This window comes from Pseudomonas sp. GW821-FHT01A09 (genome assembly GCF_058986725.1).
Genome location: NZ_JBYSWB010000034.1, coordinates 1 through 47,836, shown reverse-complemented (window position 1 = coordinate 47,836; position 47,836 = coordinate 1). Strand labels below are relative to the sequence as shown.

The window sequence follows — 47,836 nt, the reverse complement described above, 5'->3', positions numbered from 1 at the left end:
GGGCTTGCCCCCGATAAGGGTGTCAGCGACATCTCTGTGACTGGTCAACCGCTATCGGGGGCAAGCCCCCTCGCTACAGGGTTACAGCGATGAAGCGAGCGGCGCTGGCGTCGACTCGACCAGTTCCAGACGCGCATCACTCTGCGCGCTGACCCGGTTGTACAGTTCGGCATCGCTTTCCAGGGCCTTTTCCCGTGCCGGGAAGATTTCCTTGAGCTTGGTGGTCCAGGCTTCGGACCTGTACTGCTCGGGGAAGCAACGCTCGATCAGCTCAAGCATGATCGACACCGTGACCGAGGCGCCCGGAGAGGCCCCCAGCAACGCCGCCAGGCTGCCATCGGCTGCGGACACCAGCTCGGTACCGAACTGCAGCACACCGCCTTTCTTGGCGTCCTTCTTGATGATCTGCACACGCTGACCGGCCACTTCCAGGCGCCAGTCTTCAGCCCGCGCGCCCGGATAGAAGCGCCGCAGCGATTCGAGGCGTTGCTCCATGGACTGCATCACTTCGCTGATCAGGTACTTGGTCAGGTCCATGTTGTCGCGGGCCACGGCCAGCATCGGCCCGAGGTTGCCGGCCCGGACCGACTTGGGCAGGTCGAGGATCGAGCCGTGCTTGAGGAACTTGGTGGTGAAGCCGGCGTAAGGCCCGAACAGCAGGGACTTCTTGCCGTCGACCACACGGGTGTCCAGGTGCGGCACCGACATCGGTGGCGAGCCCACTGCGGCCTGGCTGTAGACCTTGGCCTGATGCTGCTTGACGATTTCCGGATTGTCGCAACGCAGCCACTGGCCGCTGACCGGGAAGCCGCCGAAGCCCTTGCCTTCTTCGATACCCGAGGCTTGCAGCAGTGGCAAGGCCGCACCGCCTGCCCCGAGGAAGACAAAACGCGCATTCAGTTGGCGGGTGCTGCCGCTGTTGACGTCTTTGATCTCGACAGTCCAGCCGCTGCCGTTACGGCGCAGGCCGGTGACGCGCTTGGAGTATTTGACCTGCGCGTCGGCGGCGCTGGCCAGATGGCCGAGCAGCTTGTTGGTCAGGGCGCCGAAGTTGACGTCGGTGCCCTTTTGCACGCGGGTGGCGGCGATGTGCTGGTCGGCTGGACGGCCGGGCATCATCAACGGCATCCACTCGTTCATCAGCGTCTTGTCTTCGGTGTACTGCATGCTGGCGAAGGCGTGATGCGGCTTGAGCGCCTCGAAGCGTTTTTTCAGGTAGGCCACGCCCTTGTCGCCTTCGACGTAGCTCAGGTGCGGGACAGGGCTGATGAACGACTTGGCCGAGCCAAAGGTGCTCTTTTGCGTGAGGTAGGCCCAGAACTGCTTGGACACCTCGAACTGAGTGTTGATGTGTACGGCTTTTTTGATGTCGATCGAACCATCGGCGGCCTGCGGCGTGTAGTTCAGCTCGCACAGGCCGGCGTGGCCGGTACCGGCGTTGTTCCAGGGGTTGGAACTCTCGGCGGCTCCCGAATCCATCAGCTCGACGACTTCCAGTCGCAGGGTTGGATCAAGCTCTTTGAGCAGTACGGCCAGGGTGGCACTCATGATGCCCGCGCCTACCAGTACCGCATCGACTGCTTCATTCTGCGCCATTAACGCGTCTCCAAAATCTTCAGCACCAAATTGACAACATGGGATCCTGATTCTGGACAGCCCATGTCCGATTCGTAGCAAAATCCTTGCAGTGTCGGCGGGCGTTTGCTGTCCGGCCTGAGGTGAGCATGAACTCACGCCAGAGCGCGGGACGCAATTCGACCATTGGTCGAGACGGCCGGATCGACACCCGATGCGTCACTCTTGTTGTGAACAGGAGCTGCCGTGCCGGTTCATTTGGGTCTGTGGATGCGCCTGGATCGAGCCGGGGCACGCAGGGCGGAGTAACGGTGCATTTGCTGATGCAATATTGTTCATTTTGCTCGCCACACTCTTGTGAAGTTGTGAAAACCCGTGTTTTTCACGCTCTTTTGGAGTCGTGAACCTCAAAAAAAGGTTCGCCGTGCAGCGCGTGGCGCAACCCTGGGGTCAAGACAAGAGTACCGAACAGGCAGGCACACCGTAATGCTTGACCTCTGTGGGCGGCTCTCTGTGGGCGGTGCGAGGGGGCAAATGCTGAGCATTGGCGGTGCTGCGAGGCCCGATCAGGAGACGTCCTTATAATCGGGGGGAGATTATAACGGCGAACGCGGCGCATTTGTCCTGATTTATGGACTTTTATTGCATAGCCTTATGGTCGTCCAGCCAGACCCACGGCATGCGCGGGTTACAGCCCTGTGACAGGAACCGCTGGCGCCGCCGCAGGTCCACGAATCGAGGCTGTACCGCACGGCGGTTGCGCCCGCTATACTGCGCCGCTAGTGCCTAACCCTGGAGACTTGAGCATGTTGCAACGCCTGTTGTTCGGTTTGATCGCAGTGACCACCCTGACGCTGGCCGGTTGTGCCAACAGCCCGCAGCAACTCAGCCCGCAACCTCGCGTGACCGCGCAATTGGCCGCGGTCGGCCACGGCCAGCCAGTGATCGTGCGTGTCGTCGATGGCCGCGCTTCACCGACCCTCGGCACGCGCGGCGGGTTGTATCCCGAGACCAGCTCCGTGACCGTCAACGCCAATGACATCGTGCCCAAGCTGCAGGCTCAGACCGAAGCTGCGGTGCGTCTGCTGGGCTTCACTCCGAGCAGCAGCGGCCCGGAGCTGACCGTGACCCTGACCGACCTCAAGTACCAGTCGCCCAAAGAAGGCATGTACGTGACCGAAGCGACCATCAGCGCCAATTTCCGCGCCGATGTGCGCAACTCGGGCGGCAGCTACAGTGGCCGTTACGCGGCTTCGCTGAACCAGCGTTTCGGCATGGCGCCGAATCAGGAAACCAACACCAAGCTGGTCGGCGACGTGTTGAGCGATGCCCTGACCCGCCTGTTCCAGGACCCGACCATCGGCCAGAAGCTGTCGCAGTAACGGTCCTGGCATAAAAAGCGTAAAAAGCCCGCCGCCATCTCACCGATGGGGCGGGCTTTTTAGTGCGTGCCTGAAACGGGAATCAGGCTGCCTCGACATAGAAATCCAGCAGGCTGATGCCGGTGCCCGCATCGAGCTCCGGCCAGTTCACGTGCTGATGGCCGCCCAAGGCGCAGTAGACCAGCCAGTTGCGGTCTTGCACGTTGAAGGCGAGGGCGTCGATCAGCGCTTCTTGCTCGTCGCTGGGGGCGATCAGGTAGAGGCGATCCTGGTTTTGGGCGTGCAGCATGACAAGCTCCGTGGCAGTCCGGTTCGATTCGGTGCAGCAGCATGGCTTGTTTGAATGACGAGCGTGTGACAGGAGGATTTAGCGCACCCTGTAGCGAGGGGGCTCGCCCCCGAAAAACTCACTAACACACCCGTTTAGGTGGCTGACTTGTCCTTCGGGGGCGAGCCCTCTTGCTACAGTTGCCTAGAGGGCAATGCCCGCCTTGACCCGATACTGATTGCGCACCGGAGTGGCGTATTGCAGCACCAGATACGGCCGTTGCTCGGCCGGGCAGGCATCCAGGCGCCGTTGCCATTCGGCCTGGGCGCGCGCCAGCTCATCGGCGGGGAACAGCGTGCTGGCGGCGGGCACCTGCAGCGCCGGATCGGCATCGGCCCACTGCGCGTAGGCCAGGTAGTGCACTGGGAACAAGCGATAGCCACCCAGAATCTGCCGATCGATCTCGCTCGCCAGCAGCTTGGTGTCGTCGATCGCCTCGGTGAGCGGCGCGGCGAAGTTCACATGCACGCGGCCCTTGTAGCCGGTGATGCCCAGGGCGATGCTGATGTCATCTTCGCCCGGCGCCTTGGTGTAGCTGCCGGTGGTGGCGCGGATATACAGCTCGCGGGCCTTGGCCTGATCGCAGGGGTCGTACTCGTAGCTGATCGACACCGGCGTCAGGTTCAGCGACTGGATGACTTCACCGAACGGCTCGTCCTTGCGGCTCATGTGGAACATCTTCAGGATGGCCGACTCGGTACGGTCGTCACCGTCCTTGGCGCGGCCTTCGGCCTGAGCGATCCAGATCGAGGCGATGTCGTTGCGGATCGAGTGATTGATGTAGGCCGACAGCAACTGGTAAGCCGCGAGCTTTTCCCGGCGCCCGCTGATCGAGCGGTGCACGATGAAGCTCTTGTTCAAGCGCATCAGGTCACTGACGAAAGGCTTTTGCAGGAGGTTGTCGCCAATGGCGATGCGCGGGGTCGGCAGGCCGGCATGGTAGACGGCATAGTTGACGAAGGCCGGGTCCATGACGATGTCGCGGTGATTGGCGAAAAACAGATAGGCGCTGCCGGACTTGAACTGCTCGACGCCGGTGTAGGTCACACCGTCCGTGGCGCGGTCAATGGTATGGTCGACGTAGAACTCGACCTTGTCCTGCAAGGTAGCGACACTGTCGATGCCGGCGAACTCACGGCGCAGCTTCTTGGCGATCATGGGCTTGAGCAGCCAACCCAGGGCACCGGCAAATTTGGGGAAGCGGAAATGAACGAGGATATCGAGAAACGCCTGGTCACTGAGCAGACGCTTCAGAACGGCTGCGACTTCGCTATCGTCGTACGGTCGGATGGCATCGAATTCGCCCATCATGCTCTCTTGTTGGAAACGGCTAATGTAATTAGGCGGGGTCCGAACACCGGGCGATACGCTCTCGGTACTACGACTGACCCTGCAACAGACCGCCGATTATACGCATAACTGATCAGCGAGGCCCCGATGCTCGAAACCGAACCCTACGAATGCCCTTATTGCGGCGAGCCGGCCGAGGCGGTACTGGACCTTTCCGGTGGCGACCAGCAATACATCGAGGATTGCCCGGTGTGCTGCCGGCCGATCAATTTCGTGCTGCAGACCGATGGCCAGGAATGGCTGCTTGAAGTCTATAGCGAGAACGAATGATGCAACGCATCTACGAACCGGCCAACCTGATGGAAGCCGAGATGCTGCTGTCGATGCTTGCCAGCGAGGGCATCACGGCGCACCTGGCCGGGCGTGATCTGGTGGGCGGCATGGGCGAGCTGCCCGCCATGGGCTTGTTGGGCATGACGGTCGACAATGACCAGGCCGAGTACGCACGCCAGCTCATCGCCGAGTACACTAGCGCCCTGCCGGTCCCGGGCGATGAGCCCGAGAACTATGCGGGCGAGCTGCTGTGTTGAGCCTGCCCGCGTCGATGGCACCCTTTGCCAAGAGTCGTATCTAGCCATGTGTGGACGTTTTGCCCTTTTCCGCTGGTCGCCGTCGTTCGCGGCACTGCCGGGGTTCCCCGCCGATCAGCAGGCGCAGTGGAACATTTCGCCAGGCGACAACGTGTTGATCCAGCGTGCGGCAGGCGAAGGCCGGGAACTGGTGCGCGCGCGCTGGGGCCTGACGCCGCCCTGGCTCACCGATCTGTCCCGCACCCCGGCCCATGCCCGCGCCGAAACCCTGGCCGAGCAGCCGATGTTTCGCGATGCCTTTCGCCTGCGCCGCTGCCTGATCCCGGCCAATGGCTTTTATGAATGGCGCGGTTCGCTGCGCAAGCAGCCGTTCTGGTTGACCCCGGGGGAGGGCTCTTCTCTGTTTTTCGCGGCGGTGTGGGAGGCCTATCCGGTGCAGGGGCATACCTGGCTCAGCACCGCCGTGGTGACCCAGGCGGCCGCCAGCCAGCGTCGGCCGTTGCTGCTCGACGCGGCGGGGCAGGCCGCCTGGCTCGATCCTGAAACGCCGCTGGCGGTGCTCCATTCGCTGCTCGCCAGCCCGCAGCAGCCGCTGCGCGAACGGCCGCTCGCCAATCTGATCAACGATCCCAAGCTCAATGCGCCGGAGTGTCTGACGCCCGCGTGACGGACCCTGTAGCGAGGGGGCTTGCCCCCGATGGCGTACTGTCAGGCACAGTGATGTCGCTGCACTATCCTTTCGGGGGCAAGCCCCCTCGCTACAGGGTGGTGAGACTGACGATTGTATTGGTGTTGATACTTTTGCCGCTGAGAACTGGCATCCATGGGCAAGGCGCCCTAGGATATCCGTCACTTTTCGGGAGAGTGTCATGCGTAAGGCTTTAGTTACATTGTCGGCCGCCATCGCCCTGGCGGGTTGCCAGGCGGTCAACACCACCAGTGGCGACGCCGTAGGCGTCGAGCGCAAACAGTACATGTTCAGCATGCTGTCGACCGATCAGGTCAACCAGATGTACGCCCAGTCCTATAAGGAAACCGTCGGCGAGGCCAGCAGCAAGGGCGTATTGGAAAAAGACACCGCCGACGCCAAGCGCGTGCAGGCGATCGCCAACCGCCTGATCGCCCAGGCGCCGAAACTGCGTGCCGATGCGGCGCAGTGGCAGTGGGAAGTCAACGTCATCAAGAGTGACGAGCTCAACGCCAACTGCGGGCCTGGCGGCAAGATCATCGTCTACAGCGGCTTGATCGATCAGCTCAAGCTGACCGACGACGAACTGGCGGCAGTGATGGGGCACGAAATCGCCCATGCCCTGCGCGAACACGGCCGCGAAGCCATGTCCAAAGCCTACGGTGTGCAGATGGCGCGCCAGGGCGCGGGTGCATTTCTCGGCTTGGGCGAGAACAGCTTGCAGCTGGCCGACACCGTGGTGCAGTACAGCCTGACCCTGCCCAATAGCCGCAGCAATGAAAACGAGGCGGACCTCATCGGCCTGGAACTATCGGCGCGAGCCGGCTATGACCCGAACGCGGCGATCACCCTATGGAACAAGATGGGCGCTGCTGCCAATGGCGCCGCACCACCAGAGTTCATGAGCACCCACCCGGCATCGGCCAATCGCATCAGTTCGTTGCAGGCGGCGATCCCCAAGGTGATGCCGCTGTATCAGCAAGCGAAAAAGTCCTGACGCCAACCCACGCCATTCGCGGCCAGTCCGTTAACCGCGAATGGCGCTGTAGATCTTGAAGCCGCCACCCTCGTGCAGCGTCTTGCAGGGCCCGACATGCTCTTGCATGAGCGGCTGATAGCGCAGGAAAGCGTTGGCGACGATCCGCAATTCGCCGCCTTTTTGCAGATGCTCGCGGGATTTTTTCAGCATGGTTTCCGACGCCCGATAATCGGTATGCACCCCGGTATGAAACGGCGGGTTGCTGAGGATCGCGGCCAGCGGCTGCGGGGCAGCGTCGATGCCATCACCGATGATCACTTCTGCTTCCAGGCCATTGGCGGCCAGGGTCAAGCGGCTGCTGGCCACGGCGAAGGCGTCGACGTCCAGCAGGGTCAGCTGGGATGCGGGGTAGCGACGTTTGATCATCGCCCCCAGGACCCCGGCGCCGCAGCCGAAATCGAGCACGTGGCCGGTCGGCAGACCATCGAGGAAGTCGAGCAGCAGCGCGGTGCCGCGATCCAGTCGGCCGTGGCTGAACACCCCGGGCAGGCTGATGACGGTCAACGGCCCGTCGGCAAGCTCCAGCTCGTATCGCTGCGCCAGGCTCTCCAGGGCGACAGGTTCAGGGGCCGTCTCGATATCCACCGCCCAGAGCTGGCAGTGCCGAGCGCTGTCGATCTTGCGTGGCTTGCCGAAGGCGTGCAGTTGCTTGGCCGCGCCCTCGATACCGCCGCGCTTCTCGCCGACCAGATACAAGGTGCGGCCGGCCAGGCGCGAGGCCAGGGCGTTGAGCAGGTAAAGCGTGAGGTCGCGGGCCTTGGGCAGGAACAATACCGCGCCGTCGATCTCGGCATTCGGCGCTTCGGTACCGAACTGGCTGCGCCCGGCGAAGCGCGCCTCCAGCGCGGCATGGTCGCCGGCATGCCAGCTCCATCCGCAAGCCTTGGGCAGTTGCCCGAGCAGGTCGTCGGCCGGGAGGCCGGCCATCAGCCAGCGGCCTTGAAACGAATCGGCCTGACGAAGCAACACTTCACTGCGCGGGTCCATGAAATGGCTCCTGAAAAAAGTCCGGCAGTCTATCAGTTCACTTGGCGCAGCGGCGCACCGGCGAAGAACCCGCTGGCGTTGTCGGCCAGTTGCCCGACGATGCGCTGGCGGGCCTCGCGGCTGCCCCAGGCGCTGTGCGGGGTGATGATCAGGCGCGGGATGTCATCGGCCAGCAGCGGGTTGCCGTTGACCGGTGGCTCGACGCTGAGCACGTCCGTAGCGGCACCGCCCAGTTGTCCACTGCGCAAGGCATCGGCCAGAGCCTGTTCATCGATGATGCCGCCGCGGGCGGTGTTGACGATAAAGGCACCGGGTTTCATCAGGTTCAGTTCGCGGGCGCCGATCATGTGCCGCGTGTGCTCGTTGAGCGGGCAATGCAGGGTCAGCGCGTCGACCTGGCCCAGCAGCTCATCGAGCGGCACGCGGTCGGGGCGTGCCGGGCGGCCCGGAATCTGCCCGGACAGCACGCGCATGCCGAAGGCTTCGGCCAGACGCGCGACGGCGCTGCCCAGTTCGCCCTGGCCGAGCAGGCCGAGGGTCTTGCCTTCGAGCTCGACGATCGGGAAGTCCAGCAGGCAGAACTGCTTGGAGCGCTGCCAGGCGCCGTCGGCGATGGCCTTCTGGTAATCGCTGACCCGGGTGGCCAGGGCCAGCAGCAGCATCAGAGTGTGTTGAGCCACCGACGGCGTGCCGTAACCCTGGCAGTTGCAGACGCTGACGCCTTGAGCGCGAGCCGCGGCCAGGTCGACGTTATTGGTGCCGGTGGCGGCGAGCAGGATCAGCTTGAGGTCCGGGCAGGCCTTGAGCACGGTGGCGTCGATCACCGCCTTGTTGGTGATGGCCACGCTGGCGCCTTGCAGGTGCGCGATGGTCTGCTCGGGGAGGGTGCTGGCATGCAGTTGCAGCTCGTCGAAGGCTGCGTGCAGCGGGGCGAAATCGAGATCGCCCAGATCCAGTGTGCTGTAGTCGAGAAAAACCGCGCGGCGAAGATTGCTCATCAACTGTACCTGTCTTGTCTGAAATCGAGACTTTATGATCACTGGGATAAGTGTAGCGAGGGGGCTTGCCCCCGAATCGGCAAGTCAGCGACCAAGATGTCCTGGATCAAGCGCATTCGGGGGCAAGCCCCCCCGCTACAGGGCGATCGTGTTGTCATCCTTTAAGAATTGTTTCTGAATGAATCGTGAGGTACTGGCATGTATTGGGCAGAATTTTTGACCGTGGCGCTGATTCACCTGCTGGCGGTGGCCAGCCCCGGTCCGGATTTCGCCGTGGTGGTGCGCGAAAGCGTGGCCCATGGCCGACGCGCCGGGATCTGGACCGCCCTGGGCGTCGGTTCGGCGATTTTCCTCCACGTCGGCTATTCGCTGCTGGGCATCGGCTTGATCGTTTCGCAGTCCATCGTGCTGTTCAATCTGCTCAAGTGGCTGGCCGCGGCCTACCTGCTGTACATCGGCTTCAAGGCGTTGCGCGCCAAGCCGGCGGTTGCCGGGGATGACAGCGTTGCGGCGCTGCCGGTCGAGCGTTCGGCGGGCGCGGCTTACCGGGCCGGGTTCATGACCAACGGCCTGAACCCCAAAGCCACGCTGTTTTTCCTTTCGCTGTTCACTGTGGTGATCAACCCCCACACGCCGCTGGCGGTGCAGGCCGGTTATGGGGTTTACCTGGCCGCGGCCACTGCGGCATGGTTCTGCCTGGTGGCGCTGCTGTTCAGCCAGCAGCGCGTGCGCGCCGGTTTCGCCCGCATGGGGCATTGGTTCGACCGCACCATGGGCGCCGTGCTGATTGCCCTGGGAGTGAAGATTGCGCTGACCGAGATGCACTGAATGGGCGAATCCGGCGTGCGGTGCTAGGGTCATTAGCAGACTCTTGCACTTAGCCAAAGGACTCCCGAGATGCAGACTCGCGTTATTCCACCCGCTGACGGTGCCTATAGTTTCCCTCTGCTGATCAAGCGGCTGCTGTTGTCGGGCAGCCGCTACGAGAAAACCCGCGAAATCGTCTACCGCGACCTGGTGCGCTACAGCTACCCAACCCTGACCGAACGCATCTCGCGCCTCGCCAACGTGCTGGTCGCCGCCGGCGTGCAGCCGGGCGACACCGTGGCGGTCATGGAATGGGACAGCCACCGCTATCTGGAGTGCATGTTCGCCATTCCGATGATCGGCGCGGTGATCCACACCATCAACGTGCGCCTGTCGCCGGAACAGATTCTCTACACCATGAACCACGCCGAGGACAGACTGGTGCTGGTCAACAGCGAGTTCGTGCCTCTGTACCAGGCGCTGGCGAGCCAGTTGACCACGGTGAAGAACACTCTGCTGCTGACCGACGGCAGCGAGAAGACCGCCGACTTGCCCAACCTGGTGGGTGAGTACGAGCAACTGCTGGCGGGTGCCAGCAGCCAGTATGACTTTCCGGATTTCGATGAAAACTCGGTGGCCACCACCTTCTACACCACCGGCACCACCGGTAATCCCAAGGGCGTGTATTTCACCCATCGCCAGTTGGTGCTGCATACGCTGACGGCGGCGACCATCACCGGCAGCGTCGACAGCGTGCGCCTGATGGGCACCGATGACGTCTATATGCCGATCACGCCGATGTTCCACGTGCATGCCTGGGGCATCCCGTACGTGGCCACCATGATGGGCATCAAGCAGGTCTACCCAGGGCGCTACGAGCCCGACATGCTGGTCAATCTGTGGCGCAAGGAGCAGGTCAGTTTTTCTCACTGCGTGCCGACCATCCTGCAGATGCTGCTCAACGCCAAGGGCGGCGAAAATACCGATTTCGGCGGCTGGAAGATCATCATCGGCGGCAGCGCTCTCAATCGCGGGCTTTACGAGGCGGCCAAGGCCCGCGGCATCCAGCTGACCGCCGCCTACGGCATGTCGGAAACCTGCCCGCTGATCTCCTGCGCGCATTTCAACGAGGAGTTGCAGGCCGGCAGCGACGAACTGCGCGTCACCTATCGGATCAAGGCGGGCGTGCCGGTGCCGCTGGTCGATGCCGCCATCGTCGACAGCGACGGCAAGTTCCTGCCGGCCGATGGCGAAACCCAGGGCGAACTGGTGCTGCGCGCGCCCTGGTTGAGCATGGGGTATTTTCGCGAGCCGCAGAAGGGCGCCGAACTCTGGGAGGGCGGCTGGATGCACACCGGCGACGTTGCCACGCTGGACACCATGGGCGTGATCGACATCCGCGATCGCATCAAGGACGTGATCAAGACCGGCGGCGAATGGGTGTCGTCCCTGGAACTCGAAGACTTGATCAGCCGCCACCCTGGCGTGCGCGAGGTCGCGGTGGTGGGCATGGCCGATGCGCAATGGGGCGAGCGGCCTTTCGCGCTGCTGGTGCCCCGGGACGGTCAGGCGCTGGATGCGCAGTCGCTCAAGGCGCACCTGCTACCGTTCGTCGAATTGGGGCTGATCAACAAGTGGGCCATCCCCAGTCAGATCGCCGTGGTCAGCGAGATACCCAAGACCAGCGTGGGCAAGCTCGACAAGAAGCGAATCCGAGTTGAAGTCCTGGCGTGGCAGGCCGATAACAGTCCGTTCCTGTCGTCATTGTGAGCGCAGCAGGTGAGGACCGAATGGCCGTGAAAACTATTCATTGAGGACCTGTCTTCCTGCATGCGCCTTGTTACAATCTCGCTTTCGGGCTTGTCATCGCTTTGACGCTGGCCAAATGACATTATCCGTGGGAGAGGGCCGATGGCCTCAGCACCTTCACTCTGGCAGCTGGCCAGGCTGCCATTGGCCATCGGCTTCGCCTCATCGTTGGCGGCGCCGGCCTATGGCATCGCGTTCAACGTCGGCGATGTCGAGGGGCAGTTCGACTCATCGCTGTCGATCGGCACCAGTTGGTCGACGCAAAATCCTGATCGTCACCTGATCGGCGCCAACAACGGCGGCGTCGGCTTGTCGCAATCGGCGGACAATGGCCGCTTGAATTACAAAGCCGGCGACGCCTTCAGCAAGATCTTCAAGGGCGTGCACGACCTGGAGCTGAAATACGGCGACAGCGGCCTGTTCGTGCGCGGCAAGTACTGGTACGACTTCCAGCTCAAGGATGAAAACCAGCGCTTCAGCGATATCAGCGACTCGGGGCGTGAAGAAGGCGCGCGGTCGTCGGGCGCCGAGTTCCTCGATGCCTTCGTCTACCACAACTTCGCCATTGGCGATCTGCCCGGCACCGTGCGCCTGGGCAAGCAAGTGGTCAACTGGGGCGAGAGCACCTTCATCGGCGGCGGCATCAACAGCGTCAACCCGATCGACGTTTCCGCGTTCCGTCGCCCAGGCGCCGAGATCAAGGAAGGCTTGATCCCGGTCAACATGTTCTATTTGTCCCAGAGCCTGACCGACAACCTCACCGCCGAGGGCTTTTATCAGATCGGCTGGAAGGCGACGGTCAACGACAACTGCGGCACCTTCTTCTCGCAGTCCGACGTGATCACCGGCGGCTGCAACGACAACCTCGGCGTGCTCGGCACTCAGAGCTCCACCTTGGCGCGCCTGCCGGCCGGGCAGCGTGCTGCCGCGGCGGCGGCTCTGGCAGCGCAGGGCGTCAGCTATGGCTCGCCGGACGAAGGCGTGATCGTACACCGCGGCGCCGATCGCGATGCCCGCGACAGCGGCCAGTTCGGCCTGGCTCTGCGTTATATGTACGACCCGCTGGACACCGAGTTCGGTGCCTACTTCATGAATTACCACAGCCGCTTGCCGATGTTCAGCGGCCACGCCGCGCCCGCCAGCGCTTACTCCAGCGCTGCAGCGTTGCGGGCGGCCGGGTTGTCGCCGGCGGCGGCCCAGGCGCTGGTGCCGACGGTGGTTACGGCCAACTCCAACTACTACCTCGAATACCCCGAGGACATTCGCCTGTATGGCCTGAGTTTCGCCACCACCTTGCCGTCGGGCACGGCCTGGAACGGCGAGGTGAGCTACCGGCCCAACGCGCCGATCCAGATCAACACCACGGACATTCTCTATTCCGGCCTGGCAGTGCCCGGCGTCTCGCAATTGACCGGCACCCCGGGCAGCGATCAGCAGGGGTATCGCCGCAAGGAAATCACCCAGCTGCAGACCAGCCTTACGCATTTCTTCGATCAGGTGATGGGCGCCGACCGTCTGACGCTGGTGGGCGAGGTCGGCTGGACCCACGTCGGTGGGCTCGACAGCACCTCCAAGCTGCGTTACGGCCGCGACGCCAGTTACGGCCCCGGCCCGCTGGGCAACGGCACCTGCCAGCGCCTCAACAGCGGCACGCTGGCCGGCGCCGGGCAGAACGGCGTCAGCCGCTATTGCGAGAACGACGGCTACACCACCACCGACTCCTGGGGCTACCGGGCGCGGGCGATCTGGGAGTTCAACAATGTGATCGCCGGAGTCAACCTCAAGCCCAATATCGCCTGGTCCCATGACGTCGATGGTTATTCGCCGGGCCCTGGGGGCAACTTCGAGGAAGGGCGCAAGGCGGTCAGCCTCGGGCTCGATGCGGAATACCAGAACACCTACACCGCGAGCCTGTCGTACACCAATTTCTTCGATGGCAAATACAGCACGGTCGATGATCGGGACTTCGCTTCACTGAGTTTCGGTGTGAACTTCTAGCGCCGGGGGGCTCTATCGATGAACGCTACCAAAGTCCTTTTACATTTCGCCATCCTGGGCCTGGCCCTGTGCGCCACCGACGTCCTGGCGCAGGTGTCTGCGGCCGAGGCCAAGCACCTGGGCGCCAACCTGACACCGATGGGCGCCGAGCGCGCGGGCAACGCCGATGGCAGCATCCCGCCCTGGACGCCTATGGCCAAGACGGCGGCGCCAGTGGACGAGCGCGGCTTTCTGGGCAATCCGTACGCCAATGAAAAGCCGCTGTTCATCATCACCGCGCAGAATGTCGAGCAGTACAAGGCCAAGCTGTCGCCCGGGCAACTGGCGCTGTTCAAGCGTTACCCCAGCAGCTATCGGATGCCGGTCTACACCGCTCATCGTGGTGCCACGGTGCCGGACGACATCTTCGCCGCCATCCGCCGCAACGCCACGCAAACCACGCTGGTGGCCGATGGCAATGGCTTGCAGGACTTCACCAGCGCGGTGCCGTTCCCGCTGCCGCAGAACGGCCTGGAAGTGATCTGGAACCACATCACCCGTTATCGCGGTGGCAGCATCAAGCGCTCGATCATCCAGGCCATGCCGCAGCAGAACGGCTCGTTCAGCCCGGTGTCGTTGCAGGAGCAGCTGGTGTTCCGTGATCGCATGAAGGATTTCGACCCGGCCAATCCGGGCAATGTGCTGTTCTATTTCAAGCAGGAAGTCACTGCGCCGGCACGATTGGCTGGCAGCGTGCTGCTGGTCCACGAGACCCTCGATCAGGTCGCCGAGCCGCGCGAGGCCTGGCTCTACAACGCCGGTCAGCGCCGCGTTCGACGGGCGCCGCAAGCCGCCTACGATGCCCCGGGCACCGCCGCCGACGGCCTGCGCACCTCGGACAACCTGGACATGTTCAACGGCGCCCCGGATCGCTACGACTGGCAGCTGGTGGGCAAGCAGGAGTTGTACATTCCCGAGAACAGCTACGCGCTGGATTCGCCGACCTTGAAATATGCCGACATACTTCAAGCCGGGCATATCAATCAGGATCTGGCGCGTTATGAGTTGCGCCGGGTGTGGCACGTGGTGGCGACGGTCAAGCCGGGCCAGCGCCATTTGTATGCCAAGCGCGATTTCTATTTCGACGAAGATACCTGGCAGGCGGCGGTCATCGATCACTACGATGGCCGTGGGCAGTTGTGGCGTGTGGCCGAAGCCCATGCCGAGAATTACTACAACGTGCAGGTGCCCTGGTATGCGTTCGAAGTGCTCTACGACCTGCAGGCCGGCCGTTACGTGGCCCTGGGCCTGAAGAACGAGGAGGCCCGCGGCTATCAGTTCGGCGTGCCGGCCAGCACCAGCGAGTTTACCCCTGCAGCGTTGCGTCAGGAGGGTGTGCGCTAGCAGGCCCGGCCCCTTCGCGAGCAAGCTTGGCTCCTACAGAGGTGGTGTCGTACTCGGGTGCAAGCTTGGCTGCCAGAGAGGTGGTGTCGTACTCGGGTGCAAGCTTGGCTCCCACAGAGGCGGTGTCGTACTCAGGTGGGAGCATGGCTTGCCCGCGAAGGGGCCGCAACGGACACCCTGATCCTACAGTCCCATAAATATTTTTTTACCCGCCAAACCCCTCTCCGTAGTGGCACCCCGCCCACTGTCACAAAACCATCCGCCTGACTGTCATCAAACTTACACATTCAAAGCATTAAATCTGCAACGTCTTCTCCTGTGGGCTTATCCACAAATCCTTTGACTGAGGTGTTGCCGTGATTCTGCTGACCAAAAATCGTCTCTCGATTTTGCTGGCTTCGCTGTGCCTTTCCGGCGTGGCACATGCGACTGATGTAACGGGTGCAGGTTCGAGCTTTGTATTTCCGGTCGTGTCCAAGTGGTCCCAGGACTACAGCAAGGCATCGCCCAACCGCATCAACTACCAGTCCATCGGTTCCGGTGGTGGTATCGCACAGATCAAGGCAGCTACAGTCGATTTCGGTGCTTCCGACGCGCCGCTGTCCGCAGAGGATCTGCAGGCCGCCGGCCTGGGTCAGTTCCCTAGCGTCATCGGCGGCATCGTGCCCGTCGTCAACATCGAAGGCGTCGAGCCGGGCAAGCTGAAACTCGACGGCCCGACGCTGGCCAAGATCTTCATGGGTGACATCAAGAAGTGGAACGACCCTGCCATCGTCGCGTTGAACGCCGGCGTGACGCTGCCTGACCAGGCCATCACCGTCGTGCACCGCTCGGACGGCTCGGGTACCTCGTTCAACTTCACCAACTACCTGTCCAAAGTGAGCCCCGAGTGGAACGACAAGCTCAAGTTCGGTACCACCGTGCAGTGGCCAGCGGGCGTGGGCGGCAAGGGTAACGAAGGTGTCTCGGCCTACGTGAAGCAGATCAAGGGCTCGATCGGCTACGTTGAATTCGCCTATGCACTGCAGAACAAAATGGCCCACACCCAGCTGAAAAACGCTGCTGGCAAGTTCGTCGAACCTAGCGCCAAGGCATTCGGCGCCGCTGCCGACACTGCCGACTGGGCAAGCGCCAAAGACTTCAACCTGATCATGACCAACGCCCCTGGCGAAGCTGCATGGCCGATCACCGCCACGACCTGGATCATCATGTACAAGACGCCGAAAAACGCCGAGCAAAGCAAAGCGGCTTTCGACTTCTTCAAATGGTCGCTGGAAAACGGTCAGGAACAAGCCGCTTCGCTGGACTATGTCGCCCTGCCGAAGTCGCTGGTGGCGAAGATCGAAGGCTACTGGAAAACCGATTTCAACAAGTGATTCGATCTCGTTGAAATCCAAGACTGTAACGCTCTTTCCGGGTGCCCCTCAGGGGGTATCCGGATCGGGCTTTTTCTGCGAGTGGACCTGACATGACCGAAAACACTCAATACCTGTCCACTGCGATCTCCAAGAGCGACAGTCCGGGCGAACAACGTGCCGCCCGCGACCACCGTCATGACGTCTGGTTTCGCCGTACGATGCAAGGCGCTGCCATGCTGGTCCTGCTGTTGTTGGCCAGCATTGCCGCCTCTACGCTCTGGGGTGGGTTCGAAGCATTCAAGACCTTTGGTTTCGGGTTTCTGACCAGTACCGAATGGGACGTCGTCGGTGGCCATTTCGGCGCCGTGGTGCCCATCTACGGGACCCTGGTGACCTCATTTCTCGCCCTGTTGATCGCCGTTCCGGTCAGCTTCGGCATCGCGATTTTTCTGACTGAAGTAGCGCCGCCATGGTTGCGCATGCCGATCGCTTCGGCCATCGAACTGCTGGCGGGCATTCCATCGATCATCTACGGCATGTGGGGCCTGTTCATCTTCGGCCCGTTCATGGCGCAGTACATGGCGCCCTGGATCAACGACAACCTCGGCGCGCTGCCCTTTATCGGCGGTCTTTTTCAGGGGCCACCGTTGGGCATCGGCATGCTCACCGCTGGCATCGTGCTGGCGATCATGATCATTCCGTTCATCACCTCGGTGATGCACGAGGTGTTCCGCACCGTGCCGTCGGCGCTCAAAGAGTCGGCCTACGCACTGGGCGGCACCACCTGGGAAGTGGTCTGGGACATCGTCCTGCCCTATACCCGTACCGCAGTGGTCGGCGGTATTTTCCTGGGCCTTGGCCGGGCGCTGGGGGAAACCATGGCGGTGACCTTCGTGCTGGGCAATGCTCATCAGTTCTCTTCTTCGCTGATGATGCCCAGCAGCTCGATCGCCTCGGTGATCGCCAACGAGTTCAGCGAGTCCTACACCGACCTGCACCGTTCCTCGCTGATCGCCCTGGGCTTCCTGTTGTTCGTCGTGACCTTCGTCGTGCTGGCCTTGGCGCGATTGATGTTGATGCGCCTGTCGCGCAAGGAGGGCCTGTGAGTAACGAAAGCATCTATCGCAAGCGCGCGCTGAAAAACCGCCTTGCCATGGTCCTCAGCTGTGCGGCCACGCTGTTCGGCCTGTTGTGGCTGGTGTGGATCCTGCTGACCACCATCATCAAGGGCGCCAGCGCCTTGAACCTGGCCCTGTTCACCGAAATGACGCCGCCACCCGGCAGCGCCGGTGGCCTGGCCAACGCCTTCTACGGCAGTGCCTTGATGTCCATCATCGCCCTGGCGATCGGTACCCCCATCGGCCTGGCGGCCGGGGTCTGGCTGGCCGAGTTCGCCCGCCACAGCAAGCTGGGCAACACCGTGCGTTTCATCAACGACATTCTGCTGTCGGCGCCGTCCATCGTGCTGGGGCTGTTCGTGTACACCGGGGTGATCCTGCCGATGAGTGCGTTGAGCAATCATCAGATCGGTTTCTCCGCGTTCGCCGGCTCCCTCGCCCTGGCGCTGCTGGTGATCCCGGTGGTGGTGCGCACCACCGACGAAATGCTCCAGCTGCAACCTTCGACCATGCGCGAAGCGGCACTGGCACTGGGTGTTCCGCAGTGGAAGCTGACCCTGCAGATCGTTCTGCGCGCGGCCAAGGCCGGTGTGGTGACGGGTGTCCTGCTGGCCCTGGCGCGCATCACCGGCGAGACCGCGCCGCTGCTGTTCACCGCCTTCGGCAACCAGTTCTGGAGCAGCGACCTGCTCAAGCCGATCGCCAGCGTGCCGGTGGTGGTCTTCCAGTACGCCATGAGCCCCTACGACGACTGGCACTCGCTGGCCTGGGCCGGCGCCTTGGTCCTGACTCTGTTCGTGTTGATGCTCAGCTTGCTCTCTCGCCTAATCCTTTTGCGCAATAGGTCTCACTGATGAACGTTCTTCCTGCGGCTCCGCAAACCAAGATTCAGGTCCGCGATCTGGAGTTCTACTACAACGAGCAGCGTTCGTTGAAAAAGATCAACATGGACATCCCGGAAAAGCACGTCACTGCCATTATCGGCCCGTCCGGCTGTGGCAAGTCGACCCTGTTGCGCGTGTTCAACCGCATCTACGCCATGTACCCCAAGCAAGAGGCACGCGGTCAGGTGTTGCTCAATGGCGAGAATATCCTTGACTCGCACTACTCGATGAACCGCCTGCGCAGCAACGTCGGCATGGTGTTCCAGAAGCCGGTGCCGTTCCCGATGTCGATCTACGACAACATCGCCTACGCCGTGCGTCACCACGAAAAGCTCTCGCGCCGGGAAATGGACGAGCGCGTCGAACAGGCCCTGCGCGGCGGTGCCCTGTGGGACGAGGTCAAGGACAAGCTCAAGCAAAGCGCCCAGAGCCTCTCGGGTGGCCAGCAGCAGCGCCTGTGCATCGCTCGCACCATCGCCTTGCGTCCGCAGGTATTGCTGCTGGACGAGCCGACCTCGGCGCTGGACCCGATCTCCACTGGGCGCATCGAGCAGCTGATCACCGAACTCAAGGAGCAGTTCACCGTGATCATCGTCACCCACAACATGCAACAGGCCGCGCGCTGCTCGGACTACACCGCGTTCATGTTCATGGGCGAATTGATCGAGCACGGCGACACCGACACCATCTTCACCAAGCCGAACAAGACCCAGACCGAGGATTACATCACTGGGCGGTTTGGTTGATGGGTATGGATGGCCCGCTCGGAGCGGGCCATCCGTCTTTGATCAGCGAACTTCGGCCAAAAGGTCCGGGTGCAGATCCAGCACCCTCAGTAATTTGACCAGCGCCAGTGGCGGCCTGGTCTTGCCTGTCTCGTAGCGTGAAAACGCGTTAGTCCCGCCACCGAAGATTTCAGCAGCCTCTCGCTGATCCAGCGCCAGCTTTTTTCTGACCGCAGCAATGAAGGCCGGATCCACCATCCGGGCGTTTACCTGTTTATTGAACGCTACCATCTCGGCGCTTGCTCGGGCCGCTTCGCTGGACGTGAAAATCCCTTCGGTGCACTTCGGGCAAAAATCGCCGCTCACCGCATGGATGACGGTCGACTCGCCTTTGTAGGTGTAATCGATGTCGCGAGTATCAGCGACCAATTCGGCGCCTGCGCAAACTGGACATTTCATGATTGGAACTCCTTGAAGGATACGATGATCAGTTCGTCGACAACGGTGAGTTTCAGGTAGACAGGCCCCACTGCTGTAAGTGGGCGATAGACGTCTTGCCAGATCCGATGGTCATCGTGAGTGGTCATACTTTTGTAAAAATCCCGAAGGGTGAGCGCCGAGACGATCTTAAGGATTGCTTCAAAGTCTAGATCGAGCGCTGCTGCCGTTCTCATCGCGGTGCCCGTGATCCTGACGCGCCCGGAGCGTGTCAATGCTTTGATCACGGATAATCGGCAATGAGGAGTACGTTTTTCCATAAATGAGAATAACCTAGTAGGTTTATTTGGCAAGTTGGTTAACCGCCATACCTTAGGTTTTTCCTGGATAAAGTGGCGCAGGGCAGTCTTTCCCCGTGAACGTGAGATCGCAGCCCGTCTGTGGACCATTCCCGGTTAAAAATCTTGTCACGGAATTTTTCTTCACAGAACGGTCAAACTCCAAGCAGAGTTACGCAGCATTTGTCTTCTGCCTTTCGAATTACTGCCCAGGAGTTTTTCATGTTCACCTCGCATCGCTTGTTGATCGCCGCCACTGCCGTTGCCATGCTGTCGGGCTGCGTGTCCCAGGGCAATCCCTATGACAATCAGGGCCAGGCCCAGCAGGGCGGGGGTGTCAGCAAGACCGCCAAGTACGGTGGCCTCGGCGCCTTGGCGGGTGCGGTGGCGGGTGCGGCCATTGACCATAACAACCGTGGCAAGGGCGCGCTGATCGGTGCGGCGGTGGTCGGTGCCTCGGCAGCCGGTTATGGCTATTACGCCGACCGGCAGGAAAAGGCCCTGCGCGAGAGCATGGCCAATACCGGTGTGCAAGTGCAGCGCCAGGGCGACCAGATCAAGCTGATCATGCCCGGCAATATCACCTTCGGCACCGACTCCTCGGCGATCGCCAGCAGCTTCTATTCGCCGCTCAGCAACCTCGCCAACTCCTTCAAGCAATTCAACGAGAACACCATCGAGATCGTCGGTTACACCGACAGCACCGGCAGCCGCCAGCACAACATGGACCTGTCGTTGCAGCGCGCCCAGGCGGTCAGCACCTACCTGACGTCCCAGGGCGTCGATGCCTCGCGCCTGTCGGTGCGTGGCGCCGGCCCCGATCAGCCGATCGCCAGCAATGCCGATGCCAATGGCCGGGCGCAGAACCGCCGCGTCGAGGTCAACCTCAAGCCGATCCCCGGCCAGCAGTACCAAGCGCCGCAGCAGTAACCGGCACGCTGAAAAATCCCGCTTACCGCGGGATTTTTTGTGCGCGTGTGGATGCTTGGGAGCGATTTTCAGCGCCGCGTGCAGCCGCTAAAAAAATGCGACAATGGCCCCATCTATCTGCGCTGGCCCCGAGCCCCATGCTGGCCTTAAGCTGCGCCAGCCAAAATGGCACCGCGACCGTCCCTGGAGGCAACGTTCCATGAAAATCCTTGTGGTTGAAGACAACCGCGACATCCTCGCCAACCTCGCCGATTACCTCGGGCTCAAGGGTTATACCGTGGATTGCGCCCAGGACGGGCTGTCAGGCCTGCACCTGGCCGCCACCGAGCATTACGACCTGATCGTCCTTGATATCATGTTGCCGGGCATCGACGGCTACACGCTGTGCAAGCGCCTGCGTGAAGACGCCCGCCGCGACACCCCGGTGATCATGCTGACCGCCCGCGATCAGCTCGACGACCGTCTGCAAGGCTTCCGCTCCGGGGCTGACGACTACCTGCTCAAGCCCTTCGCCCTGTCGGAACTGGCGGCGCGTATCGAAGCGGTCATGCGCCGTGCCCAGGGCGGTGGACGGCGCAATCTGCAGGTCGGCGATCTGGTCTACGACCTCGATACCCTCGAAGTCACCCGCGATGGCCGCTTGCTCAAGCTCAACCCGGTAGGCCTCAAGCTGCTCGCCGTGCTGATGCAGAAAAGCCCTCACGTGTTGCGCCGTGAAGTGCTCGAAGAGGCGTTGTGGGGCGATGACTGCCCCGACAGCGACAGCCTGCGCAGCCATGTTCACCAATTGCGCCAGGTGATCGACAAGCCCTTCGACAAGCCGCTGCTGCACACCGTGCATGGCGTGGGTTATCGCCTGACCGAGGGGCGGGATGGAGTTTAAACAAAGCCTCTCCCAGCGCATCATCATCGCCTTCGGCTTGATGAGCGCACTGGTAGCGGGGGCCTTTGCAGCTGGCATCGTGTTGACGGTTCATCTGGTGGAGGAGCGGTTGATCTCCACCGAGCTGGGCGGGGATCTGCAGCGCCTGCTGGCCGCCGAGAGCCTCGATGACTGGAGCCACACGCCGGAACCCAATCAGTTGTTCTACTTCAGTGGCGGCGGCGGTCAATACGAACTGCCCCACGACCTCAAGCACCTGTCCACCGGCTTTCACGAAGTGTTCCGCGGGCCGCTGTCCTATCACGCGATGGTGACGTTCGTGGACGGGCGCCGTTATGTCCTGTTGCAGGATCAAAGTGATTTCGAGGACCGCGAGCGGCTGCTGTTCGCCGTGGTATTCGTGGGCTTCATCCTCAGCCTGGCCGTGGCGGCATTGTTGGGCTGGCTGCTGGCGCGGCGGGTCATGGCGCCGGTCATTCGCCTGTCGCGCCAGGTCCGTCATCGCGATCAGTTGCTGGGGCTGGCGCCGCCACTGGCGCCTGACTATGCCGGCGACGAGGTCGGCCAGCTGGCGGTGGCCTTCGATGCCGCCCTGGGCCGCCTGCGTCAGGCGCTGACCCGCGAGCGGCTGTTCACCAGCGATGTCAGCCACGAACTGCGCACGCCGCTGATGGTGTTGGCGGGTTCGTGCGAATTACTGCTGGAATATCCCATGCTCGATGAGGCCTCGCGCAATCAGGTGCTGCGCATTCGCCATGTCAGCGAGGAAATGCGCGAACTGGTGCAGACCTTCCTGATGCTGGCACGGGCCCAGAGCAATGAGGGTGTCAGCACCAAGACCAGCCTGGTACGGGTGGCCGACGATGTGGCGACCTTGTGGCGGGTGCCGGTCGAGCGCAAGGGGCTGCAATTGCTCTACGAGCGGATCGACGTCGACGAAACCCACTACAGCTCGACCTTTCTGCATGCGGTCATGGGCAACCTGCTGCGCAACGCGCTGCACCATACCGAGCAGGGCAGTATTCGCCTGGAGGTGCGCACGCACAGTTTCGTGGTCGAAGATGCCGGAGCGAGTGTCATCGAGTCGCAGCGCGACCTGCAGCTGTCCCAGGCCAATTCCCTGCCCATCGAGCGAGTGGGCCTGGGCCTGTCGCTGGTGCAACGTATCTGCGCCGACCAAGGCTGGCGCATCACCTTGACCCCGCTTGCGCCTCGGGGCTGTCGTTTCCAGGTCGATCTGAATCCGACGCACTGAAACCTTCGCATCAACGAAAATTTCACATGGGTATCACCGCGCCATCACTTCGCCGCGCCTATCGTCGCCCGGCATGATCAGGGACCCGTGGCAGGTGTGGCACCATTCGTCGCTCAGGGCTGCGTCACGATAGGAAATAATCTACTTTTATCGGACGGCGTTTGGCAGCGTTGTCAAAGGGTTGCAGTCATGAAGCTAGAAATTGCTCGAGGTTTGTTCCTGGTGGCGGCGCTGGCCGTCGCTTCAGTCGCCATGGCGGCGTGGCAGGAGCCGCGTTCGCAGGTGCTGAGTGCCGAGGACGGTGAAGGTGTCGGGGGAATGTCCAAGGCGCCAAGGGCCCAAAGCACCGAGCGGCCGGATCACGGTTTGCTGCTCCTGATGTTCGGTTTGGCCCAAGGCAAAAAGTCAGCAGGTTGATGTACTAGTCGATGCAACAACCAAAAGGCCCCGGGATGGGGCCTTTTTGCGTGGGGTGGATCTGCCGTTGCACCTCGTCATTCGGCCATGCGCGCGGGGAATTGCAGAGCCTTGTCCGGTGTGATGCTCACCACCATGCCATTGCTCAAATCGGCCTGCCCGGCGGTGACCACGCGATCCCCCGGCGCCAGGCCATCGTGGACTACCACCAGCCCTTCACGGGTTTCGCCGGTATCGATCGCGCGGCGTTCGACGATGTGCATCGGCTGATCGTTGCTGTCGGATTTTTCGACCACCACATACACCGAGTCGCCGGAGAGGGTGTAAGCGATCGCGCTTTGCGGGACCACGGTCTGGCGGCCCTGCCACTGGCGTTGTTCCACGGTGGCGACACCCACGCTGACGGGGGCCTTGAAAGCACTGAGCCGCTGGATCTGATGGTAAACGGTAAGGCCCTTGTAACCCGCCAGGGTCAATACCAGCAACAACACCACGGCCAACAGGATCAGCAAACGCCGACGGAGCATATCCGCTTCCTTCGAAAGACTTTGAAAAACAACAGTGCACATTAAGCGGGATGGGCACGGGTTTCCAGTAGCCAGTGTTGCCGGATATGAAACGGAGCCTTTCAACCCGTGGCGTACAAGTGGTTGTCCCACCCGCCCGAGGGCATTTCCAGAGGCGTCGCCACCGGTGTCGGCGGGCGGCAATCGTAGTAGCGGCAACGGCCTTGCCCGGAGGTCACGACGAAGCCGTCGCGCACCGCCGCCACCCCCGCACAATCGGGCAGTGGCGCCTCCAGTCGCAGTGCCGCGGTGTCGAGATCCCAGATGAAAAAGCGGTTGGCCCTGGGCGCCGTCAGTGCCACCAGCCGCTGGTCGTCGTGCACCGCGACGCTGGCGGAGTAATGGGCCATGGACTGCAGTTGTTCGGCGGCCACGGCAAAGGCGCTGAAGGCTTCGCCCGGGCGCTTGATCGCCAACAGCGGGGCGGTTTCTTGCGCATCACCCATGAACTGCTGACACGCGAGGATGGTGCCGTCATTGGCGATGGCCAGATGGCGCACGCTGTTCATGGCCTGGGGCAGGGCTTCGTGGCTGATGAGAGTACCGTCGCGGCGCATCAGCACCAGGCTGGGCTGCATGGCGTGCAGGTTCATCTCCACGCGACTTTCGGCCTCGGTGCGAATGCCGCCATTGGCCACCACCAGGGTTTCGCCATCGGGCAGCCACGCTACCTCATGAGGGCCGATGCCATGGGTGGCGATTTCGCCAACGCGCTGCAGGCTGGGCCCGTCGAAACGGTAGACGCCCAGCAGGCCGCGGCCAGGGTCGGTGGTGTCGTTCTCGGTGGCGTAAAGCCATTCACCGCTGCGGTGGATCACGGCATGACCATAGAAGTGTCGATCTGGGGGCGTGTGCAGCGTCTGCAGCAGGCGCCCGTCGCGCAGATCGAGCAGATAGCTCTCGGTTCCCGGGCGGCGGGCGACGAACAGCGCGAGGGGCTGGCTGGGATGCTGGATGACGTCGTGGCAACGCTGCCGGACTTCGGTGGCGAACACCTGCCGGCCATCCAGCCGATAGCCGACCGCGTAGTGGCGCCCGGCGCTGTCGTCCCGCGCCGACAGCAGCAACGGCGGTGCCTGGCGCCCTTTGAACAGGTTCCAGCCGCCCATGGTTGCAGCGCTGAGCAGGACGTCGCGCAAGGTAGAGCTCCGAGTGGTTGCCATGTCAGTCACCGTCGTTGGCATTGAAGCCGAGCTGGATATTCAGGGCCTTGGCCAGCTCGTTCTGGTGCAGGCGATGGACGCTATCGAGACGCGCGTAGAGGTCGTCGAGCAGCGGTTTGCCAGCCGGATCGTCCAGCAGCGCGGTGAGCGAGCGGCTGTTGGCCTCCAGCGCCTGCAGGGCGGCGGCATAGGCGGCATCGATCTTCTGCGCCTGGGCCTTTTGATCCGCCGGCAACAGGCCGCGCAGGCCCTTGCCGTCGACCCCCTGCCACAGGCTCTGGGCTGCCAGCAACGAGGCCTGCAGGCTTTTCAGCGACGACTGGCTGCGCCACGCTTCGGCTTGATACGGCTGGGGCACGCCTTTGCTCTGGCGGCCCATGGGTGTACCGAGCTTTTTCTTCAGGGTGTCGAGTGCGGTCACCTGGACCCGCAAGACTTCAGCGATGGCCTCGTGGGAATCGGCGTAGCGCTGATTGGGGAATTTCGACATCTGCGTCAGCACGCCATCGGTGCCGGTCCAGCCCGCGAGAATCTCCTCGGCTAGGTGCTGCTGCCGTTCGCCAATGGCCACCAGCAACGGGCAGTAGCTGGCCTTGCGGGTGGCATCGGCCAGTTCCGGCTTGCTGTCGAAGAGGATGTATTCGTATGCCGAGAGGCCCTGGACCACCACGCTGGCGTTGGTCAGGGATCGAGCATCGATGGGCTTGTCGGCGCTGATCAACGCTTCGACCTGGCGCCCGACCAGGTTCTTCTTGTCTGGCCAGAACTGCACCGACCAGGCCCGGTTCCCCTCGGCCAGGGGGCCGATCAGCAGGGGCTGCAATGCTGCCCAGGCCTTTTGCGCGTGGAGAAAATCCGCGCGCGCGGTGGCCAGATCGGCGGTACCCGCACAGAAGGCGAGGGCGCTGATCGCCAGTTGCTTATCGGCTTCGACCCAGGCGGTATAGCTGGGCAAGATCACCTGATTGGCGATGGCGGCGCTGGTGTCGGCCTGTGGGTCTTTGGCCTGGGGCGGCGAACAGGCGCCCAGCGCCAGTGCGGCGAGGGTGGTGAACAAGAGCTTGGGGCGCAGTAGCAGTTTGTGGGGAGGCATTGATTGGGCTCTCGTGCGGTTCACAGTGAATTGAGAAATGCCAGCAGGGCATCGCGCTGCTCGGCATTGAACGTCAGGACGTGGCGTTTCGCGGCCTCGGCCTCGCCGCCGTGCCAGAGCACCGCTTCGAGCAGGTTGCGGGCACGGCCGTCGTGGAGGAACTGGCTGTGGCCGCTCACCGTCTCGCTCAGGCCGATGCCCCAAAGCGGTGGCGTGCGCCAATCGCTGGGGCCAGCCTGGAACTCGGGGCGGCCATCGGCCAGGCCCGGGCCCATGTCGTGCAGCAGCAGGTCGGTGTACGGGCGAATGACTTGGCCCGCCAACGCGGGATCGTCGGCATCGGCGGCGGTGGTGTATTGCGGCACGTGGCAGGTCTGGCAGCCGGCCTGATAGAACAGCGTCTTGCCCGCCAGCACGGCTGGCGCGGCCACCTCACGGCGTTGCGGTACGCCGAGGTGGCGGGTATAGAACTGCACCAGGCGCAGGATGTTGTCGCTGACCTCGACGTGGCTGTCCGGGTCATTGCCATTGGGCGCAGCCAGGCACGCAGTTTGCGCGGCGGTACAGTCATCCACGGGCTGGAAGCGGCTGGTCAGGCCGAGGTCGCCGGCGAAGGCGTGGGCGTTCTGTTGCATCAGGTTCGGTTGCCCGGCCTTCCAGCCGAAGCGTCCGAGCATTGCGGCGCCCTGAGCCTCGTCCCACACACGATTGACGCGGCCTTGCACTTCCCCGCCCTGCCTGGCCTGGGCGGTTGCATTGGCCACAATCGCCGCCTCAGGAATGGCTTCGAGCAAGCCGAGGCCGATCATTGGCGGCGCGATGCGTGCGGACAGCTGTGCGTCGGGATGCAGCGGGCCGTAGCCTAGTTGACTGATCTGCAACTGCGGTTTGCGCAACGCCACGCGAAAGCCATCGTCGAAACGCACTTCGACGGCGCTGTACGCGATCCGCACCTTGCCCTCCGGTGCTACCCCGGGGATGGCCATGTCCTGCAATTGCGTGCCGTAGGTGGGCTCGGGGATCACGCCGACGCGTTCCAGCAGCGCTTGCTGGCCGGTCGCCGGGGCGATCGACAGACGCACCAGCATCGACACGGCATTGAGCGCATCTGGTGCGGGGGGATGGCCACGGCCATCGCGGATATGGCAGTTCTGGCAGGCATTGGTGTTGAGCAGCGGCCCCAGGCCATCGCGCGCGGTGGTGCTCGATGGTGCAACGACCCAGGGGCTGCGAAAGAAACTGTTCCCCACGCTGAAATCCAGCCGCTGTTCGAGCGACAGATTGGCTGACGGCTGCGAATAGGCCAGCCGATCCTGGCGGGTGACCGTCGCCTGGCCGGCCGAGCGCGCTTCGCCGGGCTCAGGCTCGGTGAAGCGCGGCGGCGCATCGCAGGCACTCAGGCAGGCGGCCAATACCGGTACCAGAGGCGCTGCGAGCAGACGCAAGGGTGAGGCGTGCATCGGCGGATCAGAACTCGTGATCGGCGGTATCCGGGTTCAGGTCGGTGATACCCAGTTTGCCTGCCGCTTGCTCGATGGCGCCGGTCTGCTTTACCAGAGCGGCGATGGCATCGCGGATCACCTGGTTGCCGGCGCTGTTGCCGGCGGCGATCAACTGATCGAAATGCTCACCTTTGTTGGCGTGATCGACGATTGCTTGCATGCGTGCTTCGGTGTCGGCCAGGTCGGCCTGCAGGGTCAGGTCGGTGGTTTTGTCGGCTGCGGCCACCAGCGACGACAGGCTGGCGCCGGTCAGCTTGCTGCCATCGACGCGGGTGTACTCGCCCAGGTAGATGTTGCGAATACCCTTGGCGTTGTAGAACGCCGAATGATGGGTGTTGTCGCTGAAGCAATCGTGCTCGTCTTCCGGCGAGTTGGCTTCCAGCGCCACCTTCATGCGTTCGCCGGCCAGTTCGCCCAGGGACAGGCTGCCGATGCCGAACAGCATCTTGCGCAAGCCGGCATCGACCGGTTCCTTGGCCAGGGTGGCGCGGTAGTTGTCGGCTACATCGGGTTGCCATTGGCCGACCATCTCTTCGAGATCGCTGACCAGCAGATCGGTCGCGGCCTTGAGGTAGGCGCGGCGGCGGTCGTTGTGACCGCCCGTGGCCCCGGCGCCCTCCAGATAGTCCGAGGCCGGGCGGTTGCCGGCACCCGGGCCGGTGCCGTTGAGGTCCTGACCCCAAAGCAGGAATTCGATGGCGTGGTAGCCGGTGGCGACATTGGCTTCGGAGCCGCCCAGCTCGTTGAGACTGGCGAGTTTTTCCGGGGTGATGTCCTTGACGTCGACCTTGTCTTCACCCACCTGGATCTCGGTGTTGGCGATGATATTGGCGCTGGCCGCGGGGTTGCCAAGGGCGTGCTCGTAGCTCTTGTCGGTGTAGTCGATCAGGCCCTCATCCAGCGGCCAGGCGTTGACCTGGCCTTCCCAGTCATCGATCAGGGTGTTGCCGAAGCGGAAGGCTTCCGTCTGCAGGTAGGGTACGCGGGAGGCGATCCAGGCATCACGAGCGGCCTTGAGGGTGGCGTCCCCGGGCTGGGCAAGGAAGGCATCGACGGCGCGTTGCAGGGCCTGGGCGGTGCTCAACGAATCGCTGAACGCGGCATAGGCCAGCTCGGCGTAATGGTCCACCACGACCCTGGCCGCGCGCTCATCGACATTGACCGACGGCGTGGCGTTGTTGGTAGTGGTGGCGGTGCTTGCAGCGGGAGCGGGCACTTTATCGGCCGCTTTTTCCTTGTCGCTGCTGTCACCGCAGCCGGCGAGGGAGATGGCGATGGCCAGCAGACTGGCGCTGGCCAGGGGCATACGAATCATGGCGAAATCCTGCGTCAAAAATGGGCTCGACCGCGCGCTGCAGCACGCGAAACGGCGCCATGATGCGAAGGATTTGCATTTGCTGTAAAGGACGAATATTAAAAATATTTCATGTAACTATATGTTACTAAGGATGTAACTAAATGTTGCTCAAAGATTATTGAAAAATCTATTTATTTCAGCAGGTTACGTCGTTAAGAATTTAAGTTTGTCGGCCTGTTTCAAAAACGCCAGCAATTCTCTGGCCGGCAAGGGTTTACTGTACAGGTAGCCTTGGCCTTCGTGGCAGCCCTCGGAAATCACATAGGCTTCCTGTTCGCTGGTTTCCACGCCTTCGGCGATCACCTGCATGCCCAGGCTTTTGCCCAGCTGGATGATGGCCCGCACGATGGTGGTGTCGTCGTCGTCCTGAACCAGGTCTTGGACGAAGCTCTTGTCGATCTTGATCTTGTCCAGCGGCAGCGACTTCAGATAACTCAGGGACGAGTAGCCAGTACCGAAGTCATCGATGGCGATCAAGGCGCCGGAGCGGCGCAGGCTGAGCAGATGCTGGGCAGCGGTGCTGATGTCTTCCATCAGACCGGTCTCGGTGACTTCCAGCTCCAGGCTGCGCGGTGGCAGGCGGTACATTTGCAGGAAGTTGTTGACCACCCGCGGCAGCTCGTTGTGGTGCAGCTGCACGGTGGAGAGGTTGACGGCCATGCGCAGGTTGCTGAAGCCCAGGTCGTGCCATTCGCGCAGTTGCTTGCAGGACTGATCCAGCACCCATTCACCCAGGGCGATGATGGTGCCGTTCTGTTCGGCCAACGGGATGAACTGGTCGGGCGGGACCATGCCGTGTTCCGGGTGAGTCCAGCGCAGCAGGGCCTCGACGCCGACCACGCTGTGATCGCGATAGCTGATCTGCGGTTGATAGACCAGGTGCAGCTGGTTTTTCGCGAGGGCCTCGCGCAGGTCTTTTTCGAGCTCGCGGCGTCGGCGCATCTCGCTGTCGACGCTGGCGATGTAGAACTGATAGCGATTGCGCGAGCGGCTCTTGGCCAGGGTCATGGTCTGCTCGGCTTTTTGCAGCAGCTTTTCGGTGCTGTCGCCGTCTTCCGGGAACAGGGTGATGCCGATGGTGGCGCGCAGGCGGATTTCTTCGAGGTCCAGGGCAAAGGGTGCTTCCAGGCCATCGAGTACGTTCTGTGCCAGCTCGGCGGCTTCGTAGGGTTGCTCGATGTCGGCCTGGACCAGCGCGAACTGATCGCCGCCCAGCCGCGCCAGCGCGCCCAGGCGGCCGCTGTAGCCACGCAGGCGATCGGCCAGGGCCAGCAGCAACTGGTCGCCGGTCTGGTAGCTGAACTGCTCGTTGATGCCCTTGAAGTCATCGAGGCCCACGCACAGCACAGCCACGCGGCGTTGCAGGCGGCCGGCGTCGATCAGGATCTTGTCCAGTTGCTCCTGGAATTGCTGGCGGTTCGGCAGCCCGGTGAGGAAGTCGTACTGGGCCATGCGCAACAGGCTGTTCTCGGCCTCGTGGCGCAAGTGCGTATTGCGATCGATGGAGGCCAGCAACTGATTGGCGGTGTTGACCCACACGCCCAGTTCGTTTTTTTCGTGGCCCTTGAGCAGGGGGATCTGGTGCTGGCTGGGGCGGTCCGGATTGATCTGGGTCAGGTGCTCGATGATCTTGGACAGCGGCTTGGTCAGCAACCAGTGGTAGATGAGGTACAACACCAGTGCCAAAGCCAGGGCCCGCAGGACCCCTGAAATGAAGATGATCACCGAACTGGCGATGAAGTCTTCACCATAGGTGGCGGTATCGAGGGTGATGCTGAGGTCGCCGTAATACTCGCTGTACTGACCCTTGCCCACCAATTGGGTGGTGAAGGTGCGTTCCTGGCCGAGGATCAGGTCGGTCATCCAGCGCAGCGGGAATTGCTGCAGCGGCCGGGATTTCTCCGCCAGCATGGTTTCATTGGGATGGCCGATGGAGGCCATGCGCACGGCATCGTTCTGGAACAGCCCCTCGATGACCTGCATGCCCATCTCGCGGTCCAGGCTGTAGACGGCCTGGGTGGAGGGGTCGCGGAACATGTCGAGGACGCGATTGGCATCGTTGGCCACAGCCTGACGCGTCTTGTGGATATCGAAGACGATCTGCGCACAACTGAGCACCACGCCCACGATCAATGCTGACAGCAGCACGACCCTGAGCAGCTTGACCGACAAGCTGTGTTTAAGCTCCAGCTTCAATGGGGTATTCCTTGTTTCGTGCGCTTAGCATCATTTTGCCATCATCTTTCGCAATCCCTTGGGTTACGTCAAGGGATCGGTCCAATGAAACCTGAGGGTTATGCTCTGATGTACTACAAGGCGCAACGCTGCCTGTGTCTATGTGTCGGTCGCCGGGGGCAGAAACTTGAGGGGCCCGGGGCGATATTGCCACGGGTTGATCTTAGCGCGCTACGCACTGGGGGCAAGCGTTAATTTACGGGGGCCGCAGGCATGAAAAAACCCGGACATGCCGGGTTTTTTCGGGGCTGCACCGCAATGCAGCGAAGGCTTACGCCTTGAAGGTCTTGCCGTCGAACTGCTCGGCGACGAACTTCCAGTTGACCAGGTTCCAGAACGCCTCGACGTACTTCGGACGAACGTTGCGGTAGTCGATGTAATAGGCGTGTTCCCAGACGTCGCAGGTCAGCAGCGGGGTGTCGCCGCTGGTCAGCGGGTTGCCGGCACCGATGGTGCTGGCCAGCGCCAGGGAACCGTCTGCCTTCTTGACCAGCCAGCCCCAGCCCGAGCCGAAGGTGCCGACGGAGGTCTTGGTGAACTCTTCCTTGAACTTCTCGAACGAACCGAAAGCGGCGTTGATGGCCTCGGCCAGCGCGCCAGTCGGAGCGCCACCGGCGTTAGGGGCCAGGCAGTTCCAGTAGAAGGTGTGGTTCCAGACTTGAGCGGCGTTGTTGAAGATACCGCCCGAGGAAGAGACGACGATTTCTTCCAGGGTCTTGCCTTCGAATTCAGTGCCCGGGACCAGGCCATTGAGGTTCACGACGTAGGTGTTGTGGTGCTTGTCGTGGTGAAATTCCAGCGTTTCCTTGGAGATGTGCGGCTGCAGGGCATCATGAGCGTACGGCAGCGGAGGCAATTCAAAAGCCATGGTGGTTCTCCTAATCAGGTCTGTTTGCGGGATACGCGAGGCCGATCACGGGCGGCCTGAGTGCGCCGGCGAGTTTGTACTCTTTGCGGCGCAAGCCAGGGATCATAGCACCGGCTGGGCAGCAGAACCACGCAACAACTGTGTGGAATAGGCGCTGCAGACGCCTCGGCACCCGCGTCAGCCGACGATCAATTGCGCGGCTACCGCAAACATCATGATGGACACCAGCAGGTCGATCAGGCGCCAGGTCGTCGGCCGCGCCAGCCAGGGTGCCAGCCAGGCCGCGCCAATGGCCAGCGTGAAGAACCACAGCAGCGAAGCACTGGCCGCGCCGGCCACGTACGCGCTTGGCGCAGTCTGCTGGGCGCCCAGCGTGCCGATCAGCAACACCGTGTCGAGGTACACGTGGGGGTTAAGCAGGGTGACGGCCAGTGCACTCAGCAGCACCGCCTTGAGCGAGCGCACGCCAGCGCTTTGCCCCTCGTGCAGGCTTTGCTGGCTGAACGCACGCCGCAGCGCCTTGCTGCCGTACCAGAGCAGAAACACCGCGCCGCCCCAGCGCGCGATCGACAGCAGCAGCGGGCTGTGGGCCAGGACCGTCGCCAGGCCGAATACCCCGGCGGTGACCAGCAGCGCGTCGCAGATCACGCACAGCGCCGCCACCGGCAGATGATGTTCGCGGCGCAGGCTTTGGGCGAGCACGAAGGCGTTTTGCGTGCCGATCGCCATGATCAGCCCGGCCGCCACCAGCAGCCCGTTGAGATAACTTTGCAGCATGTGTGCAGACTCCCTTTGAATGGGGTGCAGTCTGCTCACTGAGTTTAAATAAGGAAAATCAATGTTGCTGATGTCACATTAGATAAATTGATAACGGCAACAGCGCTGGGCATCTTCGCTGCCTTCAAGCATCATTCCCGACCCGCGGTGCTGCCGACCTTGCGCACATGCCGCACTGGGCCGGCGCTCTCAAGCAACGCGCCGGCTCGTTGAAATACTGCAAACCGAAACACAGGCGGAGCGCTTCATGAAAATTCTGGTCACCGGCGCGAGCGGGTTCATCGGCGGACGTTTTGCCCGTCACGCTCTGGAGCAGGGCTTCGACGTGCGGGTCAACGGTCGCCGCGCCGAGGGCGTGGCCCACCTGCTGCGGCGCGGGGCGCAGTTCGTCGAAGGCGATCTGAGCGACCCCCATCTGGCGCAGCGCCTGTGCATCGGCGTCGACGCGGTGGTGCATTGCGCAGGATTCCCCGGGCATTGGGGGCGGCCGCAGGATTTTCAGCAGCACACCGTGCAGGTCACCGAGAACATCGTCGAAGGCTGCCTCAAGGAGCATGTGCGGCGGCTGGTGTACCTGTCCTGTGCGTCGATCTACCGCAACGGCCGCTCGCGCCTGGCGATCAAAGAGGAGGCCGTACCCCGACGCTTCGCCGATGCCGCCACGCGCAGCCGCCATCTGGCCGAGCAGAAAGTCTTCGGCGCGGCGGAGTTCGGTCTGGAAGTGATCGCCCTGCGCCCGGCCACGGTCATCGGTGCGGGCGATGTCAGCTGGCTGCCGCCGTTGATCGAGCTGCAAGGCAAGCGGCGTTTGTCGATCGTCGGCAATGGTCTGAACAAGGTCGATTTCATCAGTGTGCACAACCTCGTCGAGGCGCTGCTCAGCAGCGTGCTGGCCGACCCGGCGGCATCGGGCAGGGCCTACAACCTGAGCAACGGGACACCGATCCCATTGTGGGACGTGGTCAACTATGTCTTGCGCCAGCTGCAGATGAATCAGGTGACGCGCTACCGCGGCTATCGCTCGACCTGGCTCAAGGGCGCTCTCAACGAGGGCGCCTGCCTGCTCTGGCCCGGTCGTCCGCGGCCGCGCTGGTCCCGCCATGGCGCGCACAGCCTTAACGCCGATTTCACCCTCGACATTGCGCGGGCGCGGCATTATCTGGACTATCAACTGCAGACCAGCCTGTGGGCCGCTCTGGATGAGTTCTGCGCGTGGTGGCAGGCCCAGGCGCTGCATGGCGGTCGTTGAACATCAGGTAACATCAGCGGTCGATACCGCCTTTATTGCGCGGGTTACACTGGCGACCGTTAGAGGTTGTATCATTTTGCCATTATCGGATTTTCCAAAGGGCCTTCTTCATGCGTAACGATGCTCGCGACGATTTCGACGACGTACCCAGCCTCAGTGCCAGGCAGGGCGATGACGAAGAGGACCTCGTGCCTGCCGCCGCCCCCCGCGATCGCAACAGTGTGACGTCCCGCACCACCCCGGTGGTCAAGGTCAAGGCGCCGGCCAGCGGCCCGCTGGGGGCATTGGTAGTGGCGTTGTTCATCGCTCTGGGCGGGCTGGGATGGTGGAGTTTTCAGCAGATCTCGCTGATGGAGCAGCAACTGGTGGCGACCCAGGAAAGCTTCGCGCGCATCAGCGAAGACGCCGCCGGCCGCTTGCAGGCGATCACCGGCAAAGTGGCGGCCACCGAGAACCTCTCCAGCACCGACAGCGAGGCCATGAAGCTGCAACTCAAGACACTGCAGACCCGTATGGACGAGCAGACCCGCCAGCAGGCGGGCGTCGGCACGCAACAGAGCAGTCTGGACAAGCGCCTGGATCAGGTCTTGGCGCAAGCGGCCAATCAGCAGGCCAGTAACGATCAGGTGCAAGCGCAGCTCAAGTCGCTGGCGGCGGACATGAGCAGCCTCAAGGCGGCCCAGGGTGATCAGGCGCGCTTGAGTGCCGATCTGAAATCGCTTTCCACCGATGTGGCGGCGCTGAAGAAGCAAGGCAATAACAATGATCGGCTGAGCAGCATCGAACAGGACCTGATCGTGCTCAAGAGCGAGCAAGACAATCGCCCCGCCGCAGCCGCGCAGGCGGGCCCCAGCACCGCGGAATTCGACAGCTTCCGCGGCCAGACCACGCGCAACATCACCACCTTGCAAAGCCAGATGCAGAATCTGCAGCAACAGATCAACGCACGGCAATGACAGCCCTGTCCCTGTAGCGGGGGGGGGGGGTGCCCCCGAAAGATCTTTACCCCCAAGAAGCAGAGGGTGAGCATGGATTTTTCGGGAGCAAGCCCCCTCGCTACGGGCGCAGATGAAGGCCATGCCGCACTTGCCCAGCTCGCGTGCATATATCGGTATTTGGCGATATACCAATATCCATCGCTGCTAAGGCAATTTCATTTGGCGCTATAAGGTTCTAGGTAAGCTGCGCGGCGGTAATGCTAAGCTCGGCTGCATGAACTATCTCGCGCATTTGCACCTGGGCGGCCAGGGCCCGGATCACTGGCTTGGCAGCCTGTACGGCGATTTCGTCAAGGGCCGCCTCGAAGGCCGCTTCAGCCCGGAACTTGAAGCCGGGATCCGCCTGCATCGGCAGATCGATGCCTACACCGATAGCCATCCCCTGGTGTTGACCGCGCTGGAGCGTTTTCCGCTGGCCCGTCGGCGTTATGCGGGCATCATTCTCGATGTGTTTTTCGATCACTGCCTGGCGCTGCACTGGCGCGATTACGACGATCGGCCCTTGGCCGAGTTCACTGTGCAGGTTTACGCCGTGCTGGCTGCCCAGACGGAACTGCCGGGGCGGCTGGCGGGTGTCGCGCCCTATTTGATCGCCGGCGATTGGCTTGGCTCTTATGCCGATTTCGCGGTGTTGGAGCAGGTGTTCAACGGTATTGCGCGGCGCCTGAGCAAGCCCGAGGGGCTGGCGGGGGCGTTCGCCGAGGTCAAGGCGCTGTACGAGCCGCTAACGGAGGATTTTCGACGGTTTTATCCGGTGTTGCAGCAATTTGCGAAAGGTGCCTGAGTCGTCCGCCAGCCGTAGCGGCCCCTTCGCGAGCAAGCTCTGCTCCCACAGGGTGTGCGGTTCCGAAGTCTTGCACTGGTGGGAGCAGGGCTTGCCCGCGAAGCTTTTCAGGCTCTTTGGCCATCGGCCCCGCATCGTGACTTTCACCAAACAACGCCATTCGCACCGCTTCCTGCGCCTTGAATGCCAGCGCTGCCCGCTCCACGCCCTGAGTTTCGATCGGCTCGAGCAGATGGATATCCACCACGCCGGTATCCGCGCGCAAGAGGCGCAGCAGATGCGACAGCAGATCGTCATCGCCAACGAACGGCGCGATCGGGTCCAGCCCCGCACCGCGACCGTAACGGATCGCCACCGGCTGTATGGCCACGCCGACGTCCGCCGCACAGGCCAGCATCCGCCCGTGGAAGGTGCGTAACTGGCGGCCGTCCGTCGTCGTTCCTTCGGGGAAAATCATCAGCGGGCAGCCGTCTTCCAGCCGTAGTGCCATTTCCCGACGCAAGCGCTGGCTGTCGTTGGCGCCGCGGCGGATGAACAAGGTCCCGGCATGCTGTGCCAGCCAGCCGGCGATGGGCCAGTGGCGCACCTCGGCCTTGGACAGAAACGACAGCGGAGCGATTTGCCCGAGCAGGGCGATGTCGGTCCAGGACACATGGTTGCTGACCCACAGCATCGGCCGTTGCGGCACGGCACCATGAATGCGCACCCGGAACGGCAGGGCGTGGGTCAAGCAGATCATGAAACTGCGCGTCCAGCGCTGCCGCCGCCCCATCGAGCCTGCCAGCCCCAACCGCTCACCGATGATAAAGCCTGCTGCCAGCACCAGCCCGTAGGCCACCACCACCAGGACGCGCCCGACCCGCACTGCCAACCGCAGCGCGCGCATCACATTGCCGCCCGGAAGTGGCGGGCGTAACGCGGGCACAGATCGTCGCGCTTGAGCAGGATGAACACATCGGCGACCTGGAAGTCTTCATCCCAGCACGGTTCGCCACACACCTTGGCGCCCAGGCGCATGTAGGCTTTGAGCAGCGGCGGCATCTGCGCCGTGACGTTGCCGGGGATGTGCGCCGCCGGCAGTGGCTTGCGCGGCTCGGCGCGCAGGTTCTGGGTGCACAGATGGCGCTCGCGCAAGCGCTGCATGATCGCCTCGGCCTGCACGCCGCCGTCCTGCATGGGAATGCTCGCGCAACCCATCAGGTAGCTGTAGCCGCCTTCGTTGAGGACTTCGGCCAGTTCACCCCAGAGCACGGCAATGGTGCCGCCGTTGCGGTAGGCGGGGTCGACGCAGGTGCGGCCGATTTCCAGCACCGGGCCTTGCAGGCCACTGAGGCCGTGGAGGCTGAATTCCTCTTCGCTGTAGAAGCGCCCCAGATAACGCGCCGCGCGATGATCGAGCAGGCGGGTGGTGGCCACCAGGCGACCGTTGCTCAGGTCGCGCACGCCGATGTGCCAGCAGTGGCGATCGTAGTCGTCGCGGTCCAGTCCGTCCTCGGCGCCTTGCAGGCGGGCGTTGAATTCGCGGCTGAACACCTCGAAGCGCAGCGCTTGCGCTTCCAGCAAGGCACGGCTGCCGAGCAGGCGTTCGGCGACCAGTCGGCGCGCTGCGGGGGTGTTGCCTGAGCTTGCGATGTGAGTCATTGCGAGTCTCCAAATTCGGACTTGGGGTTGCAGCCAATGAACTTTGTTGTGCAATCTCAGGCTAAGTAGCAGCAGTGTCGTCACCATGACGTTTGGGTGATGCTTGTATGACAGCCTCCAAGGAGCACACGCCATGACCTGGCTCACTTTGCTGAACCTGCGTGAACCCCTGTCCACGGGCGGCGAACGGCCACACGATGACGGTACGGATGCGCTCGCCAGTGGCGGCGAGGTGTCCATCGCTGATGCCTACGCCGCCTTGCTCAAACGTTGGGGCAACCGCTCGCCGTTCGAGCTGGCGGTGCTCGGCGGGCATCTGGCGAGCACGCCGGGCCTGGCATTTCTGTTCGGCTACCAGGCGGCCTTGCGCGCGCTGTGGCCCAGTGCGCCGTTGAGCCTGGGGGCGATCTGCGCCACCGAGCAGCGCAGCTTGCGCCCGGCCGACCTCAGTACGCGTCTGCACAACCTGCGCTTGAGCGGGCAAAAGGATTTCGTCACGGCGGGCAACGCCGCCGACTGGCTGCTGGTGGCGGCGCGCAGCGAGGCCGTCGGCGAGGCACCGCGCTTGAGCCTGGCGGTGGTCTATCCCGGCGAGGTCGGGGTGCGCCTCGAGGCCCTGCCAGCGCTGCCCTTGATACCGGACATCAGCCATTCACGCCTGCACCTGGACAACGCCGCCTGCGACCTGCTGGCGGGCGATGGCTGGGATGCCTACGTCAAACCCTTTCGCAGCCTCGAGGACCTCTACGTGCTCAGTGCGCTGGCCGCCTGGCTGTATGGCGTCGGTCAGCGGCAGAACTGGCCGCGCTCCCTGCAATTGCGTTTGCTCGGTCTGCTCGGCGGCTGCGCCGAAGGGACCCGACAGTGCCCGGATGCCGCCACCAGTCATCTGTTGCTGGGCGGTTTGTTCGAGCAGTTCGAGGCGCTGCAGGACGACCTCGGCGTCGCGCTGGCCAGCGGTGAGCCTGACAGCGCGCTGATGTGGCAGCGTGATCGCGGCGTATTGACCCTGGCCGCCAGCGCGCGCCAGCAGCGTCTGGATAAAGCCTTGCAGACGTTGGGGTACTGATGGCCGGTCCGATTTTTCCATGGCGTAGCAACAACCGTTTTCAATTGTTGATCGATGGCCCGCAATTTTTCCCGCGCATGCTGGCTGCGATCGATGCCGCGCAGTCCCAGGTCGATCTGGAGCTGTATCTGGTGGAGGCCGGTGCCTGCGCCGATGAGGTGGTGGAGGCTCTGGCCAAGGCGGCCGAGCGCGGCGTCAGCGTGCGCTGCCTGTTCGACGGTTACGGCAGCCTGGCGTTTGGCCAGGGGCAGCGCGAGCGGTTGCTGGTCGCTGGCGTTGAGCTGCGCCTGTACAACGCCGTGCGCCTGCACCGTGGGCTGCGCAATCTGTACCGTGATCATCGCAAACTGCTGCTGGTGGATCAGGCTCTGGCCGTGGTCGGCGGCACCGGCGTGACCGATCAATTCTGGAGCCCCGGTGAAGCGTCCAGCGAATGGCACGAGGTGATGGTGCAAATGCACGGCCCGCTGGTAGCCGACTGGCAGGCGCTGTTCGACCGCCAGTGGCGCGCCAACCTGCGGCGCAGCGCCTGGCGACCGGCCACCCATTTCGGCCTGCCGCACCTGCCGCCCACGCCAGTCACCGGCAGCGGCCTGGGGCGCGTGGCCTACGCTGATTCGCGCCAACACCGCGACATCCTGCGCTCGCTGGTGCGCAATCTGAACAGTGGGCAAAAGCGCATCTGGCTGGCGACTCCCTACTTCCTACCGACCTGGTCGGTGCGTCGCTCCTTGCGCCGCGCTGCCGCCCGCGGGCTGGACGTGCGCCTGCTGCTCACCGGTCCGCGCACCGATCATCCTTCGGTACGCTATGCCGGTCACCGCTACTACCCGAAACTGCTGCGCGCCGGGGTGAAGATCTTCGAGTACCAGCCGTGTTTCCTGCACTTGAAGATGGTGCTGGTGGACGACTGGGTGAGCATCGGCTCGTGCAACTTCGATCACTGGAACCTGCGCTTCAACCTCGAAGCCAACCTCGAGGCGCTGGACCCGGACCTGACCCGCGACGTCGAGTCCAGTTTCGAACGTGACTTTGCGGCCAGCCACCTGATCAGCCTGGATGCCTGGCACTCCCGGCCGCTGTGGTGGCGAGTGCAGCAGCGCATCTGGGGCTGGCTGGATCGGCTGGTGGTCAATTTGCTCGATCGCCGCGGTTGATCCTGATCGTCCGCCGCGCGGGTTCGTGTCTCACCAGCGATAGGTGACCGAGCCGATCAGGCTGCGCTCATCGCCATAGCGGCAGGTGGTGTTGCAATACAGGTACTTCTTGTCCATCAGGTTCTGGGCCTTGGCCTGCACTTGCCAGTGGCTGTCGAGGTCGTAACTGATCAAGGCATCCACCAGGGTGTAGGCCGGGATCTTGCCGTCGTAGGCGCTCGGCGTGGTGCGGGTGGTGCCCGTGTAGCGTGCGCCACCCGCGACTTTCAGCGCAGGCAGACCGAGCGCTGCGAGGCGATAGCTGGCCCACAGGCTGGCACTGTTGTAAGGCACACCCTCGATGCGTTTGCCGACGTTGCTGGCGGTCTGGTCCTGCAGCACGTGAGTGTCGGTATAGGCATAGCCGGCGCTCAGTTGCAGGTTGTCGGTGAGATTGCTCTTGGCTTCCAGTTCAACGCCCTTGGAGCGGGTCTTGCCGTACTGCACATAGGTGTTGGTGGCGGCGTCCAGGCTCAACGAGTTGTCTTGATCCAGGCGGTAGACCGCGGCACTGAGCAGGGTATCGCTGCCGGGCGGCTGATAGCGCAAACCGACCTCATACTGTTCGCCTTCCAGCGGCGCGAAGGCATTGCCGAAGGCCGGGTTGCTGACGCTGGCAGGCTGGAACGACTGACTGTAACTGGCGTACGGCGCCAGGCCGTTGTCGGCCAGATACACCAGGCCGACGCGCCCGGTGGCCTTTTTGTCGCTGCGGCTGTCGCGCGCGCCGCTGGCAAAGGTGGTGGTGACGCTGTCGGCCCAGTCCTGGCGTCCACCGAGCAACAGCACCCATTTATCATCGAAGGTGATCTGGTCCTGCAGATAGACCCCCATCTGGTTGCTGTGCAGGTCCGAGCCGCTATCGGCGGCGGTGTTGGCGCCAACGCCGGTGTGCTGCGGATTGGCCAGGTTGAGTGACGGCGCCAGTTGAGCAAGGGTCGCGCTGATGTAGCGGTGCGAATCGTAGGTCTTGTGGTAGTAGTCCACGCCCAGCAGCAGGTCATGCTGCCAGCGGCCTTGCTCGAAGGTGAAGTTCAGGTTGTTGTCGGTGGTCCATCCGGTGGAACGCTCCTCGCGAGCACTGTAGCGACGCAGCAGGCGGTTGCCCGAAATCCCCTGAGGGATCAGGTAGTCCCAGTCGGTGTTGGCCTGGAAGTACCGCAGGCTGTGATTGACACTCAAGTGTTCGTTGAAGTGGTGTTCGAACAGATAACCCAAGGTATCCATGCGGTTGTTGAAGTGGTCGTAACCGGGTTCGCCGACGAACTGATCGCGGGCGATCTTGTAGCCCGGCGTCGAACTGTAGGTGCTCATGCCGTAGCTCATCGGCGGAGCGAAGCCGGTGTAGGTGTCCTGATGGCTGGCGAGCAGGGTCAAGGAGGTATCGTCGTCGGGCTTCCAGGTCAAAGCGGGGGCGATGTAGCGGCGATCGTCGCCGATATGATCGACCTGAGTGCCGCTGTCGCGCCACAAGCCGGTCAGCCGATAGCTGAATTGGCCTTGGTCGTCGAGCGGGCCGCCAAGGTCGAAGGTGTACTGACGGCGATCGTAGTTGCCGACCTCCATGCCGATCTCGTGCAATGGCGTATCGGTGGGGCGCTTGCTGATGGTGTTGATCATGCCGCCCGGCGACAGCTGGCCGTAGAGCACCGAAGACGCCCCTTTGAGCACTTCGACACGTTCCAGGCCATAACCCTCGACACTGCCGTCATAGGGGTTGGATTGCAGTTTCATGCCGTCACGCAAGATCCCTCCAGTACCGGCTCCGACGTTGAAGCCGCGTACCGTGTAGTCGTCGGCCGTGCGGCTGAAGCCGTTGGGCTGGCTGCTGAAGCCAGGGGTGTACTTGAGTGAGTCGGACAGGTTGTCGCTCTTGCGATCGTTGAGTTCGTCGCGGGTCACCACTGAAATCGACTGCGGGATCTTTACCAGTTCGGTGCGGGTCTTGGTGCCGACGCTGGAGCGATGGGCCACGTAGCCGCTGACTTGGCTGTCGTCGATGCCGCCATTGGCATTGATGCTGGTGGCGTCCAGGGTCAGGGCATCGCTGGCCACCGGCTGCACGTTGAGCGCACCGCTGGCGGTCACTCGCAGGCTCAGGTTGCTGCCGCGCAGGGCCTGGCGCACGGCATCGGCGGCGTTCAGATGGCCCTGAACGGCCTGGGCCTGATGGCCGTTGATATCACTGGGAATGAACAGCACCTGACGCCCGCTTTGCTGGCCGATGGCGATCAGGGTCTGGGCCATCGGGCCGGGCGCGATGCTGAAGTCCTGAAGGGTTTCGGCGGCCATCAGGTTGCAGCTGACAAGGCAAGTGCCGAACAGTGTGGGGAGGGTAAGGTTGGGGTACATGGTCAGGGCTCGGTAGACAGTCGGGTATGCACCTGCGGTGCGCTTCTGACTGTTCTGTGAACTGAGGCAGGAATTTTTTCAGGGCAGCCTGAAAATATTTATTCGCAGCCTGGTTATGCGTGATCGATACGCGTCCACCATCCCAGATATCGATCGATGCGCAACGCCAGCACCTCCTTGAGCGCCGCCAGTGCCTGCTCGCTGTCATCCAGCGTGAAGACTCCGGAAATCCGCAGACCGGCGGCCCGCGAGGACACTTGCAGCACGCCGTGGTGATAGGGCCGCAGGGCATCGATCACCGTGCCCAGCGGCTGGTCGTGTACCTCGAGCAATCCCGAAACCCATGCACGTTGATCGATATAGGCCGCCGGTAACGGTTGCCAACTATTGCTCAGGATATCGAAGCTGCGGCCCTGTCCGGCCTTCACACGGTGGATGGAACCCTGCGAGCGTAGTTCCAGTTCGCCCTCCAACGCCCAGAGTTGCGCGCCTTGCGGTTGCAGGCTGAACAGACAGCGGCCGCTGTCGAGCCATACTTGTGCCCCTGCGCACTGGAGTACGAAAGGCCGCGAGGTATCTGCCCGGACTTGAGCGAGGACGCCGCCGCGCAACAGCTCGACGCGTCGCTGACGGGCGCTGTAGTGGAGGTCCACGGCGCTTTGCGCATTGAGTAGCAGGCCGGAACCGTCTGCCAAGGCGAAGTGGCGACGCTCGGCGGTGGTCGTGTGCAGGTCCGCTCCCCAGCGATCATGCAACGGCCCGCCGGCGCGGGTCAGCAAATGGCTGCCCAGCGCCAGGGTACCTAGCCCCAATGCGCCCCGCAGCAATGCGCGACGCTGGCGTCCAGAGCTGCTGAGTGCCTGGCGCACGCCTTGCTGATGCGCCAAGGGGGCGAGGCTGCGATTCAACTGTTGGTTAAGTGCCTGCCAGGCGTCGCTATGGCTTGGGTCCGACTCGAGCCAGCGCTGGAAGTGTTGCTGCGCCTCGAGCGTGTAAGTGCCGGAGCCTTGCAGTGCGTACCACTCGATGGCTTGGGCGACGGACGGCGGCAGCGTGCTCATGACGCGGCCCGGTAGCACGCGGTCAGGCCCTGAACCACGTATTGATGCACGCGTGTCACTGACACGCCCAGTTCCTGAGCGATATGGGCATAGGTCAGGCCGTCGAGCTGACTGTACAGGAAGGCGGCGCGGGCTTTGGACGAGAGTCCGTCGAGCATGCGGTCGACCTCCATCAGCGCTTCCATGACCGTCCAGTGTTCTTCGGCGCTGGGTGCCACTGCCAGGGGTTCGGCGGCCAACGCGTCGAGGTAGGCGCGTTCGATATCATTGCGCCGCCAGCGAGCGAATATCAGGCGCTTGCCGATGGTGCTCAACAGCGCACGAGGCTCGCGAATGGTCTGAGGGTCGGGCAGGGCGACGACTTGAGCGAAGGTTTCGGCTGCCATGTCGGCCGCATCGTCACGGCAACCCAGGCGCGCGCGCAGACGACCGAGCAACCAGCTGTGGTGCTCGCCGAACAAGCGGTGAAGGATGAGATTGCGCGAAGCCAGCCCGGATGCGCTTGAGGACGACGCCGTCATGACAGTTCCGCTAATGACAATGATTATCAATAGTGGCGTCTTTGCTGGCCAATAGCAATATGCCGAGGCCGATCACCTGTGGCGAGGGGGCTTGCCCCCGATTCGGTGTATCAGCCAAATATTTGTGGCCGGGACATTGAATCGGGGGCAAGCCCCCTCGCTACAACCTGTTACTTGATTTCGACCGCCAGGCTTTCAGCGATCTTCTGCTGCCAGATCGCCGGGCCGGTGATGTGCACCGATTCGCCTTTGCTGTCTACCGCGACCGTGACCGGCATGTCCTTGACCTCGAACTCGTAGATGGCTTCCATCCCCAGTTCTTCGAAGGCCACCACGCGCGACTTCTTGATCGCCTGGGCGACCAGGTAGGCGGCGCCGCCGACGGCCATCAGGTACACAGCCTTGTAGTCCTTGATCGCTTCGATGGCGGTCGGACCGCGCTCGGATTTGCCGATCATGCCCAGCAGGCCGGTCTGATCGAGAATCTGCCGAGTGAACTTGTCCATCCGCGTCGCGGTGGTCGGGCCGGCTGGGCCGACGACTTCTTCGCGTACCGGATCGACCGGGCCGACGTAGTAGATGAAGCGACCTTTGAGGTCCACCGGCAGCTTCTCGCCACGGTTGAGCATCTCCACCATACGCTTGTGCGCAGCATCGCGGCCGGTGAGCATCTTGCCGTTGAGCAGCACGGTTTCGCCTGGCTGCCAGCTTTGCACCTCTTCCGGGGTCAGGGTGTCGAGGTTGACGCGACGTGCCGACGGGCCCGCTTCCCAGACGATTTCCGGGTAGGCATCCAGATCCGGCGCTTCCAGCTCGGCCGGGCCGCTGCCGTCGAGCACGAAGTGGGCGTGCCGAGTGGCGGCGCAGTTGGGGATCATGCACACCGGCAGGGACGCGGCGTGGGTCGGGTAATCCATGATCTTGACGTCGAGCACGGTGGTCAGGCCGCCGAGACCCTGGGCGCCGATACCCAACTGGTTGACCTTCTCGAACAGCTCCAGGCGGATCTCTTCGATACGGTTGGACGGGCCACGCTTTTTCAGCTCATGGATGTCGATGGACTCCATCAACACTTCCTTGGCCATGACCGCGGCCTTTTCGGCGGTACCGCCGATGCCGATGCCGAGCATGCCGGGCGGGCACCAGCCGGCGCCCATGGTCGGTACGGTCTTGAGCACCCAGTCGACGATCGAGTCGGACGGGTTGAGCATGGCCATTTTCGACTTGTTCTCGGAGCCGCCGCCTTTGGCCGCCACGTCCACTTCCACGGTGTCGCCGGGGACGATGGAGTAGTGGATGACCGCCGGGGTGTTGTCCTTGGTATTTTTGCGGGCACCGGCCGGGTCGGCCAAAATCGAGGCGCGCAGGACGTTTTCCGGAAGGTTGTACGCGCGACGCACGCCCTCGTTGATCATGTCATCGAGGCTCATGGTGGCGCCGTCCCAGCGCACGTTCATGCCGACGCGCACGAACACGGTGACGATGCCGGTGTCCTGGCAGATCGGCCGATGGCCGGTGGCGCACATGCGGGAGTTGATCAGGATCTGGGCGATGGAATCACGGGCTGCGGGCGACTCTTCACGCAGATAAGCCTCGTGCATGGCCTGGATGAAGTCCACGGGGTGATAGAAGGAAATGAACTGCAAGGCATCGGCGACGCTCTGTATCAGGTCGTCTTGTTTGATCACGGTCATTGGCGCGCGCTCCTCTTTAAGGCGGGAACATTCATTAAGGTGGCTCGGCCTTGGCCGACTCATCTTTCAAGGTGCGCCGACCCCTAGTGGTCAACGCAAAAAGGCGCGGCAGTATACCGCGCATCCATTCGTCGCACACGCGCCGAAGGTCTTGTAGCGGGCGTTTATCGGTCCTGCCATAAGAGGGCGCGGCGGGCGGCAGGGAGCGCAAAAGTTGTACAGAAGGTAAAAATTTGGATAGTTATTTTCGGGCCACGGCACTAAAGTGGCATCTGGCCATAAGCCCATCGGCTGCCAATCAGGGATGGAGTCCCTTAGCGTACGGTGAGTCAACGAGTGACCGAAAAAGCCACACAAAAACTACTTCTGAAACGCTTCATCCTTGCCGCAGGCACCTATTGCATGGTGCTGGTGCTGATGTGGATAGCGATTCTGGGCGATTACTACCAAGCCACCCTTTTCACTGCCGTGGTTGGCAGCGGCCTCGTGCTGCTCAGCCAATCGGTACTGCTGGTGTTGTTCCTGCGCGGTGACAACCAGCGATTCGCCGATCCGAGCCTGACCGAATTTCAAGTGATTCTTGCAGTGTGCTGGCACACCTGGTTCCTGTCCCAGTTGCAGGTGGCCCGAGGCTCGCTGTTGGCGTTCTATGTGTTGATCCTGCTGTTCGGCCTGTTTCACCTCAAGCAACGGGTATTCATGCGCTGCGCGGTACTTGTGTTCCTGGCTTTCTCCGGCCTCAATCTGTGGGAGGGCTACGCGCAGCGCCTGGGCGATCCGGGGCTGGCCTCGCTGCAGGTGTGCGTGTTGTTCGTGGTGCTGGTGTGGCTGTGCATGTACGCCAGCTACGTGCAGGCCTCGCGCCATCGCATGCGCCAGCGCCGTTTTGCCTTGCAGGCCCACCAGGACACGCTGCGGGGCATGATGCGGCAGCTTGAGGACCTGGTGGCCACCGACGAGCTGACCGGGCTGTTCAACCGGCGCCACTTCCTGCGTCTGGCCTCCCGCGAGTTGATGCTCTTGAGCAACGGCGCGCGCCATGGCATGGCGCTGATCGACCTTGATCACTTCAAGCGCATAAACGATATGCATGGCCACGCGGCGGGGGATCAGGTGCTGCAGGGTTTCGCCGAGGTCGCCGCCGGCTGCCTGCGCGAGGGTGACATCCTCGCCCGCTACGGTGGCGAGGAGTTCGTGCTGTTACTGCCCAACTGCGACAGCGCGCATCTGGTGGCCTGCTGCGAGCGCTTGCGCCTGGCCTTCGCCGCAGCGATGCCGCTGGGTGATCGGATCGACGGTCTGAGCCTGTCGGCGGGGATGACCATGCTGGCCCCCGGTGACGATCTCGATGATGCCTTGCAACGGGCCGATCAGGCGCTTTACCGTGCCAAGCGAGGGGGGCGCAATCGGTGCGCCGCCGCTTGGGAAACCCCGGATGCCTGAATTGAGCGTGGGCCAGCAGCGTTGGTCGGTGACCGCCGGCGACAACCTGCTCGATGCCCTTAACGATGCCGGCCTGAATGTGCCCTACAGTTGCCGCGCCGGCAGTTGCCACGCGTGCATGGTGCGCTGCGTGGCTGGCGAGCCGCTGGACAGCGATCCGGGGGCGTTGACGGCGGCCCAGCGTGAGCAGGGCTGGCGCCTGGCCTGTCAGTGCCGAGTCGCGGACGACCTTGAGGTGGCGCTGTTCGATCCCCGTCGCGATGGCCTGGATGCCGAGCTGATCGGCTGCGACTGGCCAAGCCCCGGGGTGCTGCGCATTCGTTTGCGCTCCGAGCGCCCGTTGCGCTATCAGGCAGGCCAGCACCTGTTGCTGTACAGCGGTGCCATCGCTCGCCCTTATTCGATTGCCAGCCTGCCGCAGCAGGACGACTTTCTCGAGTTTCATCTCGACTGCCGCCGCTCTGGGGCGTTTATCGATCGTGCGCGGCATTTTCAGGTCGGTGATCATCTGCGCCTGGGCGAATTGCGTGGCGGCGCGCTGCATTACGATCCGGACTGGCAGGCTCGGCCGCTGTTGCTGCTGGCGGCGGGGACTGGGTTGGCGCCGTTGTGGGGGATTTTGCGTGAGGCCTTGCGCCAGGAGCATCAAGGGATGATTCGTTTGGTGCATTTCGTTGCTGACGAGGGCGAGCACTATCTGGCCCAACCGCTGCTCGAACTGGCTGGGCAGTATCCGCAATTACAGGTGGAGTTGCCGGCACCTGGGCTGGGCGATTCGCTGCTCAACGGGTTGCGCCTGCCCTCGCGGCATACCCAGGCGCTGGTGTGCGGTTCGCCGGCCAGTGTCGAGAAGTTTTCCAGGCGGCTGTTTTTGGCTGGGTTGCCGCGTAATCAGCTGTTGGCGGATGTTTTTACTGGGCGGGGGTGATTAGGGGATTGGGGTGGTTCTGCTTTCGAGCCGGCCTTGGGGTCGCCGCCCCTACATTGGCCCTTCGCCTAGGCTCAGGGTTCCCGCGCTTCGACGCACTGGCGAGTGGCACGCCGCAC

The 47,836-nt window shown here is 62.9% G+C and carries 44 protein-coding genes and 1 pseudogene; 24 read left to right on the top strand and 21 right to left on the bottom strand.

What is annotated here, in order from left to right:
* Positions 1-81: 81 nt before the first annotated feature.
* On the bottom strand, positions 82-1,596 hold the full coding sequence (gene mqo / locus AC3WJP_RS26240) for a malate dehydrogenase (quinone) (RefSeq protein ID WP_493724115.1): 1,515 nt from the start codon (positions 1,594-1,596) through the stop codon (positions 82-84).
* 785 nt (positions 1,597-2,381) lie between these two features.
* On the opposite strand from mqo, the gene AC3WJP_RS26235 reads away from it, so the two are divergent.
* Positions 2,382-2,957, top strand: a complete 576-nt coding sequence (locus AC3WJP_RS26235) for a YajG family lipoprotein (protein WP_493724114.1) — start codon at positions 2,382-2,384, stop codon at positions 2,955-2,957.
* Positions 2,958-3,039: 82 nt separating this feature from the next.
* On the opposite strand, the gene AC3WJP_RS26230 is transcribed toward AC3WJP_RS26235, so the two are convergent.
* Together AC3WJP_RS26230 and AC3WJP_RS26225 are read right to left on the bottom strand one after the other, a co-directional pair.
* Positions 3,040-3,246: a hypothetical protein gene (locus AC3WJP_RS26230; protein ID WP_493724113.1), complete on the bottom strand. Its 207-nt coding sequence runs from the start codon at positions 3,244-3,246 to the stop codon at positions 3,040-3,042.
* 183 nt (positions 3,247-3,429) lie between these two features.
* Positions 3,430-4,596, bottom strand: coding sequence for a 1-acyl-sn-glycerol-3-phosphate acyltransferase (locus AC3WJP_RS26225; protein WP_493724112.1), 1,167 nt, complete (start codon positions 4,594-4,596; stop codon positions 3,430-3,432).
* A gap of 126 nt (positions 4,597-4,722) precedes the next feature.
* Here AC3WJP_RS26225 and AC3WJP_RS26220 point away from each other — a divergent pair, with 126 nt between their 5' ends.
* The 4 genes from AC3WJP_RS26220 to AC3WJP_RS26205 all read left to right on the top strand — a co-directional run bounded on the left by AC3WJP_RS26220 (position 4,723) and on the right by AC3WJP_RS26205 (position 6,850).
* Positions 4,723-4,905 carry a CPXCG motif-containing cysteine-rich protein gene (locus tag AC3WJP_RS26220; RefSeq protein WP_493724111.1) on the top strand — a complete coding sequence of 61 codons (183 nt, stop codon included), beginning with the start codon at positions 4,723-4,725 and terminating at the stop codon, positions 4,903-4,905.
* Complete coding sequence (locus tag AC3WJP_RS26215; protein ID WP_493724117.1) at positions 4,905-5,165, top strand: putative signal transducing protein; 261 nt, start codon at positions 4,905-4,907, stop codon at positions 5,163-5,165. The genes AC3WJP_RS26220 and AC3WJP_RS26215 overlap by 1 nt, the downstream gene beginning before the upstream one ends.
* 46 nt (positions 5,166-5,211) lie before the next feature.
* Positions 5,212-5,832: an SOS response-associated peptidase gene (locus tag AC3WJP_RS26210; protein ID WP_493724110.1), complete on the top strand. Its 621-nt coding sequence runs from the start codon at positions 5,212-5,214 to the stop codon at positions 5,830-5,832.
* A 202-nt stretch (positions 5,833-6,034) separates the two neighbouring features.
* Positions 6,035-6,850 (top strand): M48 family metallopeptidase, encoded by an 816-nt coding sequence (locus AC3WJP_RS26205; protein ID WP_493724109.1) that lies wholly within the window; start codon positions 6,035-6,037, stop codon positions 6,848-6,850.
* Positions 6,851-6,880: 30 nt separating this feature from the next.
* Here AC3WJP_RS26205 and AC3WJP_RS26200 read toward each other — a convergent pair whose 3' ends face one another.
* Both AC3WJP_RS26200 and AC3WJP_RS26195 read right to left on the bottom strand, forming a co-directional pair.
* Entirely contained in the window at positions 6,881-7,879 is a 999-nt protein-coding gene (locus AC3WJP_RS26200; RefSeq protein WP_493724108.1) for a methyltransferase, read from the bottom strand.
* Positions 7,880-7,911: 32 nt separating this feature from the next.
* Entirely contained in the window at positions 7,912-8,877 is a 966-nt protein-coding gene (locus AC3WJP_RS26195) for a 2-hydroxyacid dehydrogenase (RefSeq protein ID WP_493724107.1), read from the bottom strand.
* A gap of 198 nt (positions 8,878-9,075) precedes the next feature.
* Here AC3WJP_RS26195 and AC3WJP_RS26190 point away from each other — a divergent pair, with 198 nt between their 5' ends.
* The 8 genes from AC3WJP_RS26190 (at position 9,076) to pstB (ending at position 18,980) form a co-directional block, all read left to right on the top strand.
* Complete coding sequence (locus tag AC3WJP_RS26190; protein ID WP_493724106.1) at positions 9,076-9,705, top strand: LysE family translocator; 630 nt, start codon at positions 9,076-9,078, stop codon at positions 9,703-9,705.
* Between the two features lie 69 nt (positions 9,706-9,774).
* Positions 9,775-11,454: a fatty acid--CoA ligase gene (locus AC3WJP_RS26185; RefSeq protein ID WP_493724105.1), complete on the top strand. Its 1,680-nt coding sequence runs from the start codon at positions 9,775-9,777 to the stop codon at positions 11,452-11,454.
* Positions 11,455-11,595: 141 nt separating this feature from the next.
* Positions 11,596-13,491, top strand: coding sequence for a DUF1302 domain-containing protein (locus AC3WJP_RS26180; protein WP_493724104.1), 1,896 nt, complete (start codon positions 11,596-11,598; stop codon positions 13,489-13,491).
* An 18-nt stretch (positions 13,492-13,509) separates the two neighbouring features.
* A complete protein-coding gene (locus AC3WJP_RS26175; protein ID WP_493724103.1) occupies positions 13,510-14,874 on the top strand; it encodes a DUF1329 domain-containing protein in 1,365 nt (454 codons plus the stop codon).
* A 356-nt stretch (positions 14,875-15,230) separates the two neighbouring features.
* A complete protein-coding gene (gene pstS / locus AC3WJP_RS26170; RefSeq protein ID WP_493724102.1) occupies positions 15,231-16,250 on the top strand; it encodes a phosphate ABC transporter substrate-binding protein PstS in 1,020 nt (339 codons plus the stop codon).
* Positions 16,251-16,342: 92 nt separating this feature from the next.
* Positions 16,343-17,338, top strand: a complete 996-nt coding sequence (pstC, locus tag AC3WJP_RS26165; protein ID WP_493724101.1) for a phosphate ABC transporter permease subunit PstC — start codon at positions 16,343-16,345, stop codon at positions 17,336-17,338.
* A 47-nt stretch (positions 17,339-17,385) separates the two neighbouring features.
* A complete protein-coding gene (gene pstA / locus AC3WJP_RS26160; protein ID WP_493724116.1) occupies positions 17,386-18,204 on the top strand; it encodes a phosphate ABC transporter permease PstA in 819 nt (272 codons plus the stop codon).
* Entirely contained in the window at positions 18,204-18,980 is a 777-nt protein-coding gene (gene pstB / locus AC3WJP_RS26155; RefSeq protein ID WP_493724100.1) for a phosphate ABC transporter ATP-binding protein PstB, read from the top strand. The genes pstA and pstB overlap by 1 nt, the downstream gene beginning before the upstream one ends.
* A 42-nt stretch (positions 18,981-19,022) precedes the next feature.
* On the opposite strand, the gene AC3WJP_RS26150 is transcribed toward pstB, so the two are convergent.
* Together AC3WJP_RS26150 and AC3WJP_RS26145 are read right to left on the bottom strand one after the other, a co-directional pair.
* Entirely contained in the window at positions 19,023-19,418 is a 396-nt protein-coding gene (locus AC3WJP_RS26150) for a type II toxin-antitoxin system MqsA family antitoxin (protein ID WP_493724099.1), read from the bottom strand.
* Positions 19,415-19,717 (bottom strand): type II toxin-antitoxin system MqsR family toxin, encoded by a 303-nt coding sequence (locus AC3WJP_RS26145; RefSeq protein ID WP_493724098.1) that lies wholly within the window; start codon positions 19,715-19,717, stop codon positions 19,415-19,417. The genes AC3WJP_RS26150 and AC3WJP_RS26145 overlap by 4 nt, the downstream gene beginning before the upstream one ends.
* Positions 19,718-19,957: 240 nt before the next feature.
* Between AC3WJP_RS26145 and AC3WJP_RS26140 the strand changes: the two genes are divergently transcribed.
* The 4 genes from AC3WJP_RS26140 to AC3WJP_RS26125 all read left to right on the top strand — a co-directional run bounded on the left by AC3WJP_RS26140 (position 19,958) and on the right by AC3WJP_RS26125 (position 23,220).
* Entirely contained in the window at positions 19,958-20,665 is a 708-nt protein-coding gene (locus tag AC3WJP_RS26140; RefSeq protein WP_493724097.1) for a YiaD family glycine zipper/OmpA-like lipoprotein, read from the top strand.
* 199 nt (positions 20,666-20,864) lie between these two features.
* On the top strand, positions 20,865-21,548 hold the full coding sequence (colR, locus tag AC3WJP_RS26135) for a two-component system response regulator ColR (RefSeq protein WP_226506783.1): 684 nt from the start codon (positions 20,865-20,867) through the stop codon (positions 21,546-21,548).
* Entirely contained in the window at positions 21,538-22,803 is a 1,266-nt protein-coding gene (locus tag AC3WJP_RS26130) for a sensor histidine kinase (protein ID WP_493724096.1), read from the top strand. Before colR ends, AC3WJP_RS26130 begins: the two co-directional genes overlap by 11 nt.
* 189 nt (positions 22,804-22,992) lie before the next feature.
* Positions 22,993-23,220, top strand: a complete 228-nt coding sequence (locus AC3WJP_RS26125; RefSeq protein WP_493724095.1) for a hypothetical protein — start codon at positions 22,993-22,995, stop codon at positions 23,218-23,220.
* Positions 23,221-23,297: 77 nt separating this feature from the next.
* Here the strand turns inward: AC3WJP_RS26125 and AC3WJP_RS26120 are convergent, their stop codons facing one another.
* The 8 genes from AC3WJP_RS26120 to AC3WJP_RS26085 all read right to left on the bottom strand — a co-directional run bounded on the left by AC3WJP_RS26120 (position 23,298) and on the right by AC3WJP_RS26085 (position 32,781).
* Positions 23,298-23,747, bottom strand: coding sequence for a permuted SH3 domain-containing protein (locus tag AC3WJP_RS26120; RefSeq protein ID WP_493724094.1), 450 nt, complete (start codon positions 23,745-23,747; stop codon positions 23,298-23,300).
* Between the two features lie 101 nt (positions 23,748-23,848).
* A complete protein-coding gene (locus AC3WJP_RS26115; RefSeq protein ID WP_493724093.1) occupies positions 23,849-24,949 on the bottom strand; it encodes a DUF1513 domain-containing protein in 1,101 nt (366 codons plus the stop codon).
* A gap of 1 nt (position 24,950) precedes the next feature.
* Positions 24,951-26,042, bottom strand: coding sequence for an imelysin family protein (locus AC3WJP_RS26110; protein WP_493724092.1), 1,092 nt, complete (start codon positions 26,040-26,042; stop codon positions 24,951-24,953).
* Between the two features lie 20 nt (positions 26,043-26,062).
* Positions 26,063-27,502, bottom strand: coding sequence for a di-heme oxidoreductase family protein (locus tag AC3WJP_RS26105; RefSeq protein WP_493724091.1), 1,440 nt, complete (start codon positions 27,500-27,502; stop codon positions 26,063-26,065).
* 7 nt (positions 27,503-27,509) lie between these two features.
* Positions 27,510-28,859, bottom strand: coding sequence for an imelysin family protein (locus AC3WJP_RS26100; RefSeq protein ID WP_493724090.1), 1,350 nt, complete (start codon positions 28,857-28,859; stop codon positions 27,510-27,512).
* A gap of 186 nt (positions 28,860-29,045) precedes the next feature.
* A complete protein-coding gene (locus AC3WJP_RS26095) occupies positions 29,046-31,097 on the bottom strand; it encodes a putative bifunctional diguanylate cyclase/phosphodiesterase (protein WP_493724089.1) in 2,052 nt (683 codons plus the stop codon).
* Between the two features lie 310 nt (positions 31,098-31,407).
* On the bottom strand, positions 31,408-32,004 hold the full coding sequence (locus AC3WJP_RS26090; RefSeq protein ID WP_493724088.1) for a superoxide dismutase: 597 nt from the start codon (positions 32,002-32,004) through the stop codon (positions 31,408-31,410).
* A gap of 177 nt (positions 32,005-32,181) precedes the next feature.
* Positions 32,182-32,781, bottom strand: a complete 600-nt coding sequence (locus AC3WJP_RS26085) for a LysE/ArgO family amino acid transporter (RefSeq protein ID WP_493724087.1) — start codon at positions 32,779-32,781, stop codon at positions 32,182-32,184.
* Positions 32,782-33,028: 247 nt separating this feature from the next.
* Between AC3WJP_RS26085 and AC3WJP_RS26080 the strand changes: the two genes are divergently transcribed.
* The 3 genes from AC3WJP_RS26080 (at position 33,029) to AC3WJP_RS26070 (ending at position 35,812) form a co-directional block, all read left to right on the top strand.
* Entirely contained in the window at positions 33,029-34,030 is a 1,002-nt protein-coding gene (locus AC3WJP_RS26080) for an NAD-dependent epimerase/dehydratase family protein (RefSeq protein ID WP_493724086.1), read from the top strand.
* Between the two features lie 110 nt (positions 34,031-34,140).
* Complete coding sequence (locus tag AC3WJP_RS26075) at positions 34,141-34,986, top strand: ATPase (RefSeq protein WP_493724085.1); 846 nt, start codon at positions 34,141-34,143, stop codon at positions 34,984-34,986.
* A 256-nt stretch (positions 34,987-35,242) separates the two neighbouring features.
* Positions 35,243-35,812, top strand: a complete 570-nt coding sequence (locus AC3WJP_RS26070; protein ID WP_493724084.1) for an acyl carrier protein phosphodiesterase — start codon at positions 35,243-35,245, stop codon at positions 35,810-35,812.
* A gap of 142 nt (positions 35,813-35,954) precedes the next feature.
* Here AC3WJP_RS26070 and AC3WJP_RS26065 read toward each other — a convergent pair.
* Positions 35,955-36,698, bottom strand: a pseudogene (locus AC3WJP_RS26065) (lysophospholipid acyltransferase family protein); the annotation flags it as partial.
* The gene (gene olsB, locus AC3WJP_RS26060; RefSeq protein WP_493724083.1) at positions 36,698-37,453 is read right to left on the bottom strand and encodes an L-ornithine N(alpha)-acyltransferase; all 756 of its coding nucleotides are present in this window, start codon (positions 37,451-37,453) and stop codon (positions 36,698-36,700) included. The gene olsB and the pseudogene AC3WJP_RS26065, both read right to left, overlap by 1 nt.
* 133 nt (positions 37,454-37,586) lie before the next feature.
* On the opposite strand from olsB, the gene AC3WJP_RS26055 reads away from it, so the two are divergent.
* Positions 37,587-38,522 (top strand): acyl-CoA dehydrogenase middle domain-containing protein, encoded by a 936-nt coding sequence (locus AC3WJP_RS26055; protein WP_493724082.1) that lies wholly within the window; start codon positions 37,587-37,589, stop codon positions 38,520-38,522.
* Positions 38,522-39,679: a phospholipase D-like domain-containing protein gene (locus tag AC3WJP_RS26050; RefSeq protein ID WP_493724081.1), complete on the top strand. Its 1,158-nt coding sequence runs from the start codon at positions 38,522-38,524 to the stop codon at positions 39,677-39,679. The genes AC3WJP_RS26055 and AC3WJP_RS26050 overlap by 1 nt, the downstream gene beginning before the upstream one ends.
* A 30-nt stretch (positions 39,680-39,709) precedes the next feature.
* Here AC3WJP_RS26050 and AC3WJP_RS26045 read toward each other — a convergent pair whose 3' ends face one another.
* The 4 genes from AC3WJP_RS26045 to AC3WJP_RS26030 form a co-directional block, all read right to left on the bottom strand.
* Positions 39,710-42,070, bottom strand: a complete 2,361-nt coding sequence (locus AC3WJP_RS26045) for a TonB-dependent siderophore receptor (RefSeq protein WP_493724080.1) — start codon at positions 42,068-42,070, stop codon at positions 39,710-39,712.
* A 113-nt stretch (positions 42,071-42,183) separates the two neighbouring features.
* Positions 42,184-43,131: a FecR domain-containing protein gene (locus AC3WJP_RS26040; protein ID WP_493724079.1), complete on the bottom strand. Its 948-nt coding sequence runs from the start codon at positions 43,129-43,131 to the stop codon at positions 42,184-42,186.
* Positions 43,128-43,652: a sigma-70 family RNA polymerase sigma factor gene (locus AC3WJP_RS26035; protein ID WP_493724078.1), complete on the bottom strand. Its 525-nt coding sequence runs from the start codon at positions 43,650-43,652 to the stop codon at positions 43,128-43,130. The genes AC3WJP_RS26040 and AC3WJP_RS26035 overlap by 4 nt, the downstream gene beginning before the upstream one ends.
* Before the next feature lie 170 nt (positions 43,653-43,822).
* Complete coding sequence (locus AC3WJP_RS26030) at positions 43,823-45,346, bottom strand: fumarate hydratase (protein WP_493724077.1); 1,524 nt, start codon at positions 45,344-45,346, stop codon at positions 43,823-43,825.
* A gap of 336 nt (positions 45,347-45,682) precedes the next feature.
* On the opposite strand from AC3WJP_RS26030, the gene AC3WJP_RS26025 reads away from it, so the two are divergent.
* Positions 45,683-46,789 carry a GGDEF domain-containing protein gene (locus AC3WJP_RS26025; protein ID WP_493724076.1) on the top strand — a complete coding sequence of 369 codons (1,107 nt, stop codon included), beginning with the start codon at positions 45,683-45,685 and terminating at the stop codon, positions 46,787-46,789.
* Positions 46,782-47,717 carry an iron-sulfur-binding ferredoxin reductase gene (locus AC3WJP_RS26020; RefSeq protein WP_493724075.1) on the top strand — a complete coding sequence of 312 codons (936 nt, stop codon included), beginning with the start codon at positions 46,782-46,784 and terminating at the stop codon, positions 47,715-47,717. Before AC3WJP_RS26025 ends, AC3WJP_RS26020 begins: the two co-directional genes overlap by 8 nt.
* Positions 47,718-47,836 lie beyond the last annotated feature (119 nt).

What these genes read in the sequence shown, in the direction of transcription:
- mqo (WP_493724115.1), bottom strand. Translation starts at nt 1,596, where the DNA reads ATGGCGCAGAATGAAGCAGTCGATGCGGTACTGGTAGGCGCGGGCATC.
- AC3WJP_RS26235 (WP_493724114.1), top strand. Translation starts at nt 2,382, where the DNA reads ATGTTGCAACGCCTGTTGTTCGGTTTGATCGCAGTGACCACCCTGACG.
- AC3WJP_RS26230 (WP_493724113.1), bottom strand. Translation starts at nt 3,246, where the DNA reads ATGCTGCACGCCCAAAACCAGGATCGCCTCTACCTGATCGCCCCCAGC.
- AC3WJP_RS26225 (WP_493724112.1), bottom strand. Translation starts at nt 4,596, where the DNA reads ATGATGGGCGAATTCGATGCCATCCGACCGTACGACGATAGCGAAGTC.
- AC3WJP_RS26220 (WP_493724111.1), top strand. Translation starts at nt 4,723, where the DNA reads ATGCTCGAAACCGAACCCTACGAATGCCCTTATTGCGGCGAGCCGGCC.
- AC3WJP_RS26215 (WP_493724117.1), top strand. Translation starts at nt 4,905, where the DNA reads ATGCAACGCATCTACGAACCGGCCAACCTGATGGAAGCCGAGATGCTG.
- AC3WJP_RS26210 (WP_493724110.1), top strand. Translation starts at nt 5,212, where the DNA reads ATGTGTGGACGTTTTGCCCTTTTCCGCTGGTCGCCGTCGTTCGCGGCA.
- AC3WJP_RS26205 (WP_493724109.1), top strand. Translation starts at nt 6,035, where the DNA reads ATGCGTAAGGCTTTAGTTACATTGTCGGCCGCCATCGCCCTGGCGGGT.
- AC3WJP_RS26200 (WP_493724108.1), bottom strand. Translation starts at nt 7,879, where the DNA reads ATGGACCCGCGCAGTGAAGTGTTGCTTCGTCAGGCCGATTCGTTTCAA.
- AC3WJP_RS26195 (WP_493724107.1), bottom strand. Translation starts at nt 8,877, where the DNA reads ATGAGCAATCTTCGCCGCGCGGTTTTTCTCGACTACAGCACACTGGAT.
- AC3WJP_RS26190 (WP_493724106.1), top strand. Translation starts at nt 9,076, where the DNA reads ATGTATTGGGCAGAATTTTTGACCGTGGCGCTGATTCACCTGCTGGCG.
- AC3WJP_RS26185 (WP_493724105.1), top strand. Translation starts at nt 9,775, where the DNA reads ATGCAGACTCGCGTTATTCCACCCGCTGACGGTGCCTATAGTTTCCCT.
- AC3WJP_RS26180 (WP_493724104.1), top strand. Translation starts at nt 11,596, where the DNA reads ATGGCCTCAGCACCTTCACTCTGGCAGCTGGCCAGGCTGCCATTGGCC.
- AC3WJP_RS26175 (WP_493724103.1), top strand. Translation starts at nt 13,510, where the DNA reads ATGAACGCTACCAAAGTCCTTTTACATTTCGCCATCCTGGGCCTGGCC.
- pstC (WP_493724101.1), top strand. Translation starts at nt 16,343, where the DNA reads ATGACCGAAAACACTCAATACCTGTCCACTGCGATCTCCAAGAGCGAC.
- pstA (WP_493724116.1), top strand. Translation starts at nt 17,386, where the DNA reads ATGGTCCTCAGCTGTGCGGCCACGCTGTTCGGCCTGTTGTGGCTGGTG.
- pstB (WP_493724100.1), top strand. Translation starts at nt 18,204, where the DNA reads ATGAACGTTCTTCCTGCGGCTCCGCAAACCAAGATTCAGGTCCGCGAT.
- AC3WJP_RS26150 (WP_493724099.1), bottom strand. Translation starts at nt 19,418, where the DNA reads ATGAAATGTCCAGTTTGCGCAGGCGCCGAATTGGTCGCTGATACTCGC.
- AC3WJP_RS26145 (WP_493724098.1), bottom strand. Translation starts at nt 19,717, where the DNA reads ATGGAAAAACGTACTCCTCATTGCCGATTATCCGTGATCAAAGCATTG.
- AC3WJP_RS26140 (WP_493724097.1), top strand. Translation starts at nt 19,958, where the DNA reads ATGTTCACCTCGCATCGCTTGTTGATCGCCGCCACTGCCGTTGCCATG.
- colR (WP_226506783.1), top strand. Translation starts at nt 20,865, where the DNA reads ATGAAAATCCTTGTGGTTGAAGACAACCGCGACATCCTCGCCAACCTC.
- AC3WJP_RS26130 (WP_493724096.1), top strand. Translation starts at nt 21,538, where the DNA reads ATGGAGTTTAAACAAAGCCTCTCCCAGCGCATCATCATCGCCTTCGGC.
- AC3WJP_RS26125 (WP_493724095.1), top strand. Translation starts at nt 22,993, where the DNA reads ATGAAGCTAGAAATTGCTCGAGGTTTGTTCCTGGTGGCGGCGCTGGCC.
- AC3WJP_RS26120 (WP_493724094.1), bottom strand. Translation starts at nt 23,747, where the DNA reads ATGCTCCGTCGGCGTTTGCTGATCCTGTTGGCCGTGGTGTTGTTGCTG.
- AC3WJP_RS26115 (WP_493724093.1), bottom strand. Translation starts at nt 24,949, where the DNA reads ATGGCAACCACTCGGAGCTCTACCTTGCGCGACGTCCTGCTCAGCGCT.
- AC3WJP_RS26110 (WP_493724092.1), bottom strand. Translation starts at nt 26,042, where the DNA reads ATGCCTCCCCACAAACTGCTACTGCGCCCCAAGCTCTTGTTCACCACC.
- AC3WJP_RS26105 (WP_493724091.1), bottom strand. Translation starts at nt 27,502, where the DNA reads ATGCACGCCTCACCCTTGCGTCTGCTCGCAGCGCCTCTGGTACCGGTA.
- AC3WJP_RS26100 (WP_493724090.1), bottom strand. Translation starts at nt 28,859, where the DNA reads ATGATTCGTATGCCCCTGGCCAGCGCCAGTCTGCTGGCCATCGCCATC.
- AC3WJP_RS26090 (WP_493724088.1), bottom strand. Translation starts at nt 32,004, where the DNA reads ATGGCTTTTGAATTGCCTCCGCTGCCGTACGCTCATGATGCCCTGCAG.
- AC3WJP_RS26085 (WP_493724087.1), bottom strand. Translation starts at nt 32,781, where the DNA reads ATGCTGCAAAGTTATCTCAACGGGCTGCTGGTGGCGGCCGGGCTGATC.
- AC3WJP_RS26080 (WP_493724086.1), top strand. Translation starts at nt 33,029, where the DNA reads ATGAAAATTCTGGTCACCGGCGCGAGCGGGTTCATCGGCGGACGTTTT.
- AC3WJP_RS26075 (WP_493724085.1), top strand. Translation starts at nt 34,141, where the DNA reads ATGCGTAACGATGCTCGCGACGATTTCGACGACGTACCCAGCCTCAGT.
- AC3WJP_RS26070 (WP_493724084.1), top strand. Translation starts at nt 35,243, where the DNA reads ATGAACTATCTCGCGCATTTGCACCTGGGCGGCCAGGGCCCGGATCAC.
- olsB (WP_493724083.1), bottom strand. Translation starts at nt 37,453, where the DNA reads ATGACTCACATCGCAAGCTCAGGCAACACCCCCGCAGCGCGCCGACTG.
- AC3WJP_RS26055 (WP_493724082.1), top strand. Translation starts at nt 37,587, where the DNA reads ATGACCTGGCTCACTTTGCTGAACCTGCGTGAACCCCTGTCCACGGGC.
- AC3WJP_RS26050 (WP_493724081.1), top strand. Translation starts at nt 38,522, where the DNA reads ATGGCCGGTCCGATTTTTCCATGGCGTAGCAACAACCGTTTTCAATTG.
- AC3WJP_RS26045 (WP_493724080.1), bottom strand. Translation starts at nt 42,070, where the DNA reads ATGTACCCCAACCTTACCCTCCCCACACTGTTCGGCACTTGCCTTGTC.
- AC3WJP_RS26040 (WP_493724079.1), bottom strand. Translation starts at nt 43,131, where the DNA reads ATGAGCACGCTGCCGCCGTCCGTCGCCCAAGCCATCGAGTGGTACGCA.
- AC3WJP_RS26035 (WP_493724078.1), bottom strand. Translation starts at nt 43,652, where the DNA reads ATGACGGCGTCGTCCTCAAGCGCATCCGGGCTGGCTTCGCGCAATCTC.
- AC3WJP_RS26030 (WP_493724077.1), bottom strand. Translation starts at nt 45,346, where the DNA reads ATGACCGTGATCAAACAAGACGACCTGATACAGAGCGTCGCCGATGCC.
- AC3WJP_RS26020 (WP_493724075.1), top strand. Translation starts at nt 46,782, where the DNA reads ATGCCTGAATTGAGCGTGGGCCAGCAGCGTTGGTCGGTGACCGCCGGC.